Genomic DNA, 57,671 nt, shown 5'->3' on the forward strand with positions numbered 1-57,671 from the left:
AATGTAGTGAACGTTCGGCTGAATTCTTACGTGGTCATTGAGTTGATAACCATAACTTAGCTCTAACATGGTTTGGCTGCTTGCTGGTGTACCAACCCCGCCGTTTATGTTTCTTAATATACGCTGATCCTCTAGCGCTTCGTCACTGTACTGTTGACGGGTAAATACGAAGCCAATGGTATCGTCAGGGCGTGAGGCCAGTGTGCCTCGCAATACAAAGCCCGCTTTTATATAGTAGTCTTCAATCAGCTCGCCCGAAGTACCGGTTAGCACGGCACCGAATAGTGTTAACCCTTCTTTCGTAAGTGGGTTAGGACGAGTAACAGTTTGTTCAAAACGTGCGAATATACCCGAACGACCGTTTCTAACAGCGTAATCATTGCCTGACTGCGCCGCATAGTTGCCGTCCTCATCAAAGACTGGGTCGGTGTAGTCTGCGCCATCGTACCAACCGCCAATTTCGTAGCGTCTTGGAAGTTCGTCATTGTCCCACGTAGTTTGATATCCCAGAGTGAAGGGCACAACAACACCTGTAGCCTCATTAGTCGCCCAATCGAAGCCGTGATCGCCTAAGTCTTGATGACTGGTGTTATCTTCATAGACGCCGGTATGAAAGTATGTTTTTTGCGAAAGCCAGTATTTCGCATGGCCACCCCAACTCGAAACCGGCCACCAAGTAAAGTTACTGGTTCTAAATACAAAGGTTGGGTTCCCACAAGCAGCATTGGTTTGAAAATATTGACAAAGTTCAGAGCCTAAAAAGCTGATATTCGCTACTGTGCGGCCACCTTCCAGTTCTAAATCGCCATCTAAAAACGAGGAAGAAATCGTAAACCGTGCAAGACGGGTATTTTGGCCGCCAAAGATTTCTTGTACGGACGTACTGTTCCCAATGTAGTGCTCGGCTAAGTTTTTGCCGTGTCGGTTTGTCATGGCAATATAGATTTTGGTGTCTTTCCAGCCCGCTAGCGTATTTAAATCTAATTCCCCACCTACAAAGAGCTGACCAGCATAGGCACTGCCTCTGCGTTCACCACCGTCAATATTGGTGGCTGACTCACCCGTATAACTTGCTTGAAAGTCAAACGCGTCTTGAAACTTACTTTGTGATGCTGACGCAGTGGCGGCAACAATGGCGGCGCTTGCGAGGAGCGCTATTTGCAAGCCTATCTTACATCCAGAAAAGCGACGGGTAACTGTAGGTGTTTTCATCATTATTCACTCAATTAAAAATGTTTATCAACCGCAGCTTGTTATAAGCGTGTGACTGATGACATCTACGCATTTGTTGCTAACTCCTTGTTGACGCGAGATAAATCAGAGTTAGCCAACGTTACAACGCGTTAACATATGCATGTTTTGAACGAAATCTAACTAACCTTTGTTATTAAATCAACCTTGTTTATTTATTTCTTTTGCTATATTTGTGTGTTTTTCGTTAATAGTTGGGAGATGCGATGGCGATATTTCAAGGTGAGTAGAAAGCTCTCTGCAAGGCTTGCTATATTGGTTATGTAATTGTCTATTAAGAAATTTTTAAAGGAGGTTTTATCCGTTTGATAATAGTCACGCATTGTCTGTTAACGGTCGTCTACATATAAAGTCTAATTTTTAACGCAATTTGAAATAAGTAAATCAAATTGATTTATTGACAGGGGTAAAGAGCAATGCTTAAATTGGTTAACTAATTTTTTACAAGCGAAAGGCCGTTCTTATGAAAAACAACGCCCCTTTGGTTTCCAAAGACACATTGATTCCCTTTGTATTGTTAACGATTTGCTTTGCTGCATGGGGTGTGGCTGCGAACATGACAGACCCTTTGGTAAAGGTATTTAGTAAAATATTTACCATGTCGTCTTTGCAATCGGCATTGGTTCAATTTGCCTATTATGGCGCGTATTTTTGCTTAGCCATTCCTGCTGCTTTTATCAACAAGCGCTTTTCTTATAAAACAGGTGTATTGACCGGACTGGGCTGCGCGGCCGCGGGGGCATTTCTGTTTTATCCAGCCAGTCAAACCATGACTTACGGTTTTTTCCTTGCTGCACTTTTTGTATTGGCTGGTGGATTATCCATTCTGGAAACGTCGGCGAACCCTTACGTCATGGCGATGGGAAATCAAAAAAGTGCGACACGCCGTTTAAATTTAGCTCAAGCATTTAATCCCGTTGGTACTAATTTAGGTGTGTTTTTGGCTGCAACGCTTATATTGCCAAACCTGAATCAGGCATCTGCACAAGAGCGTGCCGCCATGTCGGTAAGCGAGCTTAAAAACGTGATAGGGGCTGAGCTTGATGCGGTAATGCTTCCTTATGTAGGTATGGCATGTGTACTCGTTTTGGTTTGGGTTGCAATCTTCCTGATCAAAGCGCCAATTCAAGAATCGGTTGAGTCTAGTGTGGAAGACGTTAAGTTGGGCGCTTCGCTTAAGCGGTTAGTAGCCAACAAGCATTATCGGTTTGGCGTATTGGCTCAGTTTTTTAATGTCGGAGCACAAACGTGCGTGTGGACCTTCACCATCCAATATGCAATGAAAGCGACAGGTGGCAACGAAGTGAGTGGTGGTGAAATTTTACAATACAGCATGATTGTATTTCTAATTTCTCGTTTCGTGATGACGTGGGTTATGCAGTACCTCTATCCAGCTAGACTGCTAATGATCATGTCACTGATTGCCATGGCGCTATGTATCTTCATGACACAGTCTCCTAATTTAGCAGGCGTAATCGCATTGGTATCTATCTCTGCCTGTTTGTCACTCATGTTTCCAACGATTTACGGCATTGCGCTTGAAGGTCTGGGGGAAGACACCAAGCTAGGCGCAGCAGGCCTTGTAATGGCCATTCTTGGTGGAGCTATTATGCCGCTGTTCCAAGCCGCCATTATTGATAGCGCAGGTGTTGTTGTGTCATATATTGTTCCAGCTATTTGCTTCTTGCTAGTAGGTGGCTATGGCTACTTCGACATGCGCGCCAAAAAGAGCAGCGCTAAGCCTCAGTCCGAAATAGACGCAGATGCCCTTAAAAAGATGGAAATGGGAATAGCTAAATAGTATTTCTTCAGAAACGTGTACGGGGCCAGTGATTCTATCACTGGCCTTTTTTGTATATTGAATACGTTATGTATTCCACTTTTTTGAGGAATGCACTCAATTAGTTAACAGCATTTTTTCACCGTATTTTCATCAGTTTAGTGCATGTTGAATATAACTGATTTTTCCCCTTGTATAGCGCAGAACACCTGCTAAAGCATGAACAGCAATCGTATAATTCACCCCTGACAATTTGGGAGTAAAACGTATGCTGGACTATGTGCTCATTGGCATAGCGGTAATGGCATTATTGGGTGTGGTATTTGAAGAAGTGCTACACGTGAATAAAGCCAAAACCACATTATTTTTCGGAACATTCGCATGGATCCTTCTTTTCATAGATGCGAATAGGGGCCCTCACCTAGCAGAGCTCAATGAACACCTCATAGAAAATATAAGCGAAATATCCACCCTCTGGTTATTCCTTGTAGCGGCAATGACTTTCGTTGCTTACCTTAACCGCAAAGGCATGATTGAAAACATGTTAAACATTATCATGCCGAAAAAAATAACCCTCAAAAAACTTATATTCTTCACCGCTATTTTTAGTTTTTGCTTCTCCTCGCTAGCTGACAACATCACAGCGACCTTGGTGTCTATTGCCATGGTTTTATCCTTGGGTTTGCCCTTTAACCAAACCATGCGATTTGCCGTGCTAGTGGTGTTTGCGGTGAACTCTGGGGGCGTGTCGCTAATAACCGGGGATGTCACCACTCTTATGATTTTCTTGGATGATAAGGTCACTATAACTCAGCTGCTCTTACTCGTTATTCCTTCACTCACAGCAGTACTATTTCTAGCGTTACTGTTGAGTATAGGTATGAAGGGGGAGGTTAAAATTAAAAAAACACGTCATGAACTCAGGCCGGTTGATTACGTAATTGCGGGAATATTCCTGTCCACTATTGTACTGACGTTAATTGCCAATGTGCTTTTTGCTATTCCACCTATGCTTTCGTTTTTAGCGGGTATGGCGGTTATGTTTTTAGTGGCAACCTTTATGGGAGAAGAAAAATATGATGATCCTATCTTGGACTATATTCGCCTAATAGAATTCGACACGCTGCTGTTTTTCCTTGGGGTGTTGCTGCTTGTCGGTATGCTCGATCACATTGACGCATTGGGCGCACTTTTACATGTATATAGCGTAATGCCTACAACAGGAGCCAACTTTGTGATGGGGGTGTTGTCTTCCATGATAGATAATGTGCCATTAACTGCTGCGTTGTTAAAAGCGGACATTGCCATGTCGACAGCTGAGTGGATGGCGTTCACGTATGCAGTAGGCGTGGGGGGCTCGTTACTTATTATTGGCTCATCAGCAGGTATTGTTACCATGAGTAAGGTAAAGGGCCTGACGTTCGCCAAATACGGCAAGTTCGTGTTGCTTCTTCTTGCAGCGTATAGCGTGGGTTACGCGCTGGTATTGGTGATGGCGAATATGTTTGTTACGGCAAGTTAAGGTGGCGACGTTGCTTTTATAAACAGAACCAATAAAGCGTTTGAGGGCGATAGCCTGTCGCCCTTACGCTTTTTTATATAACGCTCCGAGTACCGTGGCTTTCGAAGCCCCTGTGACTACAGGCACATTGCCTGGAATATCATTCACATACGCATGTGCAAACCACGCAAATGCTGCGCCTTCAACGTGCTGTGGATGGATGCCCAGAGCATGGCTGTCTGTTACTACATAATCGCTTAACGCATTGCTCAAGTTATGCATTAATGCTTTATTGAAAGCGCCACCGCCACACACTATAACTTCGCTTTTTGCGCCTTCTCTATTTGTTTTAGGAAAATGCTTCACAATTTCCTGAGCGATAGTGCTACCTGTTAGCGAAAGTAGGGTAGCTTGCACGTCTTTAGGGGCTAAATTATTGTTCTTTTCTTCGCTTTGCAGCTCAGCACTAGAAGGGAAGTAATTGGCAAGCGCATTACTTAACCAATTGATATTGAAATACTCTCTACCAGTACTTTTAGGCGCAGGCAAAGCGAAGTAATCATCCAATAAGAGCCTGTCTAACAGACCTGAGTGACAATGCCCTGATGCAGCCCATGCTCCGTCTTCATCAAAGCTTTTATTTAAATGAAGGCTTATCCACTGATCCATCAAGGTGTTACCGGGTCCGGTATCAAACCCTTTAGGTGGCGAAGCTTCTTGTTTTGGCGCAAGCAGTGAAACGTTTGCTATACCGCCAATGTTAACGAGTGCCCGGTGTTTATCTTCACTGGCAAATACTGCATTGTGAAAAGCTGGCACTAAGGGAGCTCCTTGACCACCAAGGGCAATATCTTTGCGCCTAAAGTCGGCAATAACATCAATGCCGGTAAGAACAGCGATGGTATTAGGATCGCCTATCTGACAGGTGAAGCCGCGTATGGATGATTCTGCAAAGTGTGCTGACAATACATCGGAATTCGGGTGGTGACGTATGGTTTGGCCGTGCGAGCCAATAGCCGTAATATCCGAAGGATGTAGGTTGTTTTTCTCAAGCAGCGCTAAGGTGACCTTTGCAAAGGTTTCAGCAACCAGTCTATCAGCGATGGCCAAACTATTAAGTTCATCAGGACCTTCACTACAAAGTGCATTGAGTGCAGTAAGTAATTCGGCAGAATAAGGAATTGAATGGGCGGCGAGGGTGGTGCAAGACGTTTGCGAGATGTCGCACAGGACGGCGTCGACGCCGTCCATGCTAGTACCTGACATCAGGCCAATATATTTTGCCATTTAGTCGTCGCTATTTCATTGCAAGCATAATGCGCTTGTTATTATCTAGCTGCTCTTGGCGTATTGCGGCAATTTCCATAAATCTTTCTCTCTCTTCCTTAGCAATAGGAAGCGCCTTCGGTAGCTCTACCGTACGAGGGTTTCGGTGAACACCATCCACTAAGAACTCGTAGTGAAGATGGGCGCCAGTAACCATACCTGAACTACCTAAATAGCCCACGGTTTGGCCTTGCTTAACCGTATCTCCCACTTTCACAGCACGCTTCTTAAAGTGAAGATATTTGGTCGTGTATTTCTCGCCATGCTGAATGAAAACATGGTGACCGTTATATTTATCGTATCCCGCTTTAATTACTTTACCGTCACCCGCAGCCATAATTGGCGTACCAACTGCAGCAACGTAATCTGTACCGCGGTGCGCTTTCCAACGCTTTTGCACGGGGTGGAAGCGAGCTTTTGTGAAGTTAGAGCTTACATATCTAAAATTCACTGGCGCACGCAGGAAGCTCTTACGCATACTGCGCCCTTCAGGCGTGTAGTATGTGCCATCTTCGTGAAGAATAGCGCTAAAATGCTCGCCTTGGTTAGTAAATTCCGCTGCTACGATGTCGCCGTAACCGACAAATTCACCGTCGATGTATTGCTCTTCGAATACTACGTTGAACGTATCGCCAGAACGGATCTCAATGGCGAAGTCGATATCCCAGCCGAAAATACCCGCCAAATTCATAATTTGGTTGCTGGTTAAGCCTGCATCACTGGCGGCGTTCCAAAAGCTTGAGTGAATTTCACCTTGGGCGAAGTTGTAGCGAATGTCTACATCTCGCTTTTCAAGCTCAGCGGTTAAGGCGCTGTTCTCATCCGACGATTCTGGACGTACAAACAGGGTTTCAGTCGAAGACAATTTGTACTTTAGCTCGCCGAAGCTGCCGTCTTTATTCGCTTTAAACGATAGTTCATCGCCGGGCAATAAAGTAACCAGCGTTTTTGTTAGCTCTCCTGCCTGCGTCACGTTATATACGTCACGCGAAGTGAAGCCAGCACGCTTAAAAAGCTTTGCTAATGTATCGCCACTGCGCACCTTGTACGTCTGCCATGAAGATTCTTCTTCACCAGAAAATACGTTGGTTGACGGCGCAATATGAAGCTCCACCGGATAGCGGACACCCGCATCCAGAATGTGTGCTTCTTGATGGCGACTGGCTTCTACTGGTTCACTTGGAAAAAGAATAAGCCCACCCAGAAATAAGCTAGCTACTGCTAACCCAGTTCTGTGCTGTTTCGGTAATTTTTTAAATAAATTTAGCGCTTTAGAAGCGTCTAATTTCTTTCTCATACTACTGCCCACCTGAGAAATGTTATGTGCACAACACTATTTCACATACGTTGCTTAAAAATGCAACTTTTCTCATTATATTGTTAGCGCAAATTGTTACACCCAATAGCTCTTATCATGAAGACTATTTCTTGAGATTACTGAATACAGTCCACGATAATTCAGCACTCTAATCCCACATTAAAAACTGTTGGGTTTAACAACATGACTGTTTGTAATCCGTTTTTTGACGCGCAAACCTTTTAATGGTTCCGTTGTACGCGTAAAATGCCCGCCAATATTGAATATACAGTTTTTTTAAGAGTGTGACGTACAAATGAAAGATTGGCAAACAGCGCTAGCTGAGATTAAACGGGGCGTTGATGAAATACTCCCCGAAGAGGATTTAATTGAAAAACTAAAATCCGGCAAAACCCTAACCATCAAAGCGGGTTTTGATCCAACTGCGCCTGATCTGCATCTTGGTCACACTGTGTTGATCAACAAGTTGCGTACATTCCAGCAACTAGGCCACAAAGTTGTTTTTCTTATTGGCGATTTTACTGGCCTAATTGGCGATCCTACAGGTAAAAATGTAACACGCAAGCCTTTAAGTAAAGAACAGGTATTAGAGAACGCGAAAACGTATCAAGAACAGGTGTTCAAGATCCTTGATGAAGATAAAACGGAAATACGTTTTAACTCAGAGTGGATGGACGACCTTGGTGCGGCGGGCATGATCAAACTCGCTGCAAGTCAGACCGTTGCACGTATGCTTGAGCGCGATGACTTTAAAAAGCGTTATAACAACGGTCAGCCAATTGCTATTCACGAGTTTCTGTATCCGTTAGTGCAAGGTTGGGATTCTGTTGCGCTAGAGTCAGACGTTGAATTAGGTGGTACTGATCAGCGCTTTAACTTGCTAATGGGTCGTGAGCTTCAAAAAGAGCAAGGCCAAAAGCAGCAATCTATTGTAATGGTTCCGCTTCTAGAAGGTCTAGACGGCGTTCAGAAGATGTCTAAGTCTTTGAACAACTACATTGGTATTACAGATGCGCCAAACGATATGTTTGGTAAAGTGATGTCTATTTCTGATGATTTGATGTGGCGTTACTATGACCTTCTAAGCTTCCGACCGCTAGAAGAGATTGCTGAGCTTAAAACTCGCGTTGCTAACGGTGAAAACCCACGTGATATTAAAATCATGCTGGCGAAAGAAATTATTGCACGCTTCCATGACGACGCAGCGGCAGAAGGCGCGCATCAGGACTTTATTCAACGTTTCCAGAAAAACGCTATTCCTGACGACATGCCCGAGCTTGAAATTGCATTAAGTGATGAAGGTATTGCCATTGGTAATTTGTTGAAAGAAGCTAACCTTGTAGGTTCGACTTCAGATGCTATGCGCATGATTAAGCAAGGCGCAGTTAAAATTAACGGCGATAAAGTGGAAGACACCCGCTTAGTAATCACCGAAAAAGGTGAAAATGTGTATCAGGTGGGTAAACGCAAGTTTGCGCGTATTACACTAGCCTAATGTTTTTCTGATAGTTTTCGAAAGCCCGCTTAGTTTAGCGGGCTTTTTTTTACTTTTATAATTCAAGAATAGGTACGAAGCCCCCATAAATAAGGCGCTTGCCGTCGAAAGGCATGGGGTTTTCGTTTTCCTGCATTCTAGGATCTTCCATCACCTTTTTCCAAGCAGTATCACGTACTTCTTTTGAAGGCCAAAATGCAATGGAAAACACCACGGTTTCATTTTCTTTGGCTTTAACAGCCATCGGGAAAGACGTGACTTCCCCTTCAGGGACATCGTCACCCCAAGCTTCAAGTACTTTCGTCGCACCATACTCTTTAAAAATATCGCCGGCGAGTTTGGCGTGCTCTATGTATAACGCTTTATTTTCAGTGGGAACGGCTACAGCAAAGGCATCGATATATGACATGAGGTGACTCCGTCAAAGAATAGATACCTAAAATAGCCTAATTTATAGACAGCATGCAATGCTTAACTTTAAGGTGAATCGTAATTTATAACCATTACTAGCGTTCTGCTATTTTCGCCCATTGGTACAAACCATGCAGTGCCAGTCTCCTTGCTTTCGCAAAGGGGTAGGTTTTCAAAGGAGAACGATAAAGGGGAAGCGATAAATCGACGTCATTGCTACCCATCATACGTTGAGCAAGTCGTTGCCCTGCAAACGCGGCAAAAGATACGCCCGAACCGCAATACCCCATGGCGTAACCGATATTACCGCTAGAGCGGTTTAATTTGTTGCCGCTTACCTCATTGTCGATGAAAATTCGGGGCATACTGTCTAACGATACACTTACCCAACCACTCCAAAAATAATCCATGGCGATACCGCTAAGTGAAGGGAAACTATTAAGCATCGCGCGGTATAGTCGCTGTTTCTCTGACGCGTTATCTGCATCTTTACCTTTTACGGCACCACGACCGCCGAATAATAATCTGCCATCTGGCAAAACACGGTAGTAGTATTTCATCATCCGTGTATCCATAAAGCTCATTGGCGTGGTTAGGCCAGACTTTGCGCGCTGTTCGCTACTCAATGGCGCAGTGACAAAAATGCTCGACTGAACAGGAAATTGCTTATTGTCTACGCTGTCATGAAAGCGCTTAGGGGTATAAGCATTAGTAGCAATGAGTATGTGTTTGGCCGAAACTGACCCGCTGGGTGTTGCGACAACATATCCGGTCTTGTGCTTTTCAATGCGAATGGCTGGCGAGTCGTAAAAAAGCGTTGCTCCAAGCTTCTTTGCTACTCTTGCATATTCGCTTACTAATTTTAAAGGGTGTAAGCATGCACCCTTTAGCTCAACGCCACCATACGCCCCTTCAATACCAAAGCGCGCAATAAGGTCTTTTTCACTAAGTGGAGAGCTCGGTACGTTGAAGTGTGACTCAAGATGCTTAGCACTGGCACGGAGTAGTTCGGCTTGCTTTGGGTTATGCGCCAGTTTTAAATAGGGTCCTTCTACCAAATCGACCTGAATATCAAAGTCTGCAATACGTTGTTTAAGCAGGTGTACCGCGCCATCAAACTCGCCCTGCATAGCTTTGGCGGTGTCACGACCCCACTTGTCCTCTATGGCGCTTAAGCTCAATCGGCCGCTACCCGAGAGGATAAAGCCCCCGTTACGGCCCGCACAGCCAAATCCCGGTGAATTCGCATCAAGTAGCGTGACTTCTTGTTTCGCTTGAGCAAGTGTGATGGCAGCTGAAAGACCGGTATAACCACCACCAATGACGAGGTACTCAGTGTTTACCTTCTTGTTTAAAGGCGGCAGTGTTGGTGGTTTGTGTGTGGCATGCCAGTAGCTGTTTGCCGCGGGTAACATTGATGAAACGCCGCGTGAAATAAGAGGATCGTAGGTCATAGAATAAAAACGTTTTTACCTTTGGCGTACTTATGGGGCTTGAAATTGAAGTAGCATTTCCGCACCTTCACACTCGCAATAACCCTCGCATACAGGGCAATCGTAGCCTTCGTGAATAGATGCGTAGCGCCATTTATTGGGATGCTTCTTTATAAGCTGCCCCCCATTTTTAGTGAAGTACTTAAATGCGCTGTTGCCAGGGCTTGCCAACCAAATATGTGCTAAACCCGCTTCTGCGCCTTGAATTTGCGCACATTCAATCGATTTACTTAATAGTCTGCTGCCAATTCCACAGCCCTGCATTGCGGGGTCTACCGTATTACATTTGAAATAACATACGGTATTTGGATCTACTGGCCAAAGGGAAGGGCTGCACCACTCATCTGCTTCCCATTGTGTATGCGCAAAGGTTAGCCTGAAACCAACAACCTTTTTTTTGTATAGGGCTACCCAGCTAGCATTAGTATTGCCAACAAAGCTCTTTGCATAGTAATCAGCAAGTAGCTCGTTGGTTAGGTAGTTATCTCCGTGCACGTGATTACCAAGAGCAATCACCCCTGCAAAAAACTCAGGCGCTAGAGACTCGTAGCTGATATCACTTTGAATTATGTGGCTCAAATGATTTGTGGGCTTCATACTTTTTCTTTACGCGGGGCGTTTTTCATCCCGTCAAGGTGCACATCCAAGGCTTCAACTGATATCAATATTTCTCTTACCGACATCCATAGTGAATACAGAAGTGATACTAAACTTGCAGCAAACACCCAGTTTCCTACCTGTTGATAGGTGAGGTATATCGCTAGCATGGATACTACACAAAGAAAAAAACTACCCACACCTGCTATTTGCATTCGCTTAATAAGTTGAATACGTAATCGAAGGTTTTTTATTTGTGCTTGAGTATTCTCATCTCTCTCTTCTTTTGAAAAGTTTCGGATAATAGTTGCAAGCGTTAAAAAGCGATTGGTATAGGCTAGAAGCAATAAAGAAATCGCCGGAAATAACATGGCCGGAGTAGCAATATCTATTTTCATGGGTGTTTCATACAATCGTCGAGTAAAAAGAGTGTATCACAGGGGCTCAGTTACACACAGTAATCAGCCAAGAGGTCAAACTTACAACATCTTTAGTGCCAAAGACTAATACGAAGGAGAAGGCGGAATATTGAGTCTACATTCGGTCAACTGTCATGCCAGCGGCACTCCAGCCTAACATATCGCCTTCTAAATGCATGACTTCAGAAAAATCGAGTTCTTCCAATACTTTCATTGCCAGTTTGGCTCTTCTGCCTGAACGACAATAAATGATAATGGGCTTGTTTTTGTGGCCTTCTAATTCGCTAAGGTAGTCATTGATATTTTCATGGGGCATATTTACTGCGCCAGGAATGTGACCATCGGCGAATTCTTGCGGAGAGCGAACATCAATAAGGAGCCAGTCGTTGTTTGCAACTCGCTCGATAAGGTATGGTGATGCGGCAACAGAGGCTTGCGCGGTCGCTTTCGCTGTGCACTGAAGCGACACAAACAATGCAACACTGATAACAACTAGAAAACCCGCAACAACAATCCGCATGAATAAAAACTCTTACCTTTTTATAGAAGATTAGAACCTGCTCTTATTCTGTTACACAAAGGCGCTTAAGTTGAGCCAAGTCGGTGTGTATCAATTGAAAACAGCCCAGCAGGTCTAGACTTAAGTATAACGCTTATGCGCTTTCTTTAATACCTTTACAGAGTACTTTTAGTTCATTTATTAATCGCAATGAAAACCGACTGGTGACGTCTGGATCAACAACAATTAAGGGGGCTTTGAGGAAAGAGCGATGATCACGCCAGAATACCTCAAGTTCTGAATGCGTACTTTTAGATGCCGCAATGAGTGCATGAGGTTGGCGAGTAAGTACATCTTTTAATGCGACTTGAGGATAGTCTACAGGACTGTCTGCAAATAATGTTTGAGCACCACACACATTCAGCAGTTGGTTACCCCACGCGTTGGGACCGATGGTCATAAGTGGAGCAGTCCACGAATAATAAAATACTGGTATAAGCGAGGATTTGTCGTATTTACTTCGAAGTTCGGCTAGTTCGTTGAGAAAATCATTGGAGAGCTGGGTCGCCTGCTTTTGCGTATTTGTAAGTGCCCCAAGCCTTTTAATTTCGCTGGCTATATCAGTGATATTTTCGACCTTGCTGCTAAATACGTTTAGACCCATCGAGGAAAGCTTATGGATATCTTGCGGCTTATTGCCTCCATCCCATGCAAGAATTAAATCAGGTTCTAACGCCACAATGGTAGCGATATCGGCACCTTGAAAATCCGCCACCCGCTTAATATTTTTCGCGGCGTCAGGATAGTCGCTATAGTCGCTTACACCTACAAGGTTAGGGCCTAAGCCCAAACTAAATGCCCATTCGGTAAGGTGGGGCGCAAGGCTGACTATCTTTAGCTCGACGGAATTTGATAAGGCGCTTGATTCCGAGCTTGGTGCAACATCGGCAGAAGCAAATTGATCTGAATGAGCTAGGTGCTTTGTCTCGGCATCTGATTCTGAGTTAGCAAATGTGAGAAGAGGTAAATAGCTTAAAATTACAAAAAAAATGGTTTTCATCATAACTGCTGTTTTCATTGGGCTACGGCCATTGCCAGCATAGCTAACGATGCAAAGGCGCTAACCGCAATCATGGCATGAGTGACCGTATTTTTGGCTGTCAACATGTGAGAGTACTTTACCTCGTTAGCGCCTCCCACGCGGGTGTATCGAATCTTCTTGTTGGCATAAATTGCTGGTCCGCCGAGTTTAATATCAAGCACACCGCCCATAAGCGCAAGCAGTAGCGACGTTTTATCTTTCACTGGGGAGCGCTTTATGGCGCGAAACCCTTTAATAGGATGGCTGACCAGTAGTGTTGCTAGACCACCAATGACCGCGGGCGGCATATTAAGTAAGTAAACAAGGTTACGTACGGGTTTGGCAAAGAAAGTCATTGCAGGGGTTCGGTAATGCCACTGCCAAGATGTGAGCAAAAGCAATCGATAAATGAGTGCGCCTATGGGGCCTGCCACTACAAAGTAGAAAATGACGCCGCAATAAAGATAAAGAAACTTCAGCCATAGCGATTCTATCGCGGCTTTGGCAATTCCTATATCGGAAAGTGAATCGCATTGACGTGCAGTAATGGTTTGCGCCATTTCACGTGCGAGGGATTTTTTATTTCTTCCCACACTCGCCAGCACCTTTTTGTACTGTTGACGCTGGTAACCGTAGTCGAGCAGTGCGACAAGAATAATCGCCTCAAAGAATACGGGGTATTGGGCCATGTACACCAAGATGGCAACACATACTACCAATGGCGCAAGAAGAACTAGGGCGGCTAATGAGCCTGAAATATAGTGCTGAGACCTACCGTATTCACGAGAGGGCACCACTTTGCGCCCCATTTGCTGAACGAGGTAGCGCATGAGCGTTAATGGATGAGTACTTTGGGGCCAGCGCCATAATGCGTCAATGGCGATAGCCAGCCAAAGTACGAATAGCGACTGGTATTGCGGGTCGCTAATTACCTCTGTCATCTTATTTCGCGAGGGCCTTAATCATTGCCATAACTAATTGTGCTGAGTGTTTAGCGGCAGTGTCTAGATACTCTTTAAAGCTCACTGACGACGTTTTTCCTGCAATATCCGACAATGAACGAATGACAAGGAAAGGCGTGTCGAGCATATGGCAAGTTTGACCTATAGCTGCACCTTCCATCTCAACCGCTTTCATGTCTGGGAATTTTTCACGCAGTTCTGCTACAGCTTCGTCGCTACCGATAAACGCATCGCCCGTACAGATTAAACCTGTTGTCGACTGAAGCGACGTAATGCCTGTGGCAGCACTACGAGCGGCTTCCATTAACCTTGTATCGCAACGGAAATTTTCAGGCATACCTGCGCATTGACCGAGCTTGTAGCCAAAATGGGTTAAATCGGCATCATGGTGAATAACGTGACTGGCGATCACTAAATCACCGATGTTTAGATTCTTGTCGAAACCTCCGGCAGAACCGGTATTGACAACAGCATCAGGGGCGTACTGTTCGATAAGTACAGTAGTAGCAATTGCTGCAGCCACTTTACCAATACCGCATTTTACTAGCACCACTTCTATGTCGTTAAGTGTACCTTCGTAAAACGTCAGGTGCTTCCACTGGGTTTCTTTTACATTCCAAAGTGACGCTTTAAGTAGCGCAACTTCTTCGTCCATTGCACCTAAAATACCAATTTTTTTCATAACTTTACCGACGGTGTTGAGGGAGTTTAACGAATGGATTAATTGTATAAGGAAAACGGGCAAACTGACAGAAAAATGCCTCTGTTACCGCTATTTGAGAGTAAGAAAATAGCAAAGCAACAAAGGCCAGGGGAAGTTGGGTTATGTCTTAAGCTGCAGCTGGTCTGCTTGAACGCACTGGGCGAGTCGGGCGCTTTGGTGGCTCTGGATTATGCGTTGGCAGCTGTGCCATTTTTTGCTGTAAACGGCGATAAGGAATGAGTTTGTTTTCCAAACACTCGCGAATATCGTCAACGGTATAACCAGACTTCACTTTAATTCTTGCGTGAGGAAGGCCGGCAGCATCAAGTGCTCCGGTTACAAACCAGTCTTTTTGTGATTTATAACCATCTTTGCCTTGGCTATGAACTAAGTCGATAGCAAGAACAGGACTCATGTCGTGTTTATCTACTAATACAAAGTCGAGCTGTCTGCTAGAAGCTCTGCTGATGGCTTGGCTTGCCGTCTTTTTATTTGCAGACTGGCGAACCGCCACTAAATCGTTAAGACGCACACGGCACACTATGCGAAACTCTCTTCCCATAGCCTGTTCGATAAGGTTTAAAAAAGAGTGCTCAACGGGGGTGAACAATTGCGGCTTTCGCCTAAATGGAAATGCGACACCGCCGTCTGACAACTTTATGGCACCCAGTGCAACGACAATAAGTAACATCATTAGAATAATTGCCAATTCCATCGTAACCCTCGCAAATTTCAATAGTTAAAGCCCACGGAATGCATAATAAAGAAGCCCGCTAAAGTGTTTATATCGAAAAAAGCTTGGGCTCCGTTTGCAGTTTAAGCGTCATAAAAATGACACTCACTGTTACCGTGGAGTAGTTATTGATGATTTTGCAAAGCAGATGCCAACATGAGTAGATTTCGTAGTTGTCTTGCTAAAAGGGCTTATTTCGTTGTGGATGTAACAAGAATATCCACTTGAGAGCCAGTATTATCTGGGCTGATTATTACTCTGACCCCTTTATCTTCTGAGGATAACAACGTGCGGCCGCTAACTGGCGTGTGAGTTTTTAAAGCGGGGTGCGCCGTTTGGTAAACATTCAGTAATTCACTCGGGGAGCGAGGAGAGTGGTAAACCATCACAGCCGTCTTGCTTTCGTCAAATGCTTGGCATTGTCTTGCATCATCAGAAATCTTAACTTGCTGAAAATCAGAAGGGCAAGACATGATGCTTGGCTTACTAGGTGAAGAGTTGACGCTTTGTTTCTTAGTTTGGTTGTTAACTTGCGCATTTAATGAAGCGTCAACAGCAATGGTATCAGCTAAGCTGGCATTGCTCGCTGCTATCGCCAATGTTAGACACAATGTAAGTTTCTTAATGTTTAAATGCTGCATAGATAGATTCTTCACCCGATGTGCGATGTCTTTAATTGCTTAAACGATAGTAGAGTCGTAACGCTCGCGCTTCAACTAAACCTTGGTCTATTAACGTATACTTTTAGCGTTTTCCGTATTATCGAAGTGTGCATAAAAAAAGCTCGATAGCAGAACTATCGAGCTTTTCGTGAATGGACAATAGGCCTTAGTTAGCGAAGGTTAAACGCCAATATAGTCCATAATCCCTTCTGCGGCTTTACGGCCTTCGTCGATAGCAGTAACAACCAAGTCACTACCACGTACCATATCGCCACCGGCAAAGACTTGCGGGTGAGAGGTCTGGTAAGCAAATTTGCCAGCAGATGGCGCGCGTACGCGACCTTTTTCATCAAGCATAATGCCGAAGTCAGCAAACCATGGCGCAGGGCTTGGCTGGAAGCCGAAAGCAATAATTACCGCGTCAGCTTCTAGTACGTGCTCTGAACCCTCTACTTCAACAGGGCGGCGACGACCATTTACATCTGGCGGCCCCATTTCAGTTTTCACGAACTTAACGCCACAGGCTTTTCCGTTTTCATCAACGGCTATATCAAGAGGCTGTAGGTTGAATTTAAACTCAACGCCTTCTTCTTTCGCATTAACAACTTCGCGGCGTGAACCAGGCATACTTTCTTCGTCACGACGATATGCACAGGTTACTTGCGCAGCGTCTTGACGAACTGAGGTGCGTACACAGTCCATGGTGGTATCACCACCACCTAGCACAACCACACGCTTGCCTTTCATATCAACAAAATCAGCAGGATCTTTTTCAAGGCCCATTACGCGGTTGGTGTTGGCGATAAGGAAAGGAAGTGCATCATATACGCCTTCAACGTGTTCGTTATCGAAACCACCTTGCATCGACTTGTACGTTCCCATGCCCAGAAATACTGCATCGTATTTATCAAGCAAATCCTGGAACTGGATGTCTTTACCAATTTCTGTGTTAAGTACGAACTCAACACCCATCTCGGTAAAGATTTGGCGGCGTAGCTTGATTACATCTTTCTCTAATTTGAAAGACGGAATACCGAATGTAAGTAGGCCACCAATTTCTTCGTATTTGTCGTAAACAACAGGTTTAACGCCGTTACGAACTAATATATCAGCACATGCAAGACCCGCAGGGCCTGCACCTACAATTGCTACTTTCTTGTCGGTCCATACCACGTCAGACATATCTGGGCGCCAGCCCATTTTGAATGCCGTATCGGTAATGTACTTTTCAATACTACCGATAGTTACCGCACCAAAATCGTCATTCAGCGTACACGCACCTTCGCACAGTCTGTCTTGTGGACATACACGGCCACATACTTCAGGCAAACTGTTTGTTTTGTGAGAAAGTTCCGCAGCTTCTAGGATGCGGCCTTCATTTGCCAAGCTTAACCACTGAGGAATGTAGTTGTGCACTGGGCACTTCCATTCACAGTATGGGTTACCGCAGTCCAAGCAGCGATCTGCTTGGCCTTCGGTTTGAGATTGGCTTAGCGGCTGATAAATTTCCGCGAACTCATGTTTACGTACCATGATCGGCTTTTTAGGCGGATCAATACGTTCAACATCGACAAATTGATATACGTTCTTTGCCATAAACTAAATCCTCCTACTGAGCCTGAATGCGTAATTCAGCACTTGAACGACTGATGTGACCAAGCAAGTTTTTCACATCACTGGTTTTGGGCTTAATAAGCTTGAAGCGTTTCAGCGTTGCGGCGAAATCAGTAAGCAACGACAACGAGTGCTCACTTCCTGTTTCTTCGTAATGCTGATTGATTAAGCCACGTAAGTGCTCAGCAAGAATCGCTTTGTCTTCAATAGGCATAACATCAACAAGCTCGGCATTTACACGGTTATCAAGGTCGTCGCCATCATCCATAAGATAAGCGAAACCACCTGTCATACCGGCACCGAAATTCACACCTACCGGACCAAGAACTGCCACGATACCGCCTGTCATATATTCACAGCCGTTATCGCCAATGCCTTCAACTACCGCGATAGCACCTGAATTACGTACGCCAAAGCGCTCACCAGCACGACCAGCTGCAAACAGCTTACCGCCTGTCGCACCGTAAAGGCAGGTGTTGCCCATAATGGCGCTATCGTGGGCGTCATACGAGATATCGCGCGGCGGGTGGATAACAAGCTTACCGCCTGTCATGCCTTTACCTACGTAATCGTTGGCATCGCCTTCAAGATGCATGTGTAGTCCACCAGCGTTCCAAACGCCAAAGCTCTGGCCTGCTGTACCAGTAAGTTCAACCTTGATAGGTGTATCTTCAAAGTCGTGGTTACCGTGGTGCTTAGCGATTTCACCTGATAGCAATGCGCCGACAGAGCGATCCGTATTGCGGATTGGGTATTTGAGTGTAATAGATTTACCGTCAACAACCGCTTGCTGGCCATCTTTAAGCATCTGCGCGTTCAATTCACCTTTATCGATAGGTGCGTTGGTCGTTTGTGAGCAGAATAAGCGCGTATGGTCGCCTGCTTTAGGTTGCGCTAATAGTGGCGACAAATCTAAACGGTTTTGCTTAGCGGTAATGCCATCTAGAACTTTAAGTAGCTCTGTGCGACCAACAAGGTCGTCGAACTTAGCAATACCCATAGACGCCATGATTTCACGCACTTCTTGAGCAATAAACTTGAAGTAGTTCATTACCATATCAGGTAAGCCAATGAAGTGGTCGTCACGCAGTTTTTGATCCTGCGTTGCAACACCGGTCGCACAGTTGTTTAGGTGACAAATACGTAGGTATTTACAACCAAGCGCTACCATTGGACCTGTACCAAAACCAAAGCTCTCAGCGCCTAAAATACCGGCTTTTACTACGTCTAAGCCTGTTTTCAAACCACCGTCGGTTTGAACGCGTACTTTGTGACGTAAGCCGTTTTCAATAAGCGCTTGCTGAGTTTCAGATAAACCAAGCTCAAATGGGCTACCCGCATACTTAACTGATGTTAGCGGGCTTGCACCTGTACCGCCGTCGTAACCTGAAACGGTGATAAGGTCGGCATAGGCTTTCGCTACACCTGTTGCAATGGTGCCAACACCCGGCTCAGATACTAGCTTAACGGATATAAGTGCCGTTGGATTAACCTGTTTCAAATCGAAAATTAGCTGTGCCAAATCTTCAATTGAGTAAATATCGTGGTGTGGAGGTGGTGAAATAAGGGTTACACCCGGCACAGAGAAACGTAGCTGTGCGATGTATTTATTTACCTTATCGCCGGGAAGCTGACCGCCTTCACCCGGTTTTGCACCCTGCGCCACTTTAATTTGAATAACGTTTGCGTTAACCAAATAGTGAGGCGTTACACCAAAGCGACCTGAAGCCACCTGCTTAATTTTAGAGTTCTTTTCAGTTCCAAAGCGAGAAGGGTGTTCGCCACCTTCCCCAGAGTTAGACTGACCGCCCAGGCGGTTCATGGCAATCGCTAGCGCTTCATGCGCTTCAGGGCTTAGTGCACCAATTGACATAGCTGCAGTATCGAAGCGTGGGAATAAGTTTTCCGGTGCTTCTACTTCGCTAATATCAATAGGGTCGCAATCAGGGTTTATTGCTAGCAAGTCGCGAATGTGCGCAGGCGCACGCTCGTTAACAAGCTTCGCATATTGCTGGTAGTCGTCGTAGTTACCAGACACCACAGCCTTTTGAAGCGTACTGACTACGTCTGGGTTATAGGCGTGATATTCGCCACCGTGCACGTATTTAAGCAAGCCGCCGTGATCGACAGATTTACGCTTAAGCCAAGCAATACGGTTTAGGTTGATAAGATCTTGCTGGAAATCATCGAAGCCCGCACCTTGAATGCGTGAGGTCACACCTTTAAAGCATAACTTCATCACTTCGTTGTTAATACCCACTGCTTCAAACAGTTTAGAGCTACGGTAGCTAGCAACAGTGCTAATACCCATTTTCGACATGATCTTGTACAAGCCTTTGTTGATACCCTTACGGTAGTTCAACGTGGCCTGCATAGGAGAAATATCTAGCTCGCCTTTTTCACAAAGCTGCTCAATAGTTTCATATGCTAGGAATGGGTAAACCGCAGTGACACCTAAGCCAATCAACACCGCGAAATGGTGTGGATCGCGGGCACTTGCTGTCTCAACAACAACGTTAGCATCGCAGCGCAATGACTTTTCAACTAAGCGACGTTGTACCGCACCAACTGCCATTGCAGCAGGGATAACCAAGCGATTTTGTTTAATGTTTCTGTCAGACAGAATAACGAATGCAGCACGCTTGTTTTTAACCAGCATTTCTACTTCGTTACACACGCGCTCGATGGCTTTCTTCAAACCTTCTTGCGGCGCATACTGAAGCTCCACGACTTCTGAGTAGTAGTTGTCTGGGTTAAATTCGCGCAGTTGCTTAAGGTCGGTATACATTAGCACTGGCGAGTCAAACAATACGCGGTCAGCGTAACCTGAGGTTTCGCTAAATACGTTTTGCTCGCGGCCAATACAGGTTGCCAACGACATAACGTGGTTTTCACGTAGCGGATCGATTGGCGGGTTAGTTACCTGTGCAAATTGCTGACGGAAATAGTCGTAAACCGTACGCTGACGAGATGACATAACCGCCATTGGCGTGTCATCACCCATTGAGCCAACGGCTTCTTGACCGTCTTTCGCAAGTACTTTTACAACTTGTTGAATTTCTTCATAGCTGTAGGCGTGTAGCTTGTGGTACACCGCCATGGCATCGTCGTCAAACACACGTTCACCAATTAATGACGCGTCAAGCTTTTCAATTGGTGTAAGTCGACGAATATGCTTGTCTAGCCACTCTTTATAAGGATGGCGTGCTTTTAAGTCTTCATCAATTTCAGTAGAGCGCCAGATTTTGCCTGTGTAAGTGTCTACAGCAAGCATTTCACCTGGGCCTACACGGCCTTTTTCAATTACGTCAGCTTGCTCGTAATCCCAGATACCTACTTCTGAGGCTAGGGTAATGAAACCGTTCTTAGTAATAACGTAACGTGCAGGACGTAGACCATTTCTATCAAGGTTACAGGCAACGTGGCGACCGTTAGTTAAAACGATACCCGCTGGGCCATCCCATGGTTCCATGTGCATAGAGTTGAACTCGTAAAATGCACGAAGATCATCGTCCATGGTCTTGTTGTTTTGATAGGCGGGTGGAACAAGTAACCGCATAGCACGGAATAAATCCATACCGCCGGCTAAGAATAGCTCCAGCATGTTATCCAGCGAGGATGAGTCCGATCCTTCAGTATTAACGAAAGGGGCTGCATCTTTAAGATCTGGAATAAGTGGCGTTGCGAATTTAGCAGCACGTGCCATGGCCCAGTCGCGGTTTCCTTTAATGGTGTTAATTTCACCGTTGTGCGCAAGGAAGCGGAAAGGCTGAGCAAGCGGCCAGCGTGGTAGTGTATTTGTTGAAAAGCGTTGGTGGAAAACGCAAATTGCGCTTTGCATACGCTCATCGGCAAGATCGTGATAAAAGGCGGGTAAATCTTTTGGCATTACCAAACCTTTGTAGATCGTTACCAAGCCCGACAAACAAGCTACGTAAAAATCGGGATCTTTCTCAAGACGTTTTTCAGCGCGGCGGCGGATCATATACAAACGACGCTCAAGGTCGCGTTTTCTCCAACCTGCTGGCGCGTTCACAAATACCTGTTCAATTTGTGGAACACCCGTTAGCGCTAATTCACCCAGTACTGAGTGGTCGACAGGCACTTCGCGCCAACCCACTACTGAAAGTGTTTCTTTTTCTAGTTCTTCATTAAGTACTTCACGCGCGGCTTGCGCAAGTACCGGGTCCTGACTTAAGAAAATCATGCCCACGCCGTATTTTTTGCTGAGTTTCCAGCCATTTTCTTCGGCGATTGCATGGAAGAACGCATCCGGTTTCTGTAGTAATAAACCACAGCCGTCACCGGTTTTCCCGTCGGCGGCGATACCGCCACGATGCTGCATACGGTCAAGACCGTGTATTGCAGTAGTTACCAATTCATGACTGGCTTCCCCATGAGTGTGAGCGATTAAGCCAAACCCACAGTTGTCCCGGGAATCATTGGGATTATATAAACTCATCTCTTAACTCCTTCAACCTTTTGACTGGGCAAGGTATGCGTTGCGTGTAGATGCGCCTAGGTTTGCGTATCACAACATTATTAGACGTCTTTTATGCCTGCGAGCGGTATTGCTCGCGGCGTGCGCCTTTCTTGTCGTTATTTTATTATTAGAGGATTCCAGTCGTTTCCGCATTTTTATGCATTATTGCGATGCGGGCCGTACAAAATACCCACATTAAAAACTAAAATCAAACGCTAAAAGTATAAGCTTTATAGTGAATTAGTATAAATATAATTAAATATATATTAATCAGTTACTTACGGGTCGTCATTTATGTTTGTAACAAAAATGTTATCAGTATTGCAAAGTGAATAATTCACCCCTTATAAATGATATTACTTCTCATTTGCGTTTTATTAATGAATAAATATGCTTTGAAATTGATGTTTTATGTTGTCAATAGCGGTTTGCGGTGTATTTTTATTAATTTGTAAAGCTATGGTTCCACTAATATAAGTAGTTTGCTATATTGATTGAAAATTAACCACAGGTAAGGCTCGTGGTGCGCTGAAGGATGTTGATAGAGAGCCTTGTGTGTGAATTGAGTGTACGCTTATGTGGAAGGCGAAGAATAAAAATTCACTGTGGTGGCGTGCTGTTAAGACAATAAGGATTATTGTATGAATACACTACATGCTTCACCACTGCCTTTATTTAGTATAGATGATCATATTCTAACTGACGACAATATCACCTTCAGGCTTTCTCCTAACACATCTGGGCGTTTTCAATCTGGATCTCCCGATACTATTGTTATTCATTTTACCGCCGGTAGTAGCCTTTCATCTTCGGTGAATGTCTTGACCAATGCCGATAGCGGTGTGTCAGCTCACTTTGCCGTTGGACGCAATGGTGACATTGTTCAAATGCTTCCGACTAATAAAATAGCGTGGCACGCAGGAGAAAGTTATTACGAGGGGCGTAGTGGCTTGAATCAGTACTCTATCGGCATTGAATTAGACAATGCCGGCCAGCTTAAGGCTAGAGGAGACGGCACCTTTGAAAGTTGGTTTGGCGAAATTTTTGGCGAGAATGAAGTATTAGCTGCCCAGCACATTAACCAACAGTCTATGGGCTATTGGCACAAGTACACCGACGTACAAATTGTTAGGACGCTATCGCTGTGTAAAGCGTTGTGTAGCCACTACAACATCTCTACTATCGTCGGGCACGAAGAAATAGCGCCGTCACGAAAGGTCGATCCTGGCCCCGCTTTTCCCCTTCAAAGACTCAAAGCCGCTGTTTTGCAAAGTGATAGTGAAAGGTGGGCAACTGAGTCAAGTGATTCGAATTCACAGCGAGAGGCGCATGATCAAATTCAGCGGGATCTCGCTAGCCCTGTAAAGCGGGTGGCCAATGTAAGTGCCAATTCGCTGAATGTGAGAAAAGGGCCAGATGTTTCGTACCCAACTGTCGAGAACGGTTTGAATAAGGGCGAAGTGCTAAAAATACTGGAAAAGCGAGGGGAGTGGGCGAAAGTGTCTTACACGAAGGTGGGATGGGTGAATACCAAATACATTAATGAAATTACTGAAAAGTCGCCTTTCAAATCCTAATTCTGAGCAGGGCCACAGAGTTATGCTTTGACAAACCGCATTCCCGAAAAGAGGAAAGCCTGATAGGATAACCGCAAAATAAGCTTAAATTAGACGTACATGCATTCAGATTCACCAAACGATTCTTGGGCAATTCGCTTTGCCCAATTTGTTCAGCGTTTTGGCACTCTAAAGCTCAGCATATTGTTTGTTGTTCTTTCGCTTGTGTTTACGCTAGGGGGCTCATACGTAATTCGCGTGAGCATGGGAAGCCAGGTTCAGCCCGATGACTTCATCAGTGCTGTAGTACTGACCATGTTATCTGCGCCTTGGGTACTTTATTTCTTTAGTGAGTTAATCAAGCAATTAGAAAACTCACGTACCAACTTAAAGGAAGTGGTAAGCCAGTTGGAAAGTTTGCGTGAAGAAGATGTCTTTCTTAACCGCGAACTTCAAAGCAACATCAGACAGCTTAATCACGAGATAGAGCAGCGCAAGCAAGCACAAGAAGAGCGTGAGGCGCTGTTTAAAGACTTAGAAAAAGAAATTCAGGATAAATCAGAACAAGAAGCACAAGCACGCCGCTTATCAACCTTGTTACGTTCAATCATCGATGCCTCACCAGACTTAATATATTACCGAAATGAAGAAGGCAGGTTTGCTGGTTGTAACCGTATAGCGGAGCTTATGACGGGCAAAACCGAGCAAGAGCTGCTTGGCTTAACGCCAAAAGACGTATATGAGGAAGAGCTTGCCCGCCAAATTGTAGCGAGTGATCACGAAGTTCTAGAAACCAACGCCAGTATCACAGAAGAGCTGTGGCTTCGCTTTGCTGATGGACGTCGTCGTTACTTCGAAATGAAGCGTGTACCTTTCTTCGATAAAGACGGTAATCGCCTCGGCTTGTTGTCGTTCGGTCGAGACATGACTGAGCGTAAGCAAGCTGAAAATGCTGCTGCAAAAGCAAGTACCGACAAAACTCGCTTTATCGCAACCATAAGTCATGAGCTACGCACACCGCTAAACGGTATTGTGGGCTTAAGCCGTATGCTGCGTGATACCGAGTTGAGTGAAGAACAATTTAACTGGGTAAGTACGATATACGCCAGCGCTATAACATTAGGTAATATTTTTAACGATATTATCGACCTTGATAAGTTAGACAGAGATAAGCTTGAGCTGAGTCTAAAAACCATATCGTTGAAAGACTTTACCGAAGAACTTAGCAGCATTATTCGTCTACTTGCAGCCGACAAACAGCTAGAGCTTAAAACGACAATTAACGAGCCGCTTCCCCGTCTTGTTGAAATAGATGGTACGCGCCTTCGTCAGATATTATGGAACATCCTGTTTAACGCAGTGAAGTTCACACAAAAAGGTCACGTAAGTTTAACGGTTTCATCGACGAAACCTGATGGTGATAAGGCGTATGTAACATTTGTGATTGAAGACACGGGCGTAGGTATTCCTGAAAGCGAAATTGATAAGATTTTTGCCATGTACTATCAGGTTGATCACCCTGACCACCAATCGGCCACAGGTACCGGTATTGGATTGGCAATTTGTAAGCAAATGGTCGACTTGATGAAAGGTGAAATTCACGTTTCAAGTAAAGTGGGTAAAGGCACCCGTTTTGAAATTGTGTTGCCAGTTCAAATTTCTAATAGCCCGATGAAAGTCGCGCAGCTTCAAGTGACAGGGCTCAATATCTTGTTAGTAGAAGATATTGAATTGAACGTCATGGTCGCTAAAGCCTTGCTCGAGAAGCTTGGCCAGAAAGTCGATGTAGCAATGACCGGTCAAGAAGCCATAGACAAAGTCAGGGAAAACCAATACGACCTTATCTTGCTTGATATTCAATTGCCTGACATGACAGGATTCGATGTGGCAAGTACGATTATTGAAGAAGATCTGGTTATGCAAACGCCCATCGTGGCGCTAACGGCAAACGTCATTAAAAAGCGTGATGAATACTTAGAAAACGGTATGGATGACGTTATTGCGAAGCCGATTAAAAAATCTCGCGTTATCGAGGTGTTTAACGAGCTGTTCCATGCACCACCTGCACCGCTTGAAATTGATGGCGAAGTAGAGCGCCCTGAACCTAACAAAACATTAAGTAACATTTTAGATATGGACTTGTTACAGATGTTAGTTGATACCATAGGGGATGAAATGGTGCGCGCTAGCGTTAAAGTATTCCAAGAAAAAATGCCTGAATACATGGAAATACTGCAGCTAAGCTTAAGTGCGGACGAAAAGTCAGAAGTGTGCTCACAGGCTCACAAAATTAAAGGCGCCGCTGGCTCTGTTGGTTTGGCTCGTGTACAGCGTATTGCTAATCAAATTCAGCAAGGCGACCATCCGACTTGGTGGGAGAACGTGCATGATTGGGTGGAAGAGCTACAAATGGCCGTTCAGCACGACATGAAGGCACTACACGATTGGCTGAATGAACAGCAGGTTGATGACTAGTTAGCATAACGCGCTCTTTAATAGGTAACGTAAAAAAGAGGGCTTGCCCTCTTTTTTGTTATAAAAACTGCGCTAGATAAAGCGGTCAGAGCTGCGTTGCTAAGTAGCTAAGCCTCTCCTTAAAAAAAGCGGCAGGCTGAACTTATTTATACAGTGGTAAAAGGAATTAATGCGATGACAATTAGCGCACAACAAGAAACCGTGTTTTCAAATAATCAGCTCAGTGTTGAGGAAATTCCCTCACTTCAAACGCTCGCATTACTTCCTATATCCAAAAAGTACCGGACACTAAATATCCTCTCCATTGGATTGATAGCCTTAGTGCTAATCGGTATTGCTTCTGCGTTACGACTCCAAAGCTTTTGGTCATTGCCAGAAGGACTGCTGCAAGCCTACCCGTATGTTGTTGCTGGTATCGTCGCTGTAGGCTCTCTATGGGCGCTGTACCACTTTTTTGCTGATGTACGCATATTTTATGCGATTCGAGAGCAAGACATCAGTAAGCAGTCAGGGCTAATTTTTAGAAAACTTTCGTGCCAACCTATTTTGCGTGTTCAGCATGTAGAGGTTAATCGCGGTCCATTGGACAGGTGGGCGGGTCTTGCCTCACTTCAGGTGTTTTCGGCTGGTGGTGAAATGCACACGTTTGAAATACCTGGGTTAAGCATTGAAAGGGCAGAGCAGTTGCGTGAGTTCATTCTTGCTCATAAAGACATAGGTGCACGCTAATGACGGTATCAGAAACGCCCTCACACCAAGCGCCTACACTTAATCAGTCAAAAGAGCTGAAAGAAGATGCTGCGCTCAAGTCCCATGGGCAAGATGCTAATATGGAAGAACCGAAACTTAAAGTAGAAACGGGTGATGAGTGGCAGCGCCTCTCTCTAATTTCTATTTTGTACTTTACTATTCGCAATTTTACCAACTCGGCTCAAGTGCTTATTTATTCCATTCCCGCCTTAGCCATATCGTTCAATATTTGGGATAACCTGCTGTCGCCTGAAGTACTAATCGGTGCTGGAATCCTCTTTCTATCTACCAGTGTCAGCGGCGTAATAAGCTTTTTAATGTACAAGTTTCGCGTGCACAACCAGCACGTTGAGATTCATCATGGCGTGTTTCAACGCCGCTATACCAACTTGCCCTTGTGGCGTATTCAAAACGTTAAGATAGAACACCCTTTTTATTACCGACCTTTTGGGTACGCGCTAGTGGTGCTTGATACCGCAGGAAGTGGGAAAGAAGAAGCTAAAATTGTAGCGGTTCCTGAAGATTATGCTGAAGCGCTAAAAAAGCAGGTGTTGTATGAAAAAGCTCTGCACGATGAAGGTGACCTGGATTGTTTGCCAAATGAAGATTTATCCGACGAGCAGAGTTCATCTTTCCCCACGCCACGAACGCGCGCTAAAGCGGTAGATTCTTCCCATTCAAATGAAGAAGTATTAAATCGACGGTCCGTGAAAGACATTATTATTCACGGTATCACCAACAATCGCGTGTGGATAATACTGGGTGCTGCGGCACCTTTCTATGACGATGTGTTCGGTCTGGTTTCAGAGTGGTTAGCCGATAAAGGCTTGCAGCTTAATCAGCTGGTTGGTGAACAAACGGTTGCGTGGTGGCAATTTGGATTGTATGCCTTTGTCATTCTCATGATGCTTATGGCGTTAGTGGCACTGCTGAGTGTTGGTGGCGCGCTTTTCACTTTTTACGGCTACACACTTTCACGAACAGGTGATCGCTATATCCGTCGCAGCGGCTTGCTTAATAAACTGGAAGTCAGCATGCGCGCTTCACGCATCCAAATGATTACGGCGAAGCAAGACTGGCTGGATAAAATACTAAAGCGGGTGAATTTGTATTTTGAGCAGAACTCAACGGCTGGGCAGCAAATGCAAGAACTGATGTCGCCAAATAAGCTTATTGTGCCATCGGTAACCGAAGATGAAGCCTTCGCGCTTAGTCAAGAAGTGATGCCTGGATGTGACCTGCGAGGTCAAGATTATCAAACCATTAGTAAGCGATTTATTACTTTTTGGTTGCTTGCGGGCTGGACGTTGCCTTTTATTACCTTTTTCACTATTGGCGCTGTGTCATCCCATCTAGATATTATGCTAGGTTCACTCGTTGTCTTTAGTGCGGTATCGCTGTTACTCACGCTTAGGTGGTGGCGATGGGGTATAGCCTACGACAGTAAGTACGTTTATATAAGGCGAGGTAGAATAGGCATCGACTATCAATGCTTTGAGCCCTATAAAGCGCAGCAAGTTATCGTTAAGCAAAGCGTGTTTATGAAGCGAAGAAAACATGCCACCGTTAAGTTTGTACTGGCTTCGGGGGCGGTGACTGTGCCGTTTCTACCAGAAGACTACGTTAATAAACTAGCAGATAGTGTGCTATTCGAGGTGGAGTCAACCAGAAGGTCTTGGATGTAACGTACACTGTTTCTTTGAGCGCTGCTTTTTTATACGTTTTTTATGCAAATAGACCGAGTTTATGTAATGGTAGGTATTTAGTTGCTTAACCTTGCGTCTATATGGATATTCTTGATTACAGTGTCATCGCGATTTACCTCATCACGTTACTCGTCATCGGCTTTAGCTTGCGTGGACAGCAGTCAAAGAAAGATTATTTTCTCGCTGGAAGAAGCTTAAGTTGGAAACCGCTGTTACTTTCAGTGATGGCGACGCAACTCTCGGCGGTCAGTTTCATTTCCGCTCCTGCATTTGTCGGCTTCCGTGAGGGTGGAGGGCTGATTTGACTCTCTTATGAACTAGCAGTTCCGTTAGCCATGCTTTTACTCATTACCACCGTGTTGCCTACATTATACCGAAGCGGTGTGGTGAGTATTTATGACTATCTTGAGCGACGTTTCTCTACCTCTACCCGTATTTGTATCAGTGTTGTGTTTCAACTTAGCAGGGCCTTCGCTACCGGCATAATGGTTTACGCGCTATCCATTATATTGCAAGGAACCATGCAGGTTTCATCCACGCAGGCAATATTACTCATTGGTGTGATTACCGTTTTGTACTCCTTACAAGGAGGCATGAAAGCAGTTGTATATGGTGACGCGGTACAAATGGTTGTCATCGTTTTGGGCACAGCTATCTGCATTGCTTTTGGTCTTAACGCATTAGGCGGTTGGGAGCATTTTTTACAGTTACTTCCAAGCGAGCGGGTCTCTACCCTTAATTTTTCATCTCTGGGTTTTGATGGTGACGGCTTCGGCTTTTTTCCTATGGTGCTAGGTGGCGTGATCCTTTACGCCTCATACTACGGTTGTGATCAATCAGAAGCACAGAGGGCATTGTCAGCGAAATCGGAAAGCGATCTTAAAAAGATGATGTTAGCCAATGGCATTTTTAGGTTCCCTATAACACTTCTATATTGTTTAGCAGGCTTGGTGGTCGGCACACTAACGTTTAACGACGCCAACTTGCTATCGCAAATTCCTAAAGATAATCCGGACTGGCTTATGCCGGTCTTTATTCTTAATTATTTACCTCATGGGCTTATCGGCTTGCTTGTGGTCGCTATTCTTGCTGCAGCCATGTCATCACTGAGCTCAGCAATAAACTCTCTTGCCGCTGTTTCGCTTGAAGATTATTTCAAACTCACTCGGAAACGCGCAAAACCTGAAGGCTACCTGAGTCATGCTAAGTTTGCGGGCTTGCTTTGGGGAGGGATTATTTTGCTGCTTTCGCTCAACGCTGGCGATATAGCGCCTACCGTAATAGAAGCGGTGAACAAAGTGGGCTCTGTTTTTTTTGGTCCTGTCTTGGCTGTGTTTCTACTTGGCATGCTAACGAAGAAGATAAATGCCACACAGGTCAATACCGGCCTGATGTGTGGCGTGCTGACTAATTTGTCGTTCGCATTTTTTGTCGAGGACGTGTTTTGGTTTTGGTGGAATGTAACGGGGTTCGCGAGCACAGTGATACCCGCTATTATCTTGTCTGCTTTATCAGCTAATGATAAAAACGATACAGCGACGATCACCACCTCTGGTCAACGACGCTTACTGATTGATAAGCCGATTGCCACCCTATTGGTTGGCTATTTTTGCTTATTGGTCGTTGTTTGCTACTTAATGCCGCGTTGGCTGCAGTAGACTCAGTGATTTACGCCTCTACTGTTTTGGCGACTGCGTCTCTCAGAATAACCTGATCTTTGCCCGCGTGCTTAGCTTCGTACAAGCGCGCGTCAGCCACTTCTAACTGCGACTCCAAGCACTTGTGCTCCTCAGTACATACACCAATACTGCACGTAATATTAAACTTGTGATTGGTAAAAATAGTAGAGCGCACTGCATCCATAAACGCTGAAAGCGCCGATAAATACACCTTGGGCGGCCTCACCGATACCACCGTAAATTCTTCGCCACCGTAGCGCACAATTAGGTCGTCAGGGAAGTAATCTTTTAACAATGCAGCAAATTCCTGCAATAACATGTCACCCGTTTTATGGCCGTACGTATCGTTTACGCTCTTGAAGTTGTCAGCATCGATCATAGACACAATGACATCCTTTCTCGACGCTTTATTTGCAAATAACTCTTCTGCTCTTTCGTAGAGAAAACGGCGATTATATACCTTGGTTAGCGGGTCTAAGTTTGCTGAATTTCTAATAGTTTGAATCATTTCTTGTGATTCAAGGTTTTGCATAATTCTGCAGTAGAATTCTTCGTGATAAAACGGTTTGGACAAGAAGTCATTGGCGCCGCTTTTAATGAATTTCGAAGTCAACACGCTATCGCCGTTTGCCGATAAACCGATAAATACCAAGTCTTGCATGCGTTTTTCGTGGCGTATTGCTTTAACCAGTTCATAACCGTCCATATTGGGCATACGGTGATCGGCAATAACCATTTTAATATCGCGGTGATTATCAAGCTCTTCCAACGCTTCTAAGCCATCGTTCGCTTCATGCACCTGAAATTGGAATTTGCGAAGTAATGAGCAAATGTGATTTCGGCTCGTTCTAGAATCTTCCACTACCAACACTTTGGTAGTGAGGTTCTTTCTTAAGCGGTCTACAAGTTTAGACACTTGAAGGTATGAATAGCGAGACTCTTTTGTGATGTAATCCAGTACGCCCTGATCGAGTAGCTGAGCACGAGTAAATTCGTCGAAATTCCCAGTAAGCACGATTGTTGGAACGTTGTAGGAAAGTGCAAGTTCAACGCTCTCGCCGTTGGGCGCGTCGGGAAGGTTTAAGTCGACGATAGCTGCCAAGTAGTCGGTATCGCTCTCGAGGGCACTTTTAGCTTCCGCAAGATCTTCGCACAGATCACACGTAAAGTGAGGATTATCCTCAATAAGTTTGTTTACAATCTTTCGGACAGTGAGACTGTCTTCTACTACAAGAACTTTATACATGTGATTTACTCTCGGCACTTAGGCTTCGATAATAACCAATTATAGACAAAAAAGCCCTCAAAGAGAGGGCGTTTTATACTTATGTCTAAATAATTTTATTCTTATGTAACATTGCGTTGTACTAACTTTGTTCAGCGGGAACACGCACGGAGCCTTCCATCAAAATACGTGCGCTTCTGCTCATTACAGCTTGCTTAATTTGCCACTTGTCGTCTTCAAACGTAGCTCTTGCTCCTACTCTAAGCGTTCCAGATGGATGCCCAAAAGTAACCGAGTCTCTTTCGTCGCCGCCAGCTGCGATATTTACAAGAGTGCCGGGTATCGCCGCAGCCGCTGCGATCGCGACTGCTGCCGTGCCCATCATAGCATGATGAAGTTTCCCCATAGACAATGCGCGAACCAATACATCAATGTCTGAACCCAAAATATCTTTGCCACTGGAAGCTTGGTAACCTCTTGGAGGTGCAACGAACGCGACTTTTGGTGTGTGCTGCCTGTTTGCAGCTTCACCCACATCATTGATGAGCCCCATCTGAACCGCGCCGTGTGCACGAATTGCTTCGAACTTGGACAGCGCCTCGGAGTCGCTGTTTATATCATCCTGCAGTTCAGTGCCTGTGTAGCCAATATCTTCTGCGTTGATGAAAATAGTCGGAATACCCGCGTTTATCATGGTCGCCTGAAGTGAGCCTACGCCTGGAACTTCAAGTGTGTCGACTAATCGTCCTGTCGGGAAGATTGCCCCTTCACCGTCAGCTGGGTCTACAAAGGCCACTTCAACTTCTGCAGCAGGGAAGGTGACACCGTCTAGTTCAAAATCGCCGGTTTCCTGTACTTCCCCGTTAGTCATTGGCACCCTAGCGATAATGGCTTTGTTGATATTGGCTTGCCAGATATTGACGGTGGCGATGCCGTTTTCTGGTATTTTACTTCTATCCACTAGCCCATTGGTTATCGCAAATGCGCCTACGGCTGCCGTTAGGTTTCCGCAGTTTCCACTCCAGTCTACGAATGGCTTGTCTATGGCTACTTGACCAAATAGGTAGTCGACATCGTAACCTTCACGTTCACTTTTGCTTAAGATAACGGTTTTGCTGGTACTTGATGTAGCACCGCCCATACCGTCGGTTTGTTTACCGTACGGATCGGGGCTGCCAATTACGCGCAGAAGCAGGGCATCGCGCGCCGGCCCTGGCTTTTGCGCGGCTTCTGGCAAATCGGTTAAATTGAAAAACACACCCTTACTGGTACCGCCACGCATGTAGGTAGCCGGTACTCGAAGTTGTGGCGCATACTTTGTCATGTTTTTTCCCCTCAGCTAGCTCCAGCTTCTAAGAAGTCCTTTGCAAAGCGTTGTAATACACCGCCTGCGCTGTAAATAGAGACTTCTTCTGCTGTGTCTAAGCGACAGGTTACCGGTACTTCTAGCTGCTCACCGTTTTGGCGGTTTACTACTAGCGTAAGCGTTGCCCCTGGTGACGGTTCGCCGCTTACGTCGTACGTTTCTGTGCCATCTAGCTCTAGGGTTTTACGTGTTGTGCCTGGTTTAAACTCAAGCGGCAATACGCCCATACCAATTAGATTAGTGCGGTGAATACGTTCGAAACCTTCAGCTACAATCACTTCAACACCCGCAAGGCGCACGCCCTTGGCTGCCCAGTCTCGTGACGAGCCCTGACCGTAGTCAGCGCCAGCAACAATAATCAGCGGCTGTCTGCGGTTCATGTAGGTTTCAATAGCTTCCCACATGCGCATAACTTGTCCTTCTGGCTCAACGCGCGCCAGTGAACCTTGCTTCACTTCACCGTTTTCCAGCACCATCTCGTTGAACACTTTCGGGTTCGCAAGGGTAGCGCGCTGTGCGGTTAAGTGGTCACCACGGTGTGTGGCATACGAGTTAAAGTCTTCTTCCGGTAAGCCCATTTTGTGGAGGTATTCACCTGCCGCGCTGCTGGCTAAAATAGCGTTTGAAGGCGACAAGTGATCGGTGGTGATGTTATCTCCCAAAATAGCCAGTGGACGCATACCTTTCATGGTGCGCTCAGCATCCATTGCGCCTTCCCAATAGGGCGGGCGACGAATGTAGGTGCTCATTTCACGCCAGTCATAAAGCGGGTTAATGTCTTTTCCGTAGTCAACGCTAAGGTCGAACATTGGCTCGTACACTTTTCTGAAGTGCTCTGGCTTCACCGATTTCGCTACAATAGCGTCAATTTCTTCGTCGCTTGGCCAAATGTCTTTAAGCGTTACTGGGTTGCCTTCTTTGTCGGTGCCCAATACGTCTTTTTCAATATCAAAGCGCACGGTACCGGCGATGGCGTAAGCTACAACCAGTGGTGGCGATGCTAAGAATGCTTGCTTTGCGTAAGGGTGAATACGGCCGTCGAAGTTACGGTTACCCGACAATACTGCTGTTGAGTAAAGATCGCGGTCGATGATCTCTTGCTGAATTTTGGGGTCTAGCGCGCCGCTCATACCGTTACAGGTAGTACACGCAAAGGCAACCACGCCAAAGCCTAAATCTTCCAGCTCGCTCATCAGGTTAGCTTCTTCAAGATACAGCTTAACGGCCTTAGAGCCTGGTGCTAGTGAGCTCTTAACCCACGGCTTACGGGTTAAACCGCGCGCGTTGGCATTTCGAGCAAGTAAACCTGCAGCAATTACATTGCGTGGATTAGATGTATTGGTACAACTTGTGATAGCCGCGATAATAACCGCGCCATCAGGCATTTTGCCTTCCTCCTCGGTCCACTTCGCTGCTATACCGCGACTTTCTAAATCGCTGGTAGGTAAACGTGCGTGTGGGTTAGAAGGGCCAGCCATGTTACGTCCAACAGCAGAAAGGTCGAACGTAAGCACCCGCTCATACTCGGCAGTTTCTAAATCATCAGCCCATAAACCTGTGTGCTTAGCATATTGCTCAACTAGCGCAATTTGCTTTTCCTCACGTCCTGTTAGGCGCAAGTAATCAATAGTTTGCTGGTCAATGTAGAACATGGCTGCAGTGGCGCCATATTCCGGTGTCATGTTCGAAATGGTTGCGCGGTCGCCCAGCGTTAGGTGCGATGCACCTTCACCATAGAATTCAAGATACGCGGAGACTACGCGCTCTTTACGCAAAAATTCAGTTAACGCTAATACAATGTCGGTTGCGGTAATGCCAGGCTGTGGTTTGCCGGTAAGTTCAACACCTACAATGTCAGGCAAACGCATGTAAGACGCCCGGCCTAGCATAACGCTTTCCGCTTCAAGGCCGCCAACGCCTACGGCAATTACACCAAGTGCATCAACATGCGGCGTATGGCTGTCTGTACCTACTAGCGTGTCAGGGAAGGCTACGCCGTCGCGAGCTTGAATAACCGGCGACATACGCTCCAAGTTGATTTGGTGCATAATGCCGTTACCCGGGGGGATAACATCCACGTTCTTAAATGCCGTTTTTGTCCAGTTGATAAAGTGGAAACGGTCGTCGTTACGTCTGTCTTCAATTGCACGGTTTTTTTCAAACGCGTCTTTCTCAAAACCAGCATGCTCTACAGCTAATGAGTGATCCACAATCAACTGTGTTGGAACTACGGGGTTAACCTTCGCCGGATCGCCGCCCTTTGCGGCAATAGCATCGCGAAGCCCCGCTAAGTCTACCAGTGCCGTTTGACCTAAAATGTCATGACACACTACGCGAGCAGGAAACCACGGAAAGTCCAAGTCGCGCTTACGATAAATCAGCTGTTTAAGTGAGTCGGTAAGCATTTCAGGGGCGCATTTGCGCACCAAGTTCTCAGCCAGTACACGTGAGGTGTAAGGCAGCTTGGCGTAGGCGCCAGGCTCAATAGCATCTACCGCTTCACGGGTATCGAAAAAATCGATACCCGCGTTTGGAAGCGGTTTACGGTAATCAATATTCATAAAACCCCAACCTTAATCTTAAGCGCGTTCGCTGATAGCAGGGACTGGGCGAAGTTCTTCGCCTGTGTATTCTGCTGACGGACGAATAATACGGTTGTCAGCGCGCTGTTCCATAACGTGTGCTGCCCAACCGGTTAGACGAGACATTACGAAGATTGGTGTGAACAACGGCGTAGGAATACCCATGAAGTTGTACGCAGAGGCATGGAAGAAATCGGCGTTACAGAAAAGTTTCTTCTCGCGCCACATCACTTCTTCACAGCGAACAGACACAGGGTAAAGTACGTCGTCACCCACATCAGCAGCCAGTTTTTCAGACCATTGCTTGATAATTTCGTTACGCGGGTCAGAGTCTGAGTAAATAGCATGGCCAAAGCCCATGATCTTCTCTTTGCGCTCAAGCATGCCCATCATTTTTTCTTCTGCGTCATCAGCAGAGGTAAAGCCCTCGATCATTTCCATGGCGGCTTCGTTAGCACCACCGTGAAGCGGGCCGCGAAGTGAGCCGATAGCACCCGTTACACAAGAATGCATATCAGATAAGGTTGAAGCGCAAACACGTGCAGTGAAGGTAGACGCGTTAAATTCATGCTCTGCATAAAGAATTAACGATACATGCATAACCTGTTCATGAAGTTCACGTGGCTTTTCGCCATGAAGCATATGAAGGAAGTGACCTCCAATTGAGTCGTCATCGGTTTCAACGTCTACGCGCACGCCGTCGTGCGAGAAGCGGTACCAGTAACAAATGATACTTGGGAAGCAAGCTAACATACGATCCGTAACATCTTGTTGCTGGTCGAAGCTGGTTTCCATTTCAAGGTTACCTAGCATTGAACAACCCGTGCGAAGTACGTCCATTGGGTGAGCATTTTTTGGTATGCGCTCTAGCACTTCTTTAAGCGCGGTAGGAAGGCCGCGCATGCTGCGAAGTTTTGTTTTATAAGCGTCTAGCTCAGACTGGTTAGGTAGCTTGCCCTTTAGAATAAGGTACGCTACTTCTTCAAATTGACAGTTTTGCGCTAAGTCTTTTACGTCGTAGCCACGATACGTTAAACCAGAACCTGATTTACCTACGGTTGATAATGCTGTTTTGCCTGCAACTTGGCCGCGTAAACCCGCGCCACTTAACTGTTTAGCCATCTTGTTGTCTCCGGTCTTGTAAAATTTGTAAGGTACTTTTTTAAAAATTTAGAAATAAAAACTATATTGAACTCATCAGGCGAGTGGGGTGCGAGGCACCGAGAGAGTGGGGGCGGTGCACGGGGCGTTACCCCTTTGAGGCATGGATGCCGAAACGGAGCCCCCATGGATGGGTTCACGGCGTGGTAACGCCCTGTGTACCGTTTCAACTTCAATGGTGCCTCGCACCTCACTCGCTTCCTGCTGTTTCGTATTCGTGTTAGTTCTTACCTTCTGCGAATAGAGCATCTAGTTTTTGCTCGTACTCGTGGTAGCCAAGATAATCGTACAGTTCCATGCGTGTCTGCATGCTGTCGACAACGGCTTTTTGGTCGCCGTTTTCAAGTATAGATTTGTAAACCATTTCTGCTGCTTTATTCATCGCACGGAATGCACTTAGTGGGTAAAGCACCATGTCGGCACCCCATTCACCAAGCTCTTCTTTATTCCATAGTTCGGTTTTGCCGAACTCAGTGATATTGGCAAGGATCGGAACGTCTAGCGCTTCAGCAAATGCACGGTAATGTTCTTCGGTTTGCACTGCTTCGGCAAAAATACCGTCAGCACCTGCTGCAACATAGGCTTTTGCACGTTCAATGGCTTTGTCTAAACCTTCTTGTGCGAACGCGTCGGTGCGCGCCATAATGAAAAAGTCTGGGTCAGTTCTGGCGTCAACTGCAGCTTTTATGCGGTCTACCATTTCTTCTGTGCTAACAATTTCTTTGTTAGGACGGTGACCACAGCGCTTTTGCGCAACCTGGTCTTCCATATGAACTGCCGCCGCGCCTGCTTTTTCCATGTCGCGAATAGTTTTGGCAATGTTAAATGCTCCGCCCCAACCGGTGTCGATGTCTACCATTAGCGGAAGATCGCACGCGCTGGTAATGCGCTGAACGTCTGCAATCACATCATTAAGTGACGTCATGCCTAAGTCCGGTAGGCCGTAAGACGCATTCGCTACGCCTCCACCTGAAAGATAAATCGCTTGGTGCCCAATAGCCTTTGCCATCATGGCAGTATAGGCGTTAATGGTGCCGACAATTTGTAGCGGTTTGTTGTTCTCTAATGCGGTTCTGAATTTCTTTCCTGCACTCATGATAATCACTCGCTTATTTGAAAGTAGGGTAGAGGTGAATTAGGTATGAAGAAGACTGAGTGGTGTTAACCATGATTAAGCTTCTTCTCAATATTATTTTTTGAATAAAGAATATGGCGACGCATTAGCATTTCAGCCAGTTCCTCGTCGCGATTGGCAATAGCGTTAACGATGTGTCTGTGTTCATCAAAGGCGGTACTTACGCGAGGGCCAGCCATACCGAGCTGTACGCGATACATACGAACAAGATGGTAAAGCCCGTCTACAAGTACGCTGATGAGATGATCGTTTTTACTGCCGGTTACAATTCTGTAGTGAAAGTCTACATCGCCGGCTTCTTGATAATAGCTTTGACCGTCTTTTACTTTATCGAAGTGGCTATCAAGCAACGCCTGCATGTCGGCAATTTCTTCATCGCTCATGTAGCGTGCAGCTAAGCGGGCGGCCATACCCTCTAATGCTTCGCGCACTTGGTATAGCTGAATAAGGCCTTCGGGGGACAGTGCAACCACACGGGCACCCACGTTAGCTTTACGTTCCACCAAGTGACAGGTAGCGAGACGATTGATGGCTTCACGAATAACGGCGCGACTGACTTCATACTTTGTCGACAATTCCATTTCACTCAGCTTACTGCCTGCTGGAATGATACCCTCAACAATATCCTTTCTTAATTGAAAGAAAGTGCGGTCGGCATTGGTGATGGCTTGTTCGCTTTTTACTAACACTGTATAGAATCTTAAAATGACTAATGTCGACAATATATGCCCATTTTGGCGTTTTTTCAACCTTAAAAGGTTTGGATTGTCGACAACGAGAGTAAGATATTAGTCTGATAGTCTTGTTTAGCGGCCTGTGTTGACAGTTGTGCAATGGTTTAATGCGATACGCAAACAGAGCCATGTGTCAGCTTACGTCTATTAGGCGAACCTTGCGCAACCATATTGATTGCTACTGCCCGGACGGAAGAGGGAATTTGGTAACGAAAGTTACATACAGAGGTTCTGAGCTAAAGAATGATTCAAGCCAATGGTGATTTGTTTAAAGTTTGTCCATTTGGTCTAGGTCTTCTTTACTTTATTCGCTTAGGTGTTGTGAAGAGATAGAGTAAATTATCTTTATGATATCTAATTGTTTTTATGGAATTTATATATACTTTTTGTTTGATGCTTAACCTAACCAATTAGTCTAATTTTGAAGTCTTATTTTAGTAAAAGTGTAATATTTTACTTTGCAAGATCGTAATCTAACGGTAACATATCGTTCCAGTCTTCAAGCCTAAATTCTTCGTACTGAATTTTAGAGGGCTGGAAAAGTAAGTTCTACTTTTAAAGCAGAGTTTCATTGAAAGTAAGTTTGTAATGTTTTATTGCGACTTACTTTTTTATTGCCTGTAATCCAGTATAAGCACAAGGTTATGTGCGCCTCTTAAATTAGTGAGTTTAGTCTTTCAAAGTTCCAAAGAAGAACTTGAAGCGGCCTAAAAATATTATTACACCTAACACTCACGCAAAGGGGTTATACCATGAAAACCAATACTGACGTGTCTAAGGCACTCGCCAGTAAGCTTTCACCTGTCGCACTAGCAGTAGCGATGACCGTTCCAGCAATTTCAAATATTGCCGTTGCCCAAGAAGCAGAAGCAACTGAAGAGCAACAATTTGAAGCCATTACCGTTACCGCAACAAAACGCCCTCAAGTTATCTATGAAGTTCCAATTGCTATTAGCGCCTTCGATGGCGACAAGTTAGCTGACCAAGGTATTACTGACCTGACTGACGTTGGTAAATTCGTTCCAAACCTAAATGTTACTGGTTTCTCTGCCGGCCACACATCGTCTGTAAACCCATTTATTCGTGGTATTGGTCTTCAAGATCACCTAATCACAACCGATCCGGGTGTGAGTGTTTATGTAGACGGTGTTTATCTGGGCCGTCAGGTTGGTCAAAACTGGAGCCTAAATAATATTGAGCGTATTGAGGTACTTCGTGGCCCTCAAGGTACGCTATATGGTCGTAACTCGATTGGTGGTGCAATTAACATCATCACAAAAGAGCCAGACCAAGGTGATGTAACCAAAATCAACACTGAATTTGGTACACGTGGTCGCGTTAAAGCTGATCTTTTTGTTAACCACGGTCTTTCAGAAACCGTAGCGTTTAACATGAACCTGTCATTTAACAAGCGCGATGGTCTTGGTGAGTTCATCAACGTGCCTAACGCCGAGTACGATGTTGGTGAGACTGAAGATGTTTCTGGCCGCGTTTCTCTTAAGTGGGAGCCATCAAATGACTTCCGCATGGTATTAACTGCAGATGCTAACAATGGTGACGGCGGTCTGCGTCCTTACACTGTGCTAATTGATGAAGTGGGTTCAGATCGCTACTTCGGTGGTCAGAATGGTGTTGGCGTACCGTTACGTAACACAGATGTGACACCTGAAGGCGCTGATATCTACGACAATGCAACAGGTACTGAAGCAGTAACTGGCGTGTCGAACGAAGCGCGTGGTCTTTCACTCACTACTGAGTGGGACATTAACGAAGACTACACTGCAAAGGTTGTTGCAAGCCAGCGTACATCTAAGTACAAAGCAGGTCTTGATGATGACGGTACAATTTACTCGTTAGATCAGTTCCCTGAGCGTGGCGAAGCCGATCAAACATCAATCGAACTTCAGCTTAACGGCTATATCAACGAATACACTGACTTTGTTGCTGGTGTTTACTACTTCAACGAAGAAGGTAGCAACCGTCAAGGTGACGACTCTAGTTTTGACGGTGGGGCTAACCTGCTAGAACTCGATCAAGAAACCACTTCAAAAGCGGTTTACGTTAACGTTCGCCGTGACTTAACTGATGAGCTTAGCCTTTCTGGTGGCCTTCGTTACACGAAAGATGAAAAAGAAGCATCAGCGAACGTATTTTCAGCACTTGGTACTATCTATGATTCAAATGATTGGGACGAAGTGACGTGGGAACTCGCCACTAACTACACATTTGAAAATGGCATGACAGGCTATGCGACAATTCAGTCTGGCTACCAGTCGGGCCAATTTCCAGCACGTCCTTACTGCTTAATTGGTGAGTTCTTTGGTGCAGGTGGCTTTGATGATATCGAAGGCGCTCAAGCGGCGGTTCGCGCAAATAACTGTTTTACGGCGTCTGACAATATTACTGCTACTAACTATGAAGTAGGTATTAAAGGTCGTGTGAATGATTACTTCGACATTAGCGTCGCAGTATTTAACACTGAGTTTGAAGATCTTCCTTACCAAGTAAGTCGCGTGAGCGAAGGTGGTTTCGACACCGCAAACCTTGTGGTAGAGCAAACATCTCGTGGTGTTGAAGCTGATGCTACGTTTACCTATGGCAACTTCAGCATGATGACCAGCGTTGGTTATATGGATGTTGATGTTGAAGAGCAAGATGGATTCAATCCTGTAGCGCCACTTACTCCAGACCTAACCCTTGCAATTGGTCCGCAGTATACCTTTGAGCTTGATGGTGGTGATTCAATTCGCGTACGTGCAGATTACTCATATCGTGCAGAAATGTATGGTGAGCCTACTTCAGCACCTGAGCGTATGACTAAACTTGATAGCCGTGAGCTTGTTAACTTCGACATCGCTTATACGCCAGCGAATGATGCGTATACTGTTGCACTTTACGGTCGCAATATTTTTGATGAGCGTTACGACAATGCACGCTTGAATACAGGTGACTACATCCTGCAAATTCTAAGCAACGACGCAAGCGAGTTTGGTGTTAGATTCTCAACTGAATTCTAATAGCTACAACGAGTTACAATTATAAAGCCAGTCTAAAGACTGGCTTTTTTTTGCTTATTTTTTCTTGTTTTATCTTCATTATTAGCATAGTTTTAAAACTCTTCTAAAAATGCCCAGCAACTATTTATGAAAGTGAAAGCACTTTACCGTATTGGTTTTCTTGTTGTTAATATGCTTTTGTCAGGGTGTACCTACACGGTGTATTTACCCGACGATGAAGATATAAACGCGAAGAAAAACGGCAAGGTTGCAGTTGCTAAACCTGAATTTGGTAACCAATGTCGTTATAGCGGAAACGGTGAGTATGGCGCGTGCCCAACGTCAAATAGTGAAATGGTTGGAACATCGTGTTCTTGTCCAACACCTTCAGGGCAGATTATGGGAACGGTGTCGAAATAGAAGACGTGCTTTTGTAGTAAGTAGGGCCTTTCAATCATACGGAGATGGAGCGTGGGATTGTTTACCAGTTTTAAAAAATCGCGGTTAGAAAAAAAGTTTAAGAAAAACGAATGGGTAATCATTCAACCTATTCCGTTCGCTCAATTTGAACAACTTATCGTAGACCATGTAGACGGAGGTTGGGAAATAGAAGATGACTATGAAAGGCTCGCTGAAACGACCGCTAAGTGGCAGTGTGAATTACGCAAAGGTACGAGTATTTTAACCTGCGTATGGACCGCTAAACAGCAAGGTATCGTATACGGTCCCGAACGCGTGCTTACCGGTTTGTCTGAAAAGCTAAATATACCGACGTCTACAGCAATTGCTACGACGTGGTTTTAAGCCTTTATTATAGCCAACCTTTTTGTTTAGCTATGCGAGCAGCATCTGCGCGGTTGGTCGCATCGAGCTTTGAAATAGCCTCTGAGAGGTAGTTTCTTACCGTACCTTCAGATAAAAACAGTGATTGAGCAATGCCTTGGGTTTTAAGCCCTTCTGAAGCAAGTTTTAGTGCAGACATTTCTTTTTGCGACAGTGGATTGTTGTCGTCAAGAGCCATGATGGCGAGCTCAGTCGAAATTACCTTTTCTCCCGCAGAGACTTTGTGAATGGCATCTATCAGGTAGTCGCTGTCAGACTCTTTCAATATAAAACCCTTAACCCCTAAACTTAATGCACGCTTTATGTAGCCTGGTTTAGAAAAGGTAGTCATTAATACCACCTTGGTATTGAGATTTTGCTTTGCAATGTGGGCGGCTAGATCTAGCCCTGAAACCAGCGGCATTTCAATATCGCTCAAAATAATGTGTGGTGCAGGGTTATCATTTAAATAATCAATGGCTTCCTTTCCATTACTGCACTTTTCAACAATGGTTAAGTCGTCTTCTAATGACAGAAGCATGGCAATGGCATCGCGAACCAGCGACTGATCTTCAACAATCAAAATAGTAGTTGGCGCTTTTGAGTTCATAGGGAAGCCTTATGTGACAAAGCTTGCTCGGCAGTAAGCTGAACCCTGACAATAGGGTGGGGAAGGAAAGAAATGTCCACATCCGCATGAATAGACGCCGCGCGTTCTCTAATTCCCATTAATCCGTTTCCTTCTTTAATTGATGCGGTGTTCTCAACTACGCCATGATCTTTATAGGTCATTTTCACGGTTTGCTCATTAACTTCAAGATCAAGGGATACCGCGTTACCGTTTGAATAGCGCAAGGTATTGGTTGTCAGCTCTTTGATAATAAGCGCAAGCTGGCTTTCTTGTTTAGCGCTTTAACGAGCTTCAGCGCCGCCTTCAATATTGGTTGTAACATTAAAGCCGTTTTCTTCTAACAGTGATTTGTCTTTTGCTATTTCATCGCTAAGAGAAAGCTGCTTGATATCTGACACTGCTTGACGAATATCACTCAGTAGCGCTTGAGAAAGCTGTGCCAGCGCTTTTACCTCGCGATGCGCGTCTTCAATCTTATCTTTGCTTATAAGTTTATCGGCCAGTTGTGCCTTTAACGAAATAGAGCTGAGTGCGTGACCCGCAACATCATGTAAGTCTCTGCCTATTCGCTCACGTTCAGCGATCGCAGACAATACTCGTAGTGCTTCGGCTTGCTGGCTCTCTTTCAGACTATGGAGCGTTTCTTTGCGCTCCATAACACCAAACCCGAATAGTACTAAGCTGTTGAGCAACGAAGCACTTAAAAGAAAATGTGCGTTATTAAATACGGTAATGTGCAGTGACACGAGTACCAGCATCATCACGCCTATGCTCATTATGCCTGTCTTGAGCGAATTGTAATAACCTACGATAAAAGCAATAAAGCCGATAATGGTTGCGCCACCAGGGTTTTGAAAGCTGCATGCTACCGAAAGTAGAAACATGAGTAGCAAATAAGTGGGCAGTGTTTTAACAGGCTGGTTTATGGCTTTAATGTAAAGAATGACAAAGCTAAGGTATCCTAGGGTTTGAAGCACCCATGTTTCGATGGGAAGAGGACGGGAAATAATAAGCGGAACAAAAAAGAACAGTGAAAAAAACAAGCTTCCGTGAGACCAGCGCTTTTTCCGTCCACTTGCCAAAAGGGGCATGTCAGGCACCGCGCTGTTACTATCTTGTATGCTTTTATTGCTGAGCATTGTGAGTACTTCGTCCCTACTGAAATACAACGGCAGACTTGCTAGTAATTAGCAGCGTACCAGAGATAATCAACATAATACCCAGCACGGCATAAATGTCGAAAGTTTGTTTCCAAAATACCACCGAAGCAGCGGTGATAAGTGCGATTCCCATGCCCGACCAAATGGCGTAGGCGACCCCAATTCCCATATTCTTTAAGACCATGGCAAACAGCATCCCAGATATCGCGTAGAAAAAGATAGCGCCGTACCCAAAAGCCCACTTCTCCCATCCGTTCGACATTTTAAGCAGCATGGTAGCGGTAACTTCGGTGATAACTGCAACTGCTAAAAGTAAATAAGTCATAATGCATTCCTTCTTAGTTAAAGTGAAATTAGTTAGATTTGATTGATTGAAAACGGCGTTCAAGGGTGATTAATGACACAATGTAGACAGCGACAATCACAGCCGATATTGCCTCTACCCGTGCATCGGGAAACAAGTACCAGGCGGCGACAATGCCGAAGGTTCTGGTTAGCGTGTGAAAGTAGCCTATCCAGTGTTCGATAGCCCATGATAAAGGCATCCACATCAGGCCTGCGAGAATGCCAATACTCAATGGAACGGTGGTGTGGTCGATGGCTGCAACGGGAAGCGCAATGGCAAATACCATTAGGCTCATGATCATGCCAACGAAGAAAAGACGATCAAAACTGTTCTTTGCTTCCTTCTTGGCAAAAAATCGCTCGCCGGTGAGGTAGGAGAGACCTGCACCGAGGTAGAAGATGGCACCTGTGCCGATATACAGCAACCAGGTTATGGTTAATTCAGATACAAAAGGAGCGCTGATACCAAGCAGAGCCCAAACAACAGTGCCTGCCAGCGGCATGGCAATGAATCGGTTCTTTTTAAAATCTTCGCGCTGCTGTTCCAATGGGATGGAAGCATTCTGAGCGGGAGTTATTGACGAAGCGTGAGATACTTGTTCCATGAGCTTTACCTGATGTTGTAATGTCTATAGGTAAAGTATGCCGAGGTACCTCAGATTGCGTTAGTCACAAACGTCACCAATCGCGTATGACAATTGTCATCAGTTCACTTAATGAAGCCTATGAACTAAGTCTGTCGTGCTTTTTTCGCTTTTCGTTTGTTTAACACTGAATCGCCATCTTCCTTCGACAGCATTAAGCTATCGTAAATGCTGACAAGTGCTACTGCGGCCATAAACATCATAGATAGCGTAAACGTTTGTAGGTTTGGCATATTGGCACTTTGTCCAAGAATGAATGCTGCAGCAGCGATAGCAAGCGCAGAAAGGGTAATGCCAAGACCGCGGTTCATTTGCATTAAAATGGCGCCTAGCGTGTTTGCGTCTCGCATTTTATTGGGGGGGACGTCGGCAAAAGCAATGGTGTTTATTAACGTTAAGTGCATTGAGCGAGTAATACCGTTAACAAATAAAATAACGGCAATAGTAAATGACGATGTGGAGTGATTTATCATCGCAAGCGCCACAAAACCAAGGGCGATGAGCACGCCGTTTACTACAAGCACGCGTTTGAAGCCGAAGGTATTCATGATCCACGTTGTCGCTGGCTTTATCGCTAAGTTTCCAGCAAACAGCCACAGCAACAGTGAGCCGGCTTCTACAGGTGAGTAACCTAATCCAAGCTGGAGCATGAGTGGCACAAGAAACGGTGCACTGCCAAGTGCGACACGCATCACAGAGCCGCCAAACACAGTAAGCCGGAAGGTTTTGTGTTGCATCGCATCGAAAGAAAATAGTGGATTCTTGGCCGTTTTTACGTGTTTGACTGCCAATACCATGAGTACTAAGCCAATAGCGATGATGCCAAGTGGTCGAATAAGCTTGTCGCTGGTACTCGCTAAAAACTCGATCCCCGCCATAAACAGCGCAAAGCCGATACCGGTGAGCAAAAAGCCTTTAATATCGAATTTACCTACATTGCCTTTAATGTTTTTAAGGAGATACAGTGACGCGATGATAGCGATTATGCCCAGTGGAATATTCATATAAAAAATCCACTGCCAGCTGAAATGAGTGGCGATGTAACCGCCTAGCACAGGGCCTAGTAGCGGTGCGCTTAACGCAGGCCAAGTTATAATGGCCACGGTTTTTACCAGCTTTTCCTTTGGCAAGTCCCGCAGAACCACTAATCTTCCCACGGGAACCATCATTGCCCCGCCTAAACCTTGAAGAATTCGAGATAAGGTAAATTCGAATAAGCTGGTACTCAGACCACAAAGCACCGAGGCAAAAGTGAATACGGCAATCGCTGCTACAAATATAGTGCGAGCGCCAAATTTATCGGCGGCGTAACCACTTAATGGAATAAAGAGTGTTACGGCTACTAAGTATGCCGATACACCAATAGATAGGTGGGCTGCCGGCACATTGAAGTCGGCAGCAATGACAGGTAACGCCGTGGTGATAACCGTGGCGTCTAAAATTTCCATAAAGAGTGCCCCTGCAACCAAAAGGGCAGTGGCGAACTCTCTATTGAACAATTTCAAAGGCTCTAACTACGCGCGCGACACCCGCAATATTACGAGCAATATCTACAGCGGCTGTGGCTTCTAAATTGGTTAACCGACCCATCAGGAATACTTCTGAATCTTGAACCACTACCTTAACTTGTAGAGCAGGCACTCGTTCGTCCGCCACAATTTTAGTACGCACTTTTGACGCTAACCACAGGTCGTTGGCTTGTGTGCCTGCACCTATCGCCTCGCCAATTCTAATTTGGTTGTGAATTTTTTTGATATAGCTTACTTCTTGGGCGCGGCGCACAGCTTCGTCAACTAAGCCTTGGTTTGGCGCTTGCCCGGTTAGCAACGCTACACCGTTATAAACATCCACTTGAAGGTTAGCCTGCTCTTTAAGCGCATCGCTTTTCGACCATTGATACGACACCGCAGCATCGGCATTTTGGTCATCAAGCTGCGTGCCCACAGTACGTCTGTCATTAGCCACTTTCGCAGCCATAGCGCCTGCAGCTCCAACGGCCACTACACACCCTTGTAATGTAAGAATTAGGGCTAATAAAGAACCCAGTAGTCCCAAATTTTTCACTTGTGTCCTCGTTATCTGTTTTACTACTCGTCGCCGTGATCGGCAGGGAATAAGCTGTCGTCAATGCATTCACATAAATTGTGAATTACCAGTAAATGAACTTCTTGAATACGCGAAGTGCGGTTTGACGGTACGCGAATTTCAACATCATGTTCACTTAAGAAGCCCGCCATTTCACCGCCGTCTTTGCCAGTAAGCGCGACAATGGTCATATCGCGAGATAATGCCGCTTCCATCGCTGCTATGACGTTACGAGAGTTACCGCTGGTTGAAATAGCCAACAGTATATCTCCGGGTTGGCCGAGCGCCCGTACTTGCTTCGCAAATATTTCTTCGAAGTTATAGTCATTCGCAATAGACGTCAGGGTTGAGGTGTCTGTGCTTAATGCGATTGCCGGTAAGCTGGGACGGTCGCGCTCGTAGCGATTGAGCATGTTGGAAGCAAAATGTTGCGCATCACCTGCAGACCCGCCATTACCACAGCTCAGTACTTTATTACCTCTAATTAAGGCTTCAACGATCATGTACGCCGCTTTCTCAATATGCTCTGGCAATATTTCCGATGCCGCTATTTTGGTTTGTATGCTCTCGGTAAAATTCGCTTTTATCTGTTCAATCATGTGTCATCTCTTTGTTTTCACCACACGGCAGACCATTTAGTGAAATTTTTTGCGCTGCATTACAGCGCTTTGATTTTTGTAATGGCCAGTATCTGAAAGTCAGAGGTTTAAACTGTGGCCTCAGCGCGAGAGAAAAACGGCCTAACGTTTATCGCTCGCGATAATCAACTCGCATTTACTATTGAAGCGTGCGAAAAAACTCAACCAGGTTTCTAGCTTCATCTTCAACCTTAAAATTTTTCACAACGTGTTCGCGTCCGGCTTTGCCCATTTCTGCAAGTTTGTCCATATCTGAAAGCAGCAAATCCATCTTTTCTGTGACAGCTTGCTGGTCTTTGGTAGGAACAATATACCCATCAACGCCTGGCCTGATGATGTCTTCCCATGCGCCCGCCTGAGTAGCTAATACCGCAGCCCCAGCACTCATGGCTTCAGGTACAGTTAATCCAAACCCTTCGTTATAGCTAAGTGCACTTACTAATGACAGTGCACTGAAGATTCTAGGAATTTGCTCAAACGGCAATTCACCGGTGAAAACAATTCGGTCAGTTAACCCGGCTTTAGAAATTTTTTCTTTAAGCTCGTTTACAAATTCTTGGTTACTCGAGGATATGGCACCTACAACTACTGCGTTCACGTCAGGGTATTTGGGCAATACTTTGATGCATGCTTCAACAAATAGATGAACGCCTTTTTGCTCTCTAACTCTGCCCAGAATACCAATGCCGTACTTGCCGCCGTAGCCTAATGCTTGCCATGCTTCTTGCTTGTTTTCTGCTGGCGTGTAGTTGTCTATTTGCACACCGTGTAGATTTATCTTGGCGGGGGGCTTATTTAGATATTTTGCAGAGCGATTACTCATTGCAATAACCGCATCCATTTTATTGCTTAACCACACCGTAGAAGCCGAACGCTTTCGCTGAGCGGCAGAGCTAAATACAAGCTTTATCTTGGCGCGAAACACGTATTTGAGGATCACACCCTGAATCATCTCGTCAACGCGACGCGCATGAAAAATTCGCCACTTACCATTACTAAGCGGGCGTCGACACATTTTTGCGACCTCCCAAAAAGTAATAGTCATTGATGGGTCTGGAACAAAATGCTTGCCCATTATCCGCAAATTAATCATATGCTTCTGTAGCGATGTTACTTGCAGCATCGTAGACGTTACGCCAGAAAAATTAGAGCTGGAGTTGCCGACTATTAGCTCTATTTCTTGGTTATCAACGCTGCTGGACGAAACCTTGTTGTTGGGATGACTCATTATTTGTGGGAACCTAAGAAACTTTCATCAAACCGATGAAGGGTTGCAAATCATAAGATAAAACAAACGGAATACTTCTGACATAAAGACATTTTCATCAATATCGGCCACGCCCATCGTTGGCGTACGCTTCTAGCCCTCTTTGGGGGACATCAGTTTAAAAACTGGATATTGTCAGTCTTTAGCCCACGTTCTTCAACCACTGAAGGTTGTCTCCGTCTATGGCAACAACGTCTATTCGCAGAGAAGTAGACGCTGGATTTAAGCCATTATCTAACAAATAGAAATCAAACGCAGCCTGAATTCGCTGGAGCTTTTTGGCAGTCACAAACTCTAAAGCACTGCCAAACTGATTTCGTCTTCGGTATTTAACTTCAACGCACACTATGGTGCAGCCGTCTTGCATTACAATGTCGAGCTCGCCACGCCGAGTGTGGTAATTTCGACATCGAAGAATAAGGCCTTGTTCCATCAGATATTTACAGGCCTTGTCTTCTGCTGCACTCCCTTGCAGTGTTGACATCATTTTACTCCGAAAGCATTTGAACTTTTTCGTTACGAATAATTGCCTGAGGCTGTTTGCGTATTACTTCACCTTGTTGATTAAGGGAAAGTGTACCCGTTAACCCTTCGTGTGAAAGATATTTCAGCGTGTTCAGCATGCCTAGCTGAGGCAACAACTGATAGGCATCAAAACCGAACGCAAATAAACGTTTTTGCATAGTATTTTGATTTTGCCAAGCCTGTTCAACCTCCTGCTGAAGAGGTTGCCAACTATGTGAAGGCATTAACCAAGGCATGTCGATAAAGTGCACATTCTGCAGGTCACGCCACTGGTTTTTCCCGCTGTCGTAATCCATTGAACGAGAGGTGGCATACACGGGGACTTGTTTGCCATCGTATGGGTTTAAGCTCGCTTCGATAATGGGGTTAAGCAGTTCTGTGTCTTGAGGTGAGGCAAATGCAACAATGGCATCAATATCACGCCTACTGCGAGGCATGTTGTACACTTCATCATTTGTCATGTACTCAATTTGATTGATACGCTGGTTGCTTTGCGCCACATCTAGCGCCTGTGTAATTCCCTCTCGAAGTGAATTACTGTCGTTAAACGATACCGACGTTATGTTGGCTCGCTGCTTGTTTTCCTGATTGTTGAGTATTCGCCAGTGCTTTTTAAAGGTGTCGTCCATTCGCTGGTACAGACTGCTTTGTGCGGCAATAACGATAGGCGCACGATATCCTTTATTAAAGATAAATTCAGCAAGCTGCTTTGCTTCATCTTCTGGTGCTAGCCCGTAATAATTCAGCGAGGTAGGCAAGCCTAATGAGTGGAGTTCATTTTGTGTGTCATCACCTGCGAGACCTGTACCAGAGGCAAGAGCATCATCGGCTATCGCCGGATTAGATGATCCTGTTGCCAACCCTTTAGCAGACGCATTGTCTGGCAATTCGTCAGGCCTGTTTAATGCAAGTACGTTCACACCAAGCGGCAAACTGGGAATTAAACGCTCAACAGTGTCTTTTAAAAGAGGGCCAATGATGAACTTGGTATCGCCAATTTCGCTGAGTAAATGTTGTGTATCCACTTCGTTGGTGTCGATAAAACGAAGACGAGGTAGAAGGTGTTCATCTTGGCGCTTTTCAACATCGGTGTAATAAGCCGCCATGATGCCATTTTTAACGACTTGACCTGTGCGAGCTAACCTGCCAGAAAGTGGCAGTAAAACCGCAATATCGTTGGCGCCAGCATCGGTAAGCTGGGTTGCTTCAATCACGTTTTCGGGCAAAGCGTTTTCTAATACATGACCGCGATAAACCTGCTTAAATTGCTGCAGGCTTTTGGCTAATTTTTCCGGTGACGACGCGTTTTCTTCGGTTAGTTCGCGAAGAGTAATGAAAGGAGAAAGGTCGGGATAAGCACTGCCTACTGAATCTAGTGACGATGCAGGAATGGAGGTAATCCACTGCCAAACTTGTTGCACTTTTTCATCGTCAGTAAGATTGGTCTTTAATACGCTATTCGCTGCCGCAGCCAGGTTGCCTTGCTGCGTGAAGAGCTGGGTTTGAAGCTCCGCTTTTTGGAATGCGGTTTCGCCTGTACCGGTTATGCCATCCAACATAGCCAGCAATTCTTCTGCCGAGGCATCAGGCATTCCCGCATAGGCTTTGGTTACCAGAAGGGAGTAATAAGATTGATTTACACCTGAAATACCGTCTTCTTTTACCTCATATAGCACTTGCTGAGCCAAAACGGGCTGTTGATTTTGAAGGTACAGGTCAGCCGCTTGCAGCAACAGCGTATCGCGCTGTTCTTTGTTGCGGGTGCGCTCCCATACTTTTTTTGCTTCAAGGAGTTTGTGCTCAGGCGTGACGTTATCTTCAACCTGTGTGGTTTCAATTGGGGTAGGTTCCACTACCACAGGCTTTGACTGGGTTTTAGGTGTACTTCCACAGCCCGTTAGCACCAATACAGAAGCGACGGCTGATAGCGTAAAGATTTTTCCAGCTTGTCCAATATGACGCACAGTTTCATTCCTTTTACATCGTTATAGGCCAAGTTTATCTTAACCAGTGTGAAAATCTACGCTTGCCAGCATAATCTGGACTAATGGCGTGATACACTTATCGCATATTCTTCAAAATTAACGTAAGACTTAATCACTGTTATGACAGACACCGCCACCTTATATATTGTTCCAACACCTATCGGTAATTTAGACGACATAAGTGCCAGAGCAATACGCGTATTAAGTGAAGTAAGCTGGATCGCTGCCGAGGACACCCGTCACAGCGCTCGACTCTTACAGCACTTTAGCATTGGAACGAAAACTCTTTCTCTGCACGAGCATAACGAAGATAAGCGCACAGCAATGCTTTGTGAGCGTTTAAAGGGCGGCGAGTCGGTAGCATTAATAAGTGATGCTGGAACGCCGTTAATCAGCGACCCGGGCTTTGTTTTGGTACGCAAGTGCCGTGAGCAAGGTATTCCGGTTAGCGCTCTGCCGGGCCCATGTGCTGCAATTACAGCATTAAGTGCTTCGGGACTGCCAACAGACAAGTTTATATTTGAAGGATTCCTACCGGTTAAAGTGCAGGCACGTGAAAGCGTGTTGTCAGCGCTAATAGATAGAACGTTCACCACAGTTTACTATGAAGCGCCACGTCGAATTTTAGACACCGTTACTGATATACAGCGCGTTCTAGGCGATCGCCAGATTGTGGTAGCGAAAGAGCTATCCAAAACCTTCGAAACCTACGTGAGTGGCAGCGCGCAAGATGTAATTGATTATCTCAATGCGGATGTTGCGCACCAGAAAGGCGAATTCGTCGTCATGATTGGCCCTGCGAAGGTAAGTGACCAGGCGATACCCAGTGAGGCAATGTCGTTGCTAAGTGTATTGTGTGAGCACATGCCGCTTAAAAAGGCCGCGGCGGTGGTCGCCACTCACTATGACTTGAAAAAGAATGCGCTTTATCAAGCTGGGCTAGACGCAAAAGCGTAAACACGTTGTTGATCTTAAGGGCCTTAGAATAAATACAAAGGAGTGTAATTCACGTCAACTGCCCAGTTCAAAAAGGACTGAGGTTTATGGAGGCTCATATGACAAAAACACTCAAAATCACCATGTCAGAAGGAAAATGGTTAGTTGATATATTTTCTCAAGCTAACGACTCAGGTGTTTACGACTTAATCCACCCTAATACCTTTGCGGAAGTTTCTCTTAATGAAGGCGAAATGTACGGCTTTCGTTATAGCCTGCATGGAAAAGCAGGAACGTCATTTAAAATTGAGTTAGATGACGAAGTGCTGGCTGAAGGTGAGCTAGACAAATCTGAGGCGGCGTCGGGAAGTGGGGTTGTATAGTCTCTAGAACAGTGTTTAGCGATTATTCTGCACGCTTTTATTGTATACTCGCCTGTTTTAGAAGCTCTCTTTAGGATTGAAGTATGCGCCAAACCCTTTCTGTTATTGTTATTACCAAAAACGAAGAAGACCGCATAGCCCGTTGTTTGAAGTCTATCGAAAAAATAGCAGATGAGATTGTTGTTCTTGATAGTGGTAGCACAGATAAAACGGTAGAAATTGTTCACCAATTTACAGACAAAGTGTTTGTTACAGATTGGCAGGGCTTTGGTGTTCAAAAGCAACGAGCTCTGGATAAAGCAACGTGCGATTGGGTGTTATCTCTCGACGCAGATGAAGAAGTGGACGAGCAGCTAGCGTCCACTATCTCAAAACTACTCAAGTCCGAGCCCACTCATAACGCTTACAAATTGCGTTGGCGCAATATTTTCCTTGGAAAAGTTACCAGATTTGGAAGGACTGGCAGGGCACCTACAAGGCTTTTTAAAAGAGAAGCGTCACATTTCACCAAAGATATTGTCCATGAAAAAGTGGTACATCAAGGTGAGGCAATTTGTTTGAAAGGTGGCTATCTAAAACATTACTCAGTGCGTGATTTTGAACACTTGCTACATAAAAATCGCGATTACACATGCCTAATGGCGACTAAAAAATTTAAGGCAGGTAAAAAGAGCCATGGGCTTGCGTTGGCATTGTTAAGGTCAATGCTAACCTTTATCCAAATCTATATTTTCCGCTTAGGGATCTTGGATGGAAGTAGAGGATTCCTGTTCGCTGTTTTGTTCGCACAATATCAGTTTAATAAGTACGCAGGCCTTTGGGCGCTAGAACAGACAAAATCGAACTCATAATTTGCATTTACGAACCTAAACAAAAAGCCCGTGACGTCAATGTCACAGGCTTTTTTTATAGAGAATAGCTAACTGATTTTTCGTCTCAAGTTTAAGACAAGCGACCTTTAAAGTCTTCGTAAGTGAATTCGCGAACCAGCTCAAAGTCGCCGTTAGAACGCAGAATGCCGATAGCAGGATGTTCTACACCGTTGAAGAAGGTGGTTTTTACCATGGTGTAATGCATCATGTCCTCAAACTGTAATCGATCGCCGGCCTTAAGCGGCGCATCGAATGAGTAGGTATCAATGACATCGCCAGCAAGGCACGAATTGCCACCTAGCTTCACATTATATGCTTTTTCATCAGGCATACCCGCGCCCAAAATTGTAGGGCGATAAGGCATTTCCAACACATCTGGCATATGTGCAGTAGCTGAAATGTCTAGAATAGCGATATCACCGTCATTTTCTACCATATCAACCACTTCGCAAATTAATGGCCCTGTCTGCCATGCTACCGCAGACCCTGGCTCAAGAATTACGTCTAGGTGTGGGTAACGGGCTTTAAAGTCTTTTAGTGTGTTGATGAGGTGCTCAACATCATACCCTTCACGGGTCATCAGGTGTCCGCCACCTAGGTTTAACCACTTTAATTGACCAAGCCATTTGCCAAAACGCTTTTCAATGGCTTCAAGGGTGCGTGCAGTAGCAAAAGAATCACACTCACAAAGGTTGTGGCAGTGAAAACCTTCAATACCCGATAAGTCTACGCCCTCTAGCTCACTAGCGCGTATGCCTAAGCGCGAACCTGGTGCAGCTGGGTCGTACAGTGGCGTATCGGCTTCTTGATGCTCAGGGTTTATACGAAGGCCTAACGACACGCCTGCTAGCACGTCTTTATGCGCGTTCCACTGGGTCAAACTATTAAAAGACAGGTGATTAACAAGACTCGCCAATTCCTTTGCGTCATTAACCTTGTACGCAGGAGAATATGCGTGAACTTCTTTACCCATCTCTGCAGCAAGTTTCGCTTCCCAAACCGAACTGGCCGTTGCGCCGTGTAAGTACTGTTTGATGATGTCGAAGCAAGACCACATAGAAAAGCCTTTAAGCGCCAAGATAATACGCGCGCCAGATTCGTCTTGAACCCGTTTCATCAGCTCAAGGTTTTTAATTAATTTTGCTTCTTCCAGCACGTAGCAAGGAGAGGGAATATCAGTACGTTTAGTTAAATCGGTCAATGGGATAAAGCTCCAAAAAATAAAACGGCTTTCAACATTTATCAAACGCCTAATGTATTACATTACAGGTCGTAGCTCAAAACTACTCTGTATCCTACATTCCAGTAATCTGATCTAGATTCAAATAGTGGCGCTAATAAAAAAGGGCGCTTGAATTAAGCGCCCTGATGTTTCAATTATTTAGTGAAAGGGCTACCTTCACATTCGAGTACGTGCCATGGCAGACCATGCTCGTTAAGCATATCCATGAATGGGTCTGGATCGAATTGTTCCATGTTCCATACACCTGCTTCTTTCCACGTGCCGTTAAGCATAAGCGCTGCGCCAATCATCGCAGGAACACCTGTGGTGTAAGATACTGCTTGCGCGCCTACCTCTTCGTTACATTTCGCGTGGTCACAGTTGTTATAGATAAAGATAGTTTTTTCTTTGCCATCTTTAATACCTGTGATGTAAGTGCCAATGCACGTCATACCGCTATAACCTTCAGCAAGTGAGCCTGGGTTAGGAAGCACGGCTTTCAAGAACTCTAGTGGTACAATCTTCTGGCCTTGGAATTCAACTGGCTCAATGCTAGTCATACCAATACCTTCAAGTACACGCAGGTGGTTAAGGTAAGCATCGCCAAAGGTCATCCAGAAGCGTGCACGCTTAAGGGTAGGGAAGTGCTTAACAATAGACTCTAGCTCTTCGTGGAACATCAGGTAAGATGCGCGAACACCAATGTTTTGATAATCCAGATCTTCACGTACGCTTAACGGATCGGTTTCTTTCCACTCGCCGTTTTCCCAATAGCGACCGCGTTGGGTAATCTCACGAATGTTGATTTCAGGGTTGAAGTTAGTCGCGAAAGCCTGGCCGTGATCGCCGCCATTACAGTCTACGATATCAAGATAGTGGATTTCGTCGAAGTAATGCTTAGCTGCATATGCTGTGTAAACGTTCGTTACACCTGGATCAAAGCCACTGCCAAGAAGGGCCATGATGCCCGCGTCTTTAAACTTGTCTTGGTAAGCCCACTGCCACGAGTATTCAAACTTCGCTTCGTCTTTAGGCTCGTAATTGGCGGTGTCTAGGTAATCAGTATTAGTTGCAAGACATGCATCCATGATTGGAAGGTCTTGATATGGCAACGCAAGGTTGATTACTAGGTCTGGCTTTACTTCGTTGATAAGTGCTTCCACTTCTTTTGCGTTATCAGCATCAACAGCGAAAACACCCTTAACGCGATCTGCACCTACTTCTTGCTGTAGCGCTTCACACTTAGATACCGTGCGGCTTGCTAAGTAAATTTCGTCGAAATGTTGCGGTAAACGTGCACATTTTTTCACAGTTACCGACGCAACACCGCCAGCACCAATAATTAAAACGCGAGACATAATAACTAATCCCTAATTTTGCTAATGAATTTTGGGCTGAATGCTAGCAGACCAATGGGATTTGGCAAGCAAAGACAGCCCATGACAGTACAAAAAATTTTAATCGTAACAACGAATGTAAAAGGTATTGCACACCTACTAGCGGCCTACCTTTCAAAGCCCTCATTATTGACCGTTTATAGTCCACGCCGAGATACGTCGTTCAATAGAAGTTTGAGCTGATACGAGAGCAGACACGTTTTAAAATTAATAACGTGTCTGCAATTCTGCTCGGTTTAAAATATAAAGTCGCTCGAATTTCAGCGGGTAACCGTATCAATTGGTGGCGATATGACTACCTTATCATCAACTTTGTAATAAGGGTAAAGAATCAAACGCTCTTCATGATTTGGTGTAGCAGTGGCTATGGCAATGGCGTCGAGGGTTTTACTGTCTTGGGTATTAACCGCCGCAGCATAAACCAATACGCTGTAGCTGTTTGTGTCGGTGGTGGTATCGATAATTCGCCACTGAAGCTGCTCGATAAGCTGTGACTCTCGCTTTTGACCTTGTGTTTCGTCGTTGAAAATACAACCTACTCGGCCGTTTTCATAGATGGCGGCAAAGGGGTAAAACACATCGCATACGGGTAACATAAGCTCACATAAGCTTAGTGACTTCGACACGAGTACGTTTAATGGCGTTGGCAATGTAACTGGACGGTCGATCATAGCGCATCTCCTGTGAGTTAGCGTTGCTGGACACTTGCTAATACCTACGCTTACTACGTCACATTAGTTTAATATTCACCATTGCGATAGCTAAACATTACCATTTCATACTAAAAGATTAAGAGACTATAGGGCGATTGCTTTTTATCGGTTGTTTTTCAACGCGACTTAATAGTTCGGCGATGAGGAAGTGGACATTAGCTTTAAGGCGCTAAAAGTTGTTTTTGGTATTTCAGTGGTGTTGTTGAGTACCACTTTTTAAAGGCGTGGGTAAATGATGATTGTTCCTGAAACCCCAATAAATCTGCGGTATCAGCGATGGAGTGATGTTTCAGCAAATCATCTAAGCGGGCTTTGCGTTCGCTATTGAGAATTTGTTGAAAACTAGTGCCACT

General features: G+C 45.3%; 49 protein-coding genes and 1 pseudogene (2 of these 50 cut by a window edge). 14 read left to right on the top strand and 36 right to left on the bottom strand.

Annotated features, from left to right (window positions below; translation table 11 throughout):
* On the bottom strand, positions 1-1,215 hold the 5' portion of the coding sequence (locus tag MHM99_RS05515) for a carbohydrate porin (RefSeq protein ID WP_239218460.1). 105 nt of this gene lie to the left of the window's left edge; the window shows 1,215 of its 1,320 coding nt (coding positions 1-1,215); the start codon lies at positions 1,213-1,215; its stop codon lies beyond the left edge, outside the window.
* 499 nt (positions 1,216-1,714) lie between these two features.
* Here MHM99_RS05515 and fucP point away from each other — a divergent pair, with 499 nt between their 5' ends.
* On the top strand, positions 1,715-3,052 hold the full coding sequence (gene fucP, locus MHM99_RS05520; RefSeq protein ID WP_049588118.1) for an L-fucose:H+ symporter permease: 1,338 nt from the start codon (positions 1,715-1,717) through the stop codon (positions 3,050-3,052).
* A 247-nt stretch (positions 3,053-3,299) separates the two neighbouring features.
* Complete coding sequence (gene nhaD / locus MHM99_RS05525; RefSeq protein ID WP_239218462.1) at positions 3,300-4,553, top strand: sodium:proton antiporter NhaD; 1,254 nt, start codon at positions 3,300-3,302, stop codon at positions 4,551-4,553.
* A 63-nt stretch (positions 4,554-4,616) separates the two neighbouring features.
* On the opposite strand, the gene MHM99_RS05530 is transcribed toward nhaD, so the two are convergent.
* Together MHM99_RS05530 and MHM99_RS05535 are read right to left on the bottom strand one after the other, a co-directional pair.
* Complete coding sequence (locus tag MHM99_RS05530) at positions 4,617-5,819, bottom strand: anhydro-N-acetylmuramic acid kinase (protein ID WP_239218464.1); 1,203 nt, start codon at positions 5,817-5,819, stop codon at positions 4,617-4,619.
* A gap of 10 nt (positions 5,820-5,829) precedes the next feature.
* Entirely contained in the window at positions 5,830-7,155 is a 1,326-nt protein-coding gene (locus tag MHM99_RS05535; protein ID WP_049588114.1) for a peptidoglycan DD-metalloendopeptidase family protein, read from the bottom strand.
* A gap of 316 nt (positions 7,156-7,471) precedes the next feature.
* Here MHM99_RS05535 and tyrS point away from each other — a divergent pair, with 316 nt between their 5' ends.
* Positions 7,472-8,671, top strand: a complete 1,200-nt coding sequence (gene tyrS / locus MHM99_RS05540; RefSeq protein WP_069944833.1) for a tyrosine--tRNA ligase — start codon at positions 7,472-7,474, stop codon at positions 8,669-8,671.
* Between the two features lie 55 nt (positions 8,672-8,726).
* Here the strand turns inward: tyrS and MHM99_RS05545 are convergent, their stop codons facing one another.
* The 12 genes from MHM99_RS05545 to gltB all read right to left on the bottom strand — a co-directional run bounded on the left by MHM99_RS05545 (position 8,727) and on the right by gltB (position 22,307).
* A complete protein-coding gene (locus tag MHM99_RS05545; protein ID WP_239218466.1) occupies positions 8,727-9,080 on the bottom strand; it encodes a DUF1428 domain-containing protein in 354 nt (117 codons plus the stop codon).
* A gap of 97 nt (positions 9,081-9,177) precedes the next feature.
* The gene (locus tag MHM99_RS05550; RefSeq protein ID WP_168462809.1) at positions 9,178-10,536 is read right to left on the bottom strand and encodes an FAD-dependent oxidoreductase; all 1,359 of its coding nucleotides are present in this window, start codon (positions 10,534-10,536) and stop codon (positions 9,178-9,180) included.
* Positions 10,537-10,566: 30 nt separating this feature from the next.
* Entirely contained in the window at positions 10,567-11,172 is a 606-nt protein-coding gene (locus MHM99_RS05555; protein WP_039226178.1) for a GNAT family N-acetyltransferase, read from the bottom strand.
* The gene (locus MHM99_RS05560; RefSeq protein WP_014950552.1) at positions 11,169-11,570 is read right to left on the bottom strand and encodes a DUF2721 domain-containing protein; all 402 of its coding nucleotides are present in this window, start codon (positions 11,568-11,570) and stop codon (positions 11,169-11,171) included. Before MHM99_RS05560 ends, MHM99_RS05555 begins: the two co-directional genes overlap by 4 nt.
* A 136-nt stretch (positions 11,571-11,706) precedes the next feature.
* Positions 11,707-12,111, bottom strand: coding sequence for a rhodanese-like domain-containing protein (locus MHM99_RS05565; RefSeq protein ID WP_014950551.1), 405 nt, complete (start codon positions 12,109-12,111; stop codon positions 11,707-11,709).
* Positions 12,112-12,244: 133 nt separating this feature from the next.
* Complete coding sequence (locus tag MHM99_RS05570; protein WP_049588138.1) at positions 12,245-13,150, bottom strand: cobalamin-binding protein; 906 nt, start codon at positions 13,148-13,150, stop codon at positions 12,245-12,247.
* Between the two features lie 14 nt (positions 13,151-13,164).
* Positions 13,165-14,112 (bottom strand): cobalamin biosynthesis protein, encoded by a 948-nt coding sequence (locus MHM99_RS05575; protein WP_239218470.1) that lies wholly within the window; start codon positions 14,110-14,112, stop codon positions 13,165-13,167.
* Position 14,113: 1 nt separating this feature from the next.
* Positions 14,114-14,815, bottom strand: coding sequence for a 5'-methylthioadenosine/adenosylhomocysteine nucleosidase (locus MHM99_RS05580; RefSeq protein ID WP_239218472.1), 702 nt, complete (start codon positions 14,813-14,815; stop codon positions 14,114-14,116).
* A gap of 148 nt (positions 14,816-14,963) precedes the next feature.
* Positions 14,964-15,551 (bottom strand): DUF2726 domain-containing protein, encoded by a 588-nt coding sequence (locus tag MHM99_RS05585; RefSeq protein ID WP_014950547.1) that lies wholly within the window; start codon positions 15,549-15,551, stop codon positions 14,964-14,966.
* A 209-nt stretch (positions 15,552-15,760) separates the two neighbouring features.
* A complete protein-coding gene (locus MHM99_RS05590; protein WP_039235270.1) occupies positions 15,761-16,210 on the bottom strand; it encodes a hypothetical protein in 450 nt (149 codons plus the stop codon).
* Positions 16,211-16,411: 201 nt separating this feature from the next.
* The gene (locus MHM99_RS05595) at positions 16,412-17,827 is read right to left on the bottom strand and encodes an FAD-dependent oxidoreductase (protein ID WP_239218474.1); all 1,416 of its coding nucleotides are present in this window, start codon (positions 17,825-17,827) and stop codon (positions 16,412-16,414) included.
* Positions 17,828-17,840: 13 nt separating this feature from the next.
* Positions 17,841-22,307 carry a glutamate synthase large subunit gene (gltB, locus tag MHM99_RS05600; RefSeq protein ID WP_239218476.1) on the bottom strand — a complete coding sequence of 1,489 codons (4,467 nt, stop codon included), beginning with the start codon at positions 22,305-22,307 and terminating at the stop codon, positions 17,841-17,843.
* A gap of 662 nt (positions 22,308-22,969) precedes the next feature.
* Between gltB and MHM99_RS05605 the strand changes: the two genes are divergently transcribed.
* The 5 genes and pseudogenes from MHM99_RS05605 (at position 22,970) to MHM99_RS05625 (ending at position 30,473) form a co-directional block, all read left to right on the top strand.
* Positions 22,970-23,905, top strand: a complete 936-nt coding sequence (locus tag MHM99_RS05605) for an N-acetylmuramoyl-L-alanine amidase (protein ID WP_239218478.1) — start codon at positions 22,970-22,972, stop codon at positions 23,903-23,905.
* Between the two features lie 99 nt (positions 23,906-24,004).
* Positions 24,005-26,359, top strand: a complete 2,355-nt coding sequence (arcB, locus tag MHM99_RS05610) for an aerobic respiration two-component sensor histidine kinase ArcB (RefSeq protein ID WP_014950541.1) — start codon at positions 24,005-24,007, stop codon at positions 26,357-26,359.
* 174 nt (positions 26,360-26,533) lie between these two features.
* A complete protein-coding gene (locus MHM99_RS05615; RefSeq protein WP_049588103.1) occupies positions 26,534-27,088 on the top strand; it encodes a PH domain-containing protein in 555 nt (184 codons plus the stop codon).
* Positions 27,088-28,794 carry a PH domain-containing protein gene (locus MHM99_RS05620; protein WP_239218480.1) on the top strand — a complete coding sequence of 569 codons (1,707 nt, stop codon included), beginning with the start codon at positions 27,088-27,090 and terminating at the stop codon, positions 28,792-28,794. Before MHM99_RS05615 ends, MHM99_RS05620 begins: the two co-directional genes overlap by 1 nt.
* Positions 28,795-28,895: 101 nt before the next feature.
* Positions 28,896-30,473, top strand: a pseudogene (locus MHM99_RS05625) (sodium/solute symporter).
* A 10-nt stretch (positions 30,474-30,483) separates the two neighbouring features.
* Here the strand turns inward: MHM99_RS05625 and MHM99_RS05630 are convergent.
* From MHM99_RS05630 to MHM99_RS05655, 6 genes are all read right to left on the bottom strand, one after another.
* On the bottom strand, positions 30,484-31,740 hold the full coding sequence (locus MHM99_RS05630; protein WP_049588096.1) for a response regulator: 1,257 nt from the start codon (positions 31,738-31,740) through the stop codon (positions 30,484-30,486).
* Positions 31,741-31,861: 121 nt separating this feature from the next.
* On the bottom strand, positions 31,862-33,043 hold the full coding sequence (prpF, locus tag MHM99_RS05635; protein ID WP_168462803.1) for a 2-methylaconitate cis-trans isomerase PrpF: 1,182 nt from the start codon (positions 33,041-33,043) through the stop codon (positions 31,862-31,864).
* 11 nt (positions 33,044-33,054) lie between these two features.
* Positions 33,055-35,646, bottom strand: a complete 2,592-nt coding sequence (gene acnD / locus MHM99_RS05640; protein WP_239218482.1) for a Fe/S-dependent 2-methylisocitrate dehydratase AcnD — start codon at positions 35,644-35,646, stop codon at positions 33,055-33,057.
* A gap of 18 nt (positions 35,647-35,664) precedes the next feature.
* Positions 35,665-36,789, bottom strand: coding sequence for a 2-methylcitrate synthase (gene prpC / locus MHM99_RS05645; RefSeq protein WP_061095772.1), 1,125 nt, complete (start codon positions 36,787-36,789; stop codon positions 35,665-35,667).
* 259 nt (positions 36,790-37,048) lie between these two features.
* Positions 37,049-37,924 carry a methylisocitrate lyase gene (gene prpB / locus MHM99_RS05650; protein ID WP_014950533.1) on the bottom strand — a complete coding sequence of 292 codons (876 nt, stop codon included), beginning with the start codon at positions 37,922-37,924 and terminating at the stop codon, positions 37,049-37,051.
* Positions 37,925-37,989: 65 nt separating this feature from the next.
* Positions 37,990-38,652: a GntR family transcriptional regulator gene (locus MHM99_RS05655; RefSeq protein WP_014977261.1), complete on the bottom strand. Its 663-nt coding sequence runs from the start codon at positions 38,650-38,652 to the stop codon at positions 37,990-37,992.
* 797 nt (positions 38,653-39,449) lie between these two features.
* Between MHM99_RS05655 and MHM99_RS05660 the strand changes: the two genes are divergently transcribed.
* The 3 genes from MHM99_RS05660 (at position 39,450) to MHM99_RS05670 (ending at position 42,497) form a co-directional block, all read left to right on the top strand.
* Positions 39,450-41,714: a TonB-dependent receptor gene (locus tag MHM99_RS05660; protein ID WP_014950531.1), complete on the top strand. Its 2,265-nt coding sequence runs from the start codon at positions 39,450-39,452 to the stop codon at positions 41,712-41,714.
* A 126-nt stretch (positions 41,715-41,840) separates the two neighbouring features.
* Positions 41,841-42,113 carry a hypothetical protein gene (locus MHM99_RS05665; protein WP_239218484.1) on the top strand — a complete coding sequence of 91 codons (273 nt, stop codon included), beginning with the start codon at positions 41,841-41,843 and terminating at the stop codon, positions 42,111-42,113.
* Between the two features lie 51 nt (positions 42,114-42,164).
* Positions 42,165-42,497 (top strand): hypothetical protein, encoded by a 333-nt coding sequence (locus MHM99_RS05670; protein ID WP_014950529.1) that lies wholly within the window; start codon positions 42,165-42,167, stop codon positions 42,495-42,497.
* 7 nt (positions 42,498-42,504) lie between these two features.
* Here the strand turns inward: MHM99_RS05670 and MHM99_RS05675 are convergent, their stop codons facing one another.
* The 11 genes from MHM99_RS05675 to MHM99_RS05725 all read right to left on the bottom strand — a co-directional run bounded on the left by MHM99_RS05675 (position 42,505) and on the right by MHM99_RS05725 (position 51,774).
* Positions 42,505-43,125, bottom strand: coding sequence for a response regulator transcription factor (locus tag MHM99_RS05675; RefSeq protein ID WP_239218486.1), 621 nt, complete (start codon positions 43,123-43,125; stop codon positions 42,505-42,507).
* Positions 43,122-43,370, bottom strand: a complete 249-nt coding sequence (locus tag MHM99_RS05680) for a hypothetical protein (RefSeq protein ID WP_239218488.1) — start codon at positions 43,368-43,370, stop codon at positions 43,122-43,124. Before MHM99_RS05680 ends, MHM99_RS05675 begins: the two co-directional genes overlap by 4 nt.
* 57 nt (positions 43,371-43,427) lie before the next feature.
* Positions 43,428-44,285 carry a histidine kinase gene (locus MHM99_RS05685; RefSeq protein ID WP_239218500.1) on the bottom strand — a complete coding sequence of 286 codons (858 nt, stop codon included), beginning with the start codon at positions 44,283-44,285 and terminating at the stop codon, positions 43,428-43,430.
* A 16-nt stretch (positions 44,286-44,301) separates the two neighbouring features.
* Positions 44,302-44,631, bottom strand: coding sequence for an SMR family transporter (locus tag MHM99_RS05690; protein ID WP_014950526.1), 330 nt, complete (start codon positions 44,629-44,631; stop codon positions 44,302-44,304).
* Between the two features lie 28 nt (positions 44,632-44,659).
* The gene (locus MHM99_RS05695; protein ID WP_049589065.1) at positions 44,660-45,256 is read right to left on the bottom strand and encodes a hypothetical protein; all 597 of its coding nucleotides are present in this window, start codon (positions 45,254-45,256) and stop codon (positions 44,660-44,662) included.
* A 125-nt stretch (positions 45,257-45,381) separates the two neighbouring features.
* Positions 45,382-46,764, bottom strand: coding sequence for an MFS transporter (locus MHM99_RS05700; RefSeq protein WP_331284381.1), 1,383 nt, complete (start codon positions 46,762-46,764; stop codon positions 45,382-45,384).
* Positions 46,765-46,783: 19 nt separating this feature from the next.
* Positions 46,784-47,359 (bottom strand): BON domain-containing protein, encoded by a 576-nt coding sequence (locus tag MHM99_RS05705; protein WP_049589064.1) that lies wholly within the window; start codon positions 47,357-47,359, stop codon positions 46,784-46,786.
* A 23-nt stretch (positions 47,360-47,382) separates the two neighbouring features.
* Complete coding sequence (locus MHM99_RS05710) at positions 47,383-47,979, bottom strand: phosphoheptose isomerase (RefSeq protein WP_014950522.1); 597 nt, start codon at positions 47,977-47,979, stop codon at positions 47,383-47,385.
* A gap of 178 nt (positions 47,980-48,157) precedes the next feature.
* Entirely contained in the window at positions 48,158-49,246 is a 1,089-nt protein-coding gene (locus tag MHM99_RS05715) for a glycosyltransferase family 4 protein (protein ID WP_014977256.1), read from the bottom strand.
* 181 nt (positions 49,247-49,427) lie between these two features.
* Positions 49,428-49,769: a YraN family protein gene (locus tag MHM99_RS05720; protein WP_049589072.1), complete on the bottom strand. Its 342-nt coding sequence runs from the start codon at positions 49,767-49,769 to the stop codon at positions 49,428-49,430.
* A 4-nt stretch (positions 49,770-49,773) separates the two neighbouring features.
* Positions 49,774-51,774 (bottom strand): penicillin-binding protein activator, encoded by a 2,001-nt coding sequence (locus MHM99_RS05725; protein WP_049589063.1) that lies wholly within the window; start codon positions 51,772-51,774, stop codon positions 49,774-49,776.
* A 141-nt stretch (positions 51,775-51,915) separates the two neighbouring features.
* Between MHM99_RS05725 and rsmI the strand changes: the two genes are divergently transcribed.
* The 3 genes from rsmI (at position 51,916) to MHM99_RS05740 (ending at position 53,965) form a co-directional block, all read left to right on the top strand.
* The gene (rsmI, locus tag MHM99_RS05730; protein WP_014980129.1) at positions 51,916-52,752 is read left to right on the top strand and encodes a 16S rRNA (cytidine(1402)-2'-O)-methyltransferase; all 837 of its coding nucleotides are present in this window, start codon (positions 51,916-51,918) and stop codon (positions 52,750-52,752) included.
* 98 nt (positions 52,753-52,850) lie between these two features.
* Positions 52,851-53,114 carry a hypothetical protein gene (locus MHM99_RS05735; protein WP_049589062.1) on the top strand — a complete coding sequence of 88 codons (264 nt, stop codon included), beginning with the start codon at positions 52,851-52,853 and terminating at the stop codon, positions 53,112-53,114.
* Positions 53,115-53,197: 83 nt separating this feature from the next.
* The gene (locus tag MHM99_RS05740; protein WP_049589061.1) at positions 53,198-53,965 is read left to right on the top strand and encodes a glycosyltransferase family 2 protein; all 768 of its coding nucleotides are present in this window, start codon (positions 53,198-53,200) and stop codon (positions 53,963-53,965) included.
* Positions 53,966-54,056: 91 nt separating this feature from the next.
* Here MHM99_RS05740 and nspC read toward each other — a convergent pair whose 3' ends face one another.
* From nspC to MHM99_RS05760, 4 genes are all read right to left on the bottom strand, one after another.
* Positions 54,057-55,187 carry a carboxynorspermidine decarboxylase gene (nspC, locus tag MHM99_RS05745; RefSeq protein ID WP_049589071.1) on the bottom strand — a complete coding sequence of 377 codons (1,131 nt, stop codon included), beginning with the start codon at positions 55,185-55,187 and terminating at the stop codon, positions 54,057-54,059.
* A 176-nt stretch (positions 55,188-55,363) separates the two neighbouring features.
* The gene (locus MHM99_RS05750; protein WP_014950514.1) at positions 55,364-56,566 is read right to left on the bottom strand and encodes a saccharopine dehydrogenase family protein; all 1,203 of its coding nucleotides are present in this window, start codon (positions 56,564-56,566) and stop codon (positions 55,364-55,366) included.
* A gap of 299 nt (positions 56,567-56,865) precedes the next feature.
* Complete coding sequence (locus MHM99_RS05755; protein WP_039226244.1) at positions 56,866-57,276, bottom strand: hypothetical protein; 411 nt, start codon at positions 57,274-57,276, stop codon at positions 56,866-56,868.
* A gap of 203 nt (positions 57,277-57,479) precedes the next feature.
* Positions 57,480-57,671, bottom strand: partial view of an AraC family transcriptional regulator gene (locus MHM99_RS05760; protein WP_239218502.1) — the final stretch only. Its footprint extends 843 nt past the window's final position; 192 of the gene's 1,035 nt are visible here — the last part of the coding sequence; the start codon falls outside the window, past its right edge; its stop codon occupies positions 57,480-57,482.

This window comes from Alteromonas sp. MmMcT2-2 (assembly GCF_022348305.1).
In the GTDB taxonomy this organism is placed as follows: Bacteria; Pseudomonadota; Gammaproteobacteria; order Enterobacterales; family Alteromonadaceae; genus Alteromonas; species Alteromonas macleodii.

Excerpts from the sequence above, each read along its gene's own strand:
- fucP (WP_049588118.1), top strand. The coding sequence starts at position 1,715 with ATGAAAAACAACGCCCCTTTGGTTTCCAAAGACACATTGATTCCCTTT.
- nhaD (WP_239218462.1), top strand. The coding sequence starts at position 3,300 with ATGCTGGACTATGTGCTCATTGGCATAGCGGTAATGGCATTATTGGGT.
- MHM99_RS05530 (WP_239218464.1), bottom strand. The coding sequence starts at position 5,819 with ATGGCAAAATATATTGGCCTGATGTCAGGTACTAGCATGGACGGCGTC.
- MHM99_RS05535 (WP_049588114.1), bottom strand. The coding sequence starts at position 7,155 with ATGAGAAAGAAATTAGACGCTTCTAAAGCGCTAAATTTATTTAAAAAA.
- tyrS (WP_069944833.1), top strand. The coding sequence starts at position 7,472 with ATGAAAGATTGGCAAACAGCGCTAGCTGAGATTAAACGGGGCGTTGAT.
- MHM99_RS05545 (WP_239218466.1), bottom strand. The coding sequence starts at position 9,080 with ATGTCATATATCGATGCCTTTGCTGTAGCCGTTCCCACTGAAAATAAA.
- MHM99_RS05550 (WP_168462809.1), bottom strand. The coding sequence starts at position 10,536 with ATGACCTACGATCCTCTTATTTCACGCGGCGTTTCATCAATGTTACCC.
- MHM99_RS05555 (WP_039226178.1), bottom strand. The coding sequence starts at position 11,172 with ATGAAGCCCACAAATCATTTGAGCCACATAATTCAAAGTGATATCAGC.
- MHM99_RS05560 (WP_014950552.1), bottom strand. The coding sequence starts at position 11,570 with ATGAAAATAGATATTGCTACTCCGGCCATGTTATTTCCGGCGATTTCT.
- MHM99_RS05565 (WP_014950551.1), bottom strand. The coding sequence starts at position 12,111 with ATGCGGATTGTTGTTGCGGGTTTTCTAGTTGTTATCAGTGTTGCATTG.
- MHM99_RS05570 (WP_049588138.1), bottom strand. The coding sequence starts at position 13,150 with ATGAAAACCATTTTTTTTGTAATTTTAAGCTATTTACCTCTTCTCACA.
- MHM99_RS05575 (WP_239218470.1), bottom strand. The coding sequence starts at position 14,112 with ATGACAGAGGTAATTAGCGACCCGCAATACCAGTCGCTATTCGTACTT.
- MHM99_RS05580 (WP_239218472.1), bottom strand. The coding sequence starts at position 14,815 with ATGAAAAAAATTGGTATTTTAGGTGCAATGGACGAAGAAGTTGCGCTA.
- MHM99_RS05585 (WP_014950547.1), bottom strand. The coding sequence starts at position 15,551 with ATGGAATTGGCAATTATTCTAATGATGTTACTTATTGTCGTTGCACTG.
- MHM99_RS05590 (WP_039235270.1), bottom strand. The coding sequence starts at position 16,210 with ATGCAGCATTTAAACATTAAGAAACTTACATTGTGTCTAACATTGGCG.
- MHM99_RS05595 (WP_239218474.1), bottom strand. The coding sequence starts at position 17,827 with ATGGCAAAGAACGTATATCAATTTGTCGATGTTGAACGTATTGATCCG.
- gltB (WP_239218476.1), bottom strand. The coding sequence starts at position 22,307 with ATGAGTTTATATAATCCCAATGATTCCCGGGACAACTGTGGGTTTGGC.
- MHM99_RS05605 (WP_239218478.1), top strand. The coding sequence starts at position 22,970 with ATGAATACACTACATGCTTCACCACTGCCTTTATTTAGTATAGATGAT.
- arcB (WP_014950541.1), top strand. The coding sequence starts at position 24,005 with ATGCATTCAGATTCACCAAACGATTCTTGGGCAATTCGCTTTGCCCAA.
- MHM99_RS05615 (WP_049588103.1), top strand. The coding sequence starts at position 26,534 with ATGACAATTAGCGCACAACAAGAAACCGTGTTTTCAAATAATCAGCTC.
- MHM99_RS05620 (WP_239218480.1), top strand. The coding sequence starts at position 27,088 with ATGACGGTATCAGAAACGCCCTCACACCAAGCGCCTACACTTAATCAG.
- MHM99_RS05630 (WP_049588096.1), bottom strand. The coding sequence starts at position 31,740 with ATGTATAAAGTTCTTGTAGTAGAAGACAGTCTCACTGTCCGAAAGATT.
- prpF (WP_168462803.1), bottom strand. The coding sequence starts at position 33,043 with ATGACAAAGTATGCGCCACAACTTCGAGTACCGGCTACCTACATGCGT.
- acnD (WP_239218482.1), bottom strand. The coding sequence starts at position 35,646 with ATGAATATTGATTACCGTAAACCGCTTCCAAACGCGGGTATCGATTTT.
- prpC (WP_061095772.1), bottom strand. The coding sequence starts at position 36,789 with ATGGCTAAACAGTTAAGTGGCGCGGGTTTACGCGGCCAAGTTGCAGGC.
- prpB (WP_014950533.1), bottom strand. The coding sequence starts at position 37,924 with ATGAGTGCAGGAAAGAAATTCAGAACCGCATTAGAGAACAACAAACCG.
- MHM99_RS05660 (WP_014950531.1), top strand. The coding sequence starts at position 39,450 with ATGAAAACCAATACTGACGTGTCTAAGGCACTCGCCAGTAAGCTTTCA.
- MHM99_RS05665 (WP_239218484.1), top strand. The coding sequence starts at position 41,841 with ATGAAAGTGAAAGCACTTTACCGTATTGGTTTTCTTGTTGTTAATATG.
- MHM99_RS05675 (WP_239218486.1), bottom strand. The coding sequence starts at position 43,125 with ATGAACTCAAAAGCGCCAACTACTATTTTGATTGTTGAAGATCAGTCG.
- MHM99_RS05685 (WP_239218500.1), bottom strand. The coding sequence starts at position 44,285 with ATGCTCAGCAATAAAAGCATACAAGATAGTAACAGCGCGGTGCCTGAC.
- MHM99_RS05690 (WP_014950526.1), bottom strand. The coding sequence starts at position 44,631 with ATGACTTATTTACTTTTAGCAGTTGCAGTTATCACCGAAGTTACCGCT.
- MHM99_RS05695 (WP_049589065.1), bottom strand. The coding sequence starts at position 45,256 with ATGGAACAAGTATCTCACGCTTCGTCAATAACTCCCGCTCAGAATGCT.
- MHM99_RS05710 (WP_014950522.1), bottom strand. The coding sequence starts at position 47,979 with ATGATTGAACAGATAAAAGCGAATTTTACCGAGAGCATACAAACCAAA.
- MHM99_RS05715 (WP_014977256.1), bottom strand. The coding sequence starts at position 49,246 with ATGAGTCATCCCAACAACAAGGTTTCGTCCAGCAGCGTTGATAACCAA.
- MHM99_RS05720 (WP_049589072.1), bottom strand. The coding sequence starts at position 49,769 with ATGTCAACACTGCAAGGGAGTGCAGCAGAAGACAAGGCCTGTAAATAT.
- rsmI (WP_014980129.1), top strand. The coding sequence starts at position 51,916 with ATGACAGACACCGCCACCTTATATATTGTTCCAACACCTATCGGTAAT.
- MHM99_RS05735 (WP_049589062.1), top strand. The coding sequence starts at position 52,851 with ATGACAAAAACACTCAAAATCACCATGTCAGAAGGAAAATGGTTAGTT.
- MHM99_RS05740 (WP_049589061.1), top strand. The coding sequence starts at position 53,198 with ATGCGCCAAACCCTTTCTGTTATTGTTATTACCAAAAACGAAGAAGAC.
- MHM99_RS05750 (WP_014950514.1), bottom strand. The coding sequence starts at position 56,566 with ATGTCTCGCGTTTTAATTATTGGTGCTGGCGGTGTTGCGTCGGTAACT.
- MHM99_RS05755 (WP_039226244.1), bottom strand. The coding sequence starts at position 57,276 with ATGATCGACCGTCCAGTTACATTGCCAACGCCATTAAACGTACTCGTG.